Source organism: Lysinibacillus sp. FSL M8-0337 (genome assembly GCF_038593855.1).
Lineage (GTDB): Bacteria > Bacillota > Bacilli > Bacillales_A > Planococcaceae > Lysinibacillus > Lysinibacillus sphaericus_D.
On sequence record NZ_CP151996.1, the window covers coordinates 1 to 57671 of the forward strand.

At 40.9% G+C, this 57671-nt stretch carries 35 protein-coding genes, 3 tRNA genes, 8 rRNA genes, 1 other RNA gene and 1 other annotated feature (1 of these 48 running past the window's edge); of the genes, 40 read left to right on the forward strand and 7 right to left on the reverse strand.

The window, feature by feature from the left end; all coding sequences use genetic code 11:
* The 19 genes from dnaA (at position 1) to asnB (ending at position 27523) form a co-directional block, all read left to right on the forward strand.
* On the forward strand, positions 1-1350 hold the full coding sequence (dnaA, locus tag MKY08_RS00005; protein ID WP_069514019.1) for a chromosomal replication initiator protein DnaA: 1350 nt from the start codon (positions 1-3) through the stop codon (positions 1348-1350).
* A gap of 168 nt (positions 1351-1518) precedes the next feature.
* A complete protein-coding gene (gene dnaN, locus MKY08_RS00010; protein WP_024364627.1) occupies positions 1519-2655 on the forward strand; it encodes a DNA polymerase III subunit beta in 1137 nt (378 codons plus the stop codon).
* A 173-nt stretch (positions 2656-2828) separates the two neighbouring features.
* Positions 2829-3053 carry a S4 domain-containing protein YaaA gene (gene yaaA, locus MKY08_RS00015; RefSeq protein ID WP_024364626.1) on the forward strand — a complete coding sequence of 75 codons (225 nt, stop codon included), beginning with the start codon at positions 2829-2831 and terminating at the stop codon, positions 3051-3053.
* A gap of 3 nt (positions 3054-3056) precedes the next feature.
* Positions 3057-4172 (forward strand): DNA replication/repair protein RecF, encoded by a 1116-nt coding sequence (recF, locus tag MKY08_RS00020; protein ID WP_069514016.1) that lies wholly within the window; start codon positions 3057-3059, stop codon positions 4170-4172.
* 91 nt (positions 4173-4263) lie between these two features.
* Positions 4264-6198 (forward strand): DNA topoisomerase (ATP-hydrolyzing) subunit B, encoded by a 1935-nt coding sequence (gyrB, locus tag MKY08_RS00025; RefSeq protein ID WP_069514013.1) that lies wholly within the window; start codon positions 4264-4266, stop codon positions 6196-6198.
* A 25-nt stretch (positions 6199-6223) separates the two neighbouring features.
* Entirely contained in the window at positions 6224-8692 is a 2469-nt protein-coding gene (gene gyrA, locus MKY08_RS00030) for a DNA gyrase subunit A (protein ID WP_069514010.1), read from the forward strand.
* A gap of 146 nt (positions 8693-8838) precedes the next feature.
* Positions 8839-9927, forward strand: a complete 1089-nt coding sequence (locus tag MKY08_RS00035; protein WP_069514007.1) for an HD-GYP domain-containing protein — start codon at positions 8839-8841, stop codon at positions 9925-9927.
* A gap of 317 nt (positions 9928-10244) precedes the next feature.
* Positions 10245-11796, forward strand: a 16S ribosomal RNA gene (locus MKY08_RS00040).
* A gap of 96 nt (positions 11797-11892) precedes the next feature.
* Positions 11893-11969 (forward strand) — tRNA-Ile (locus MKY08_RS00045).
* Between the two features lie 13 nt (positions 11970-11982).
* Positions 11983-12058: transfer RNA gene (locus tag MKY08_RS00050), tRNA-Ala, on the forward strand.
* Positions 12059-12275: 217 nt separating this feature from the next.
* Positions 12276-15203 (forward strand): 23S ribosomal RNA (locus MKY08_RS00055).
* A 184-nt stretch (positions 15204-15387) separates the two neighbouring features.
* Positions 15388-15503, forward strand: a 5S ribosomal RNA gene (gene rrf / locus MKY08_RS00060).
* A 519-nt stretch (positions 15504-16022) separates the two neighbouring features.
* A complete protein-coding gene (locus MKY08_RS00065; protein ID WP_069512206.1) occupies positions 16023-16916 on the forward strand; it encodes a patatin-like phospholipase family protein in 894 nt (297 codons plus the stop codon).
* 306 nt (positions 16917-17222) lie between these two features.
* A 16S ribosomal RNA gene (locus tag MKY08_RS00070) occupies positions 17223-18774 on the forward strand.
* A gap of 308 nt (positions 18775-19082) precedes the next feature.
* Positions 19083-22010: ribosomal RNA gene (locus tag MKY08_RS00075) — 23S ribosomal RNA — on the forward strand.
* A 109-nt stretch (positions 22011-22119) separates the two neighbouring features.
* Positions 22120-22235, forward strand: a 5S ribosomal RNA gene (gene rrf / locus MKY08_RS00080).
* The 16S, 23S and 5S rRNA genes sit together here with 2 tRNA genes alongside, the layout of an rRNA operon.
* A 407-nt stretch (positions 22236-22642) precedes the next feature.
* On the forward strand, positions 22643-24106 hold the full coding sequence (gene guaB / locus MKY08_RS00085; RefSeq protein ID WP_024362932.1) for an IMP dehydrogenase: 1464 nt from the start codon (positions 22643-22645) through the stop codon (positions 24104-24106).
* 140 nt (positions 24107-24246) lie between these two features.
* On the forward strand, positions 24247-25578 hold the full coding sequence (locus tag MKY08_RS00090; RefSeq protein ID WP_069511043.1) for a D-alanyl-D-alanine carboxypeptidase family protein: 1332 nt from the start codon (positions 24247-24249) through the stop codon (positions 25576-25578).
* A 106-nt stretch (positions 25579-25684) separates the two neighbouring features.
* Positions 25685-27523 carry an asparagine synthase (glutamine-hydrolyzing) gene (gene asnB / locus MKY08_RS00095; RefSeq protein WP_069511041.1) on the forward strand — a complete coding sequence of 613 codons (1839 nt, stop codon included), beginning with the start codon at positions 25685-25687 and terminating at the stop codon, positions 27521-27523.
* Positions 27524-27541: 18 nt separating this feature from the next.
* Here the strand turns inward: asnB and MKY08_RS00100 are convergent, their stop codons facing one another.
* Positions 27542-28972 (reverse strand): PLP-dependent aminotransferase family protein, encoded by a 1431-nt coding sequence (locus MKY08_RS00100; RefSeq protein WP_081327919.1) that lies wholly within the window; start codon positions 28970-28972, stop codon positions 27542-27544.
* Between the two features lie 105 nt (positions 28973-29077).
* Here MKY08_RS00100 and pdxS point away from each other — a divergent pair, with 105 nt between their 5' ends.
* The 3 genes from pdxS to serS all read left to right on the forward strand — a co-directional run bounded on the left by pdxS (position 29078) and on the right by serS (position 32153).
* Positions 29078-29962: a pyridoxal 5'-phosphate synthase lyase subunit PdxS gene (gene pdxS, locus MKY08_RS00105; protein WP_024362936.1), complete on the forward strand. Its 885-nt coding sequence runs from the start codon at positions 29078-29080 to the stop codon at positions 29960-29962.
* Position 29963: 1 nt separating this feature from the next.
* Positions 29964-30527, forward strand: a complete 564-nt coding sequence (gene pdxT, locus MKY08_RS00110; RefSeq protein WP_069511039.1) for a pyridoxal 5'-phosphate synthase glutaminase subunit PdxT — start codon at positions 29964-29966, stop codon at positions 30525-30527.
* A 49-nt stretch (positions 30528-30576) separates the two neighbouring features.
* Positions 30577-30793: a binding site (T-box leader), on the forward strand.
* 79 nt (positions 30794-30872) lie between these two features.
* Positions 30873-32153 (forward strand): serine--tRNA ligase, encoded by a 1281-nt coding sequence (gene serS, locus MKY08_RS00115; protein WP_069511037.1) that lies wholly within the window; start codon positions 30873-30875, stop codon positions 32151-32153.
* A 391-nt stretch (positions 32154-32544) separates the two neighbouring features.
* Here the strand turns inward: serS and MKY08_RS00120 are convergent, their stop codons facing one another.
* Positions 32545-36057 carry a S8 family peptidase gene (locus MKY08_RS00120; RefSeq protein ID WP_069511036.1) on the reverse strand — a complete coding sequence of 1171 codons (3513 nt, stop codon included), beginning with the start codon at positions 36055-36057 and terminating at the stop codon, positions 32545-32547.
* 191 nt (positions 36058-36248) lie between these two features.
* Positions 36249-36764 carry a tRNA adenosine(34) deaminase TadA gene (tadA, locus tag MKY08_RS00125; RefSeq protein ID WP_176723166.1) on the reverse strand — a complete coding sequence of 172 codons (516 nt, stop codon included), beginning with the start codon at positions 36762-36764 and terminating at the stop codon, positions 36249-36251.
* Positions 36765-36902: 138 nt separating this feature from the next.
* Between tadA and MKY08_RS00130 the strand changes: the two genes are divergently transcribed.
* From MKY08_RS00130 to MKY08_RS00175, 10 genes are all read left to right on the forward strand, one after another.
* On the forward strand, positions 36903-37238 hold the full coding sequence (locus tag MKY08_RS00130; RefSeq protein WP_069511033.1) for a metalloregulator ArsR/SmtB family transcription factor: 336 nt from the start codon (positions 36903-36905) through the stop codon (positions 37236-37238).
* Between the two features lie 31 nt (positions 37239-37269).
* Entirely contained in the window at positions 37270-38220 is a 951-nt protein-coding gene (locus MKY08_RS00135) for a cation diffusion facilitator family transporter (protein WP_069511032.1), read from the forward strand.
* A gap of 76 nt (positions 38221-38296) precedes the next feature.
* The gene (locus MKY08_RS00140) at positions 38297-38629 is read left to right on the forward strand and encodes a metal-sensitive transcriptional regulator (protein ID WP_069511030.1); all 333 of its coding nucleotides are present in this window, start codon (positions 38297-38299) and stop codon (positions 38627-38629) included.
* Positions 38630-38686: 57 nt separating this feature from the next.
* Positions 38687-38893 (forward strand): copper chaperone CopZ, encoded by a 207-nt coding sequence (gene copZ, locus MKY08_RS00145; protein ID WP_024362944.1) that lies wholly within the window; start codon positions 38687-38689, stop codon positions 38891-38893.
* A gap of 81 nt (positions 38894-38974) precedes the next feature.
* Positions 38975-41386 (forward strand): heavy metal translocating P-type ATPase, encoded by a 2412-nt coding sequence (locus MKY08_RS00150; protein ID WP_069511028.1) that lies wholly within the window; start codon positions 38975-38977, stop codon positions 41384-41386.
* A gap of 382 nt (positions 41387-41768) precedes the next feature.
* Positions 41769-42407, forward strand: a complete 639-nt coding sequence (locus MKY08_RS00155) for a deoxynucleoside kinase (RefSeq protein WP_069511024.1) — start codon at positions 41769-41771, stop codon at positions 42405-42407.
* A complete protein-coding gene (locus tag MKY08_RS00160) occupies positions 42404-43072 on the forward strand; it encodes a deoxynucleoside kinase (RefSeq protein WP_024362947.1) in 669 nt (222 codons plus the stop codon). The genes MKY08_RS00155 and MKY08_RS00160 overlap by 4 nt, the downstream gene beginning before the upstream one ends.
* Before the next feature lie 402 nt (positions 43073-43474).
* Positions 43475-44005, forward strand: a complete 531-nt coding sequence (locus MKY08_RS00165) for a TIGR00730 family Rossman fold protein (protein WP_069511022.1) — start codon at positions 43475-43477, stop codon at positions 44003-44005.
* Positions 44006-44165: 160 nt separating this feature from the next.
* The gene (locus MKY08_RS00170; RefSeq protein WP_069511020.1) at positions 44166-45074 is read left to right on the forward strand and encodes a methyl-accepting chemotaxis protein; all 909 of its coding nucleotides are present in this window, start codon (positions 44166-44168) and stop codon (positions 45072-45074) included.
* 197 nt (positions 45075-45271) lie between these two features.
* Positions 45272-45892 (forward strand): RraA family protein, encoded by a 621-nt coding sequence (locus MKY08_RS00175; protein WP_069511017.1) that lies wholly within the window; start codon positions 45272-45274, stop codon positions 45890-45892.
* Between the two features lie 49 nt (positions 45893-45941).
* On the opposite strand, the gene MKY08_RS00180 is transcribed toward MKY08_RS00175, so the two are convergent.
* The 4 genes from MKY08_RS00180 to MKY08_RS00195 all read right to left on the reverse strand — a co-directional run bounded on the left by MKY08_RS00180 (position 45942) and on the right by MKY08_RS00195 (position 49690).
* Positions 45942-47216 (reverse strand): cation:dicarboxylase symporter family transporter, encoded by a 1275-nt coding sequence (locus MKY08_RS00180; RefSeq protein ID WP_069511015.1) that lies wholly within the window; start codon positions 47214-47216, stop codon positions 45942-45944.
* 92 nt (positions 47217-47308) lie between these two features.
* Complete coding sequence (locus tag MKY08_RS00185; RefSeq protein WP_024362951.1) at positions 47309-48187, reverse strand: response regulator; 879 nt, start codon at positions 48185-48187, stop codon at positions 47309-47311.
* Complete coding sequence (locus MKY08_RS00190) at positions 48188-49450, reverse strand: ATP-binding protein (protein ID WP_069511013.1); 1263 nt, start codon at positions 49448-49450, stop codon at positions 48188-48190.
* A 147-nt stretch (positions 49451-49597) separates the two neighbouring features.
* Positions 49598-49690: transfer RNA gene (locus tag MKY08_RS00195), tRNA-Ser, on the reverse strand.
* Positions 49691-49872: 182 nt separating this feature from the next.
* On the opposite strand from MKY08_RS00195, the gene ffs reads away from it, so the two are divergent.
* The 8 genes from ffs to MKY08_RS00235 form a co-directional block, all read left to right on the forward strand.
* Positions 49873-50140, forward strand: an RNA gene (ffs, locus tag MKY08_RS00200) — signal recognition particle sRNA large type.
* Between the two features lie 144 nt (positions 50141-50284).
* On the forward strand, positions 50285-52072 hold the full coding sequence (dnaX, locus tag MKY08_RS00205; protein WP_069511010.1) for a DNA polymerase III subunit gamma/tau: 1788 nt from the start codon (positions 50285-50287) through the stop codon (positions 52070-52072).
* Positions 52073-52092: 20 nt separating this feature from the next.
* Entirely contained in the window at positions 52093-52407 is a 315-nt protein-coding gene (locus MKY08_RS00210) for a YbaB/EbfC family nucleoid-associated protein (protein WP_024362954.1), read from the forward strand.
* 11 nt (positions 52408-52418) lie between these two features.
* The gene (gene recR / locus MKY08_RS00215; RefSeq protein ID WP_024362955.1) at positions 52419-53015 is read left to right on the forward strand and encodes a recombination mediator RecR; all 597 of its coding nucleotides are present in this window, start codon (positions 52419-52421) and stop codon (positions 53013-53015) included.
* Between the two features lie 13 nt (positions 53016-53028).
* The gene (locus MKY08_RS00220; RefSeq protein WP_024362956.1) at positions 53029-53244 is read left to right on the forward strand and encodes a YaaL family protein; all 216 of its coding nucleotides are present in this window, start codon (positions 53029-53031) and stop codon (positions 53242-53244) included.
* 70 nt (positions 53245-53314) lie between these two features.
* On the forward strand, positions 53315-53587 hold the full coding sequence (locus MKY08_RS00225; protein WP_024362957.1) for a pro-sigmaK processing inhibitor BofA family protein: 273 nt from the start codon (positions 53315-53317) through the stop codon (positions 53585-53587).
* 291 nt (positions 53588-53878) lie between these two features.
* A 16S ribosomal RNA gene (locus MKY08_RS00230) occupies positions 53879-55430 on the forward strand.
* Between the two features lie 181 nt (positions 55431-55611).
* Positions 55612-57671 (forward strand): 23S ribosomal RNA (locus MKY08_RS00235); it runs 868 nt beyond the window's last position.

The window sequence follows — 57671 nt, forward strand, 5'->3', positions numbered from 1 at the left end:
TTGGAACATTTAGAAGAATTATGGAATAATGTCCTGGCTCAAGTTGAACAAAAAATTTCTAAACCAAGCTTCGAAACGTGGCTAAAGTCTACTAAATTACTTTCTTACAATGGAAGTGGTTCAACCGTGACAATAGCGGCGCCAAATTCGTTTGCTCGAGACTGGCTTGAAAATCATTATATTCATTTGATTACAGGTATATTAACGGAGCTAACAGGCGAAGACTTGCTTATTAAATTTGTTGTTCAAAAAAACCAGGATTCGGACGATTTTGACTTACCAGCGCCGATTATCCAAGCAAAAAATAACGACCATCATGATATTTCACCAGGGATGTTAAATCCGAAATATACATTTGATACGTTTGTTATTGGCTCTGGAAACCGCTTCGCACATGCTGCATCGTTAGCTGTTGCTGAAGCCCCTGCAAAGGCTTATAACCCATTCTTTATATATGGGGGCGTAGGGCTTGGCAAAACGCATTTAATGCACGCAATTGGTCATTATGTGTTAGAACATAATCCAAACGCAAAAGTCGTGTACTTATCATCAGAAAAGTTTACAAATGAATTTATTAACTCTATTCGCGATAATAAAGCACTCGATTTTCGCAACAAATACCGTAATGTAGATGTGCTGCTAATTGATGATATTCAATTCCTTGCTGGAAAAGAATCGACTCAAGAAGAATTTTTCCATACTTTTAACACATTGCACGAGGAATCAAAACAAATTGTCATATCAAGTGACCGTCCACCTAAGGAAATACCTACTTTAGAGGATCGCTTACGTTCTCGATTTGAGTGGGGGCTAATTACAGATATAGCTCCACCTGATTTAGAAACGCGTATCGCTATTCTACGAAAAAAAGCAAAAGCGGACGGTTTGGATGTACCAAACGAAGTCATGCTCTATATTGCGAACCAGATTGACTCCAATATCCGGGAGCTTGAAGGTGCGCTTATTCGTGTCGTAGCTTACTCTTCGTTAGTAAACAAGGATATTACAGCTACATTAGCCGCTGAAGCATTAAAAGATATCATTCCTAATACAAAACCTAGAACTGTGACAATTTTAGACATTCAAAATGCAGTAGGAGAGCACTTTAATATTCGTTTAGAAGATTTTTCAGCTAAAAAACGAACTAAGCTAATCGCCTTTCCTCGACAAATTGCGATGTTTTTATCACGCGAATTAACAGATTTCTCGCTGCCGAAAATTGGCGAAGAGTTTGGTGGTCGTGACCATACTACTGTTATCCATGCTCATGAAAAAATATCTTCTTTGTTGAAAAATGACGTTCAACTGCAACAAGATATTAAACAAATTCGTAGCATGCTAGGGAAATAATCTTGTGGACAACTCTAATTTTTAAACACAAACTTATACACAGTCTATCTACATGTGGATAGACTGATTTTATTCACCTAGAAGCACTTATCCACAAATCCACAGGGCCTATTACTATATCTTTTTATATTTAATAAATAAATAATATAAATATGTGAGGGAAAACAAATGAAATTTGATATTTTACGTGACCGTTTACTAGAAGGTTTAAATGATGTCATGAAAGCCGTAAGTTCGAAAACAACAATTCCGATATTAACGGGGATTAAAATTGATGTAACAAACGAAGGAATTCGTCTAACTGGTAGTGATGCAGATATTACAATTCAAACATTTATCCCAGTAGAAGAAGATGGGCAACAAATTATTCACATTGCGGAAACTGGTTCAATCGTTGTACAAGCACGTATGTTCAATGAAATTGTTCGTAAATTGCCGACAAACGAGGTTGAAATTCAAGTAACAACAGGTTTCCAAACGCATATTCGTTCAGGGAAATCAGAATTCCATTTAATTGGCTCTGATGCTGCTGAATATCCTTTATTACCAGAATTAACAGAGGATCAAAAATTTACTATTCCTGCTGACTTACTAAAATCAATTATCCGTGAAACAGTATTCGCAGTGGCAACTTCTGAAAGCAGACCCGTGTTGACAGGTGTAAACTGGCAGATTAAAAACGAAACATTAATCTGTGTTGCAACAGATAGCCACCGCTTAGCAAGACGTAAAGTACAGCTAGAAGATTTACCTGAAGTTGAACATAGTGTAGTCATTCCTGGTAAAAGTTTAAATGAGTTAAATAAGGTGTTAGAAGATTCTACAAATCTTGTCCAAATTGTTATTACAAGTCAGCAAGTATTATTTAAAACAGGAGATGTATTATTCTTCTCTCGTTTACTTGAAGGGAACTACCCTGATACATCACGTTTAATTCCAGAAGAATATCAAACAAATGTAACGATTAACGGTAAAGCTTTATTACAAGCAATTGATCGTGCATCACTTGTCGCACGAGGAGATCGTAATAATGTTGTGCGCTTCGAAATTTTAGATAGTCAAGCGGTTGAAGTTTCATCGAATTCTCCGGAGATAGGTAAAGTACAAGAAGAAATACCTGTGGAAGCATTAGAAGGGGATAACTTAAAAATTTCCTTTAGCGCTAAATACATGATGGAAGCATTAAAAGCAATTGATGGTCAAGATGTGGTTATTCAATTCACTGGTGCGATGAGACCATTTATTTTACGCTCTGTTCATGATGATGCAATTCTGCAACTAATTTTACCAGTTCGCACATATTAATTGTCCAATTTCTATTAGTTGTATTATATAGAATAAATTGGGTTTTAAGTTATGTTTATTTACTTTGATAAACTTTGGGATAGTCGCTCATTGCGGCTATCTTTTTTTACTTATGAAGCATTTTTAGGTATGATAGAGAGATAGACATTCTGTATTTGGAGGGTAACACAGCTATGAAAGACATTGAAATCGATGTAGAGTTTGTCACGTTAGGGCAACTTTTAAAAATGACTGATGCCATTAGCTCAGGCGGTATGGCAAAATGGTTTTTACACGAAAATGATGTTTACGTAAATGGCGAGGTAGATGATCGCCGTGGTCGCAAATTACGTAACGGAGATGTTGTAAATATTCCTGGATGTGGCCGGTTCCGAATTGTTGGACCCACTGGACAATAAATTATGCATATTGAGCAGTTAAAACTTACAAATTACCGCAACTATGATGCGTTAACGTTAAAATTCTCTCCAAAAATAAATGTATTTATTGGTGAAAATGCCCAAGGGAAAACAAATGTGATGGAATCCATCTACGTATTAGCGATGGCTAAATCACATCGCACGACGAACGATAAAGAATTGATACGTTGGGATTCAGACTATGGTAAAATAGAAGGGGCCGTTCAAAAAAGGCACGGTATTTTACCAATAGAGCTTACCATTACGAAAAAGGGCAAAAAGGGTAAAATTAATCATATTGAACAAAGCCGTCTTAGTCATTATATTGGTCAAATGAATGTGGTTATGTTTGCGCCAGAAGATTTAAATGTTGTTAAGGGAAGCCCGCAAATACGACGACGTTTTATTGATATGGAGATTGGGCAAATTTCGCCCGTCTACTTACATGATTTATTAACCTTTCAAAAGATTTTAAAACAACGCAATCATTATTTGAAAATGAATCAGGGTAAGATAATGACAAACGATGTGATGTATGATGTTTATAATGAGCAGTATATTCACGCAGCTACCCAAATTATTCGAAAAAGATTTCAATTTATGGATTTATTACAAGAGTGGGCAGAGCCGATTCATGCAGGAATTTCACAAGGTAAGGAAACTTTAATGATTAAATACCGCACTGTAGCAGGTATTGATAAAGGACAGACTGCTAGTGAAATGGAAGATCTATTACTTAAAAAGTTAGTAGAGGTAAAGAATCGTGAATTTGAGCGTGGTGTCACGATGGTTGGACCACATCGAGATGATTTACAATTTTTAGTGAATGGCTATGATGTGCAAACATATGGCTCACAAGGACAGCAGCGTACAACTGCTTTGTCATTAAAGCTCGCCGAAATTGAGTTAATTAAACAAGAAACAAATGAAACACCCATTCTACTTTTAGACGATGTATTGTCGGAACTCGATGATTATCGCCAATCGCATTTATTAAATACCATTCAAGGTGAAGTCCAAACCTTTGTAACGACTACAAGTGTTGATGGAATTCATCATGAGACGATGGAACATGCTCAGCTGTTCCACGTGAAACAAGGTGCGATTGAAGAAAGTTAGCCAGGGAGTTTTTTAGATTATAAAAGAATGGTAATAGTCAGCTCGGTTGACTGTTCATTCATTTACACACAAAGATGTTATGAAGGAGTAGATGGAAGCCGTGGCTATAGAAAACGAAGGTTTACAAGATCAAGCGTATGAAGCCGATCAAATACAGGTATTAGAAGGTTTAGAAGCGGTTCGTAAAAGACCGGGGATGTATATCGGTTCAACAAGCTCTAAAGGTCTTCACCATTTGGTATGGGAAATTGTTGATAATAGTATAGATGAAGCACTTGCAGGTTTTTGTACTGATATCTCAGTTACGATTGAAAAAGACAATTGGATTCGTGTAGAAGATAATGGTCGAGGAATTCCTGTCAGTATTCAAGAAAAGATGGGAAAACCAGCTGTCGAAGTCATTATGACAGTGCTCCATGCTGGTGGTAAATTCGGCGGTGGGGGCTATAAAGTATCAGGCGGTCTTCATGGTGTAGGGGCATCAGTAGTAAATGCTTTGTCAGTTGAGACAATTGTTCAAGTTCATCGCGAGGGACAAATCCACGAAATAAAATTTGAACGCGGTCAAACAACACAGGCATTAACTGTTATTGGTGAAACCGATCATAACGGAACAACTACTCGTTTCAAAGCAGATCCTGAAATTTTCAAAGAAACAACAGAATATGAATTCGATATTTTAGCACATCGTATTCGCGAATTAGCCTATTTGAATCGCGGTATTCGAATTACAATTGCAGATGAGCGTGAAGATGAGATACGTTCCACTACATATCATTATGAAGGTGGTATTCGTTCTTATGTAGAGCACTTGAACAAGTCTAAAGAGCCTATCCATGAGCCAATTGATGTTCTTGGCGAAAAGGACGGTATTTCTATTGAAATCGCCATGCAATATAATGCTGGTTTTTCATCGAATATTTTCTCGTTCGCAAATAACATCAATACGTATGAAGGTGGTACACATGAGTCAGGCTTTAAAACAGCACTTACTCGTGTTATCAATGATTACGCGCGTAAAAATGGCTTATTAAAAGAAGCTGATACGAACCTTACAGGTGAAGATGTTCGCGAAGGGTTAACGGCTATTATATCTATTAAGCACCCTGATCCTCAATTTGAGGGACAAACGAAAACTAAGCTTGGTAACTCCGAAGTAAGCCAAATTACGAATGCGTTATTCTCAGATGGTTTTGAACGTTTCATGTTAGAAAATCCAACTGTAGCACGTAAAATTATTGATAAAGGTTTAATGGCAGCTCGGGCACGTGTGGCAGCGAAAAAGGCGCGCGAATTTACACGCCGCAAATCAGCACTTGAAGTATCAAGCTTACCTGGTAAACTTGCTGACTGTTCTTCTACAAACCCAGCTGAATGTGAAATTTACATTGTAGAGGGTGACTCTGCCGGTGGTTCAGCGAAATCTGGACGTGACCGTCACTTCCAAGCGATTTTACCTTTACGTGGTAAAATTTTGAACGTTGAAAAAGCACGATTAGATAAAATATTATCTAATGCTGAAATTCGAGCAATGATTACAGCCTTCGGTACTGGTATTGGGGAAGAATTTAATTTAGAAAAAGCGCGTTATCATAAAATTATTATTATGACGGACGCCGACGTAGATGGAGCGCACATCCGTACGTTATTGTTAACATTCTTCTTCCGTTTCTTACGACCTCTAATAGATGCTGGTTATATTTATATTGCACAGCCACCACTTTATCAAGTGAAGCAAGGGAAGCATGTTGAATATTGCTATGATGATATTGCGCTACAAGAGATTTTAGAGCGATTGCCAAACATGCCTAAGCCTGTAGTTCAACGCTATAAAGGTCTTGGCGAAATGAACGCAGAGCAGCTGTGGGATACAACAATGGATCCAGAGCACCGTACATTATTGCAAGTGGAATTAGATGATGCAATTAAAGCGAACGAAGCTTTCGAACGCTTAATGGGCGATGAAGTAGAACCTCGTCGTCAATTTATCGAAGAAAATGCGGTATACGCTAATTTAGATATTTAATTTTTCTTGAGGGGAGGTCTACACTTTGTCAGAACAAGAACGCTCCGGTGTTAAAGGAGTTAATATAACAGAAGAAATTGAAACATCCTTCCTCGATTATGCGATGAGTGTAATCGTTTCGCGTGCATTACCAGATGTACGCGATGGATTAAAGCCAGTTCATCGTCGTATTTTATACGGCATGCAAGAGTTAGGGAATACAGCAGATAAAGCGTACAAAAAATCAGCACGTATCGTTGGGGATGTAATGGGTAAGTACCATCCACATGGTGACTCTTCTATTTACGATGCCATGGTACGTATGGCACAAGATTTTAGTTATCGTTACATGCTTGTTGATGGCCACGGAAACTTTGGTTCTGTTGATGGCGACGGAGCAGCTGCAATGCGTTATACAGAATCACGTATGTCTCGTATTGCAATGGAAATGCTTCGAGATATTAATAAAAACACAATTGACTATACTGATAACTATGACGGCTCTGAAAAAGAACCAATCGTTTTACCAAGTCGTTATCCTAACTTATTAGTTAATGGTGCTGCTGGTATTGCCGTTGGTATGGCAACAAATATTCCGCCACATAATCTAGGGGAAACGATTGATGGAGTGTTAGCACTATCTGAAAATCCTGCAATTACTACTGAAGAATTGATGGAAATTATTCCAGGACCGGATTTCCCAACTGGCGGATTAATTTTAGGACGCAGTGGTATTCGCCGTGCCTATGAAACGGGCCGTGGTTCCATTATTATTCGAGCTAAAGTAGAAATTGAACAAAAATCAAACGGTAAAGAAACAATTCTTATTCATGAATTACCTTACCAAGTAAATAAGGCAAAATTAATTGAAAAGATTGCTGAGCTAGTTCGCGATAAAAAAATCGATGGCATTACCAATTTACGAGATGAATCTGACCGCCGTGGTATGCGTGTAGTTATTGAAATACGAAAAGATGCCAATGCAAATGTCGTGTTAAATAATCTTTATAAGCAAACAGCGATGCAATCAAGCTTTGGTGTTAATATGCTGTCGTTAGTAAATGGACAGCCAAAAGTAATGGGCATTAAAGAGATGTTGTATCATTATTTAGAGCATCAAAAAGTCATTATTCGCCGCCGTACTGAATTCGATTTAAAGAAAGCAGAAGACCGTGCTCATATTTTAGAGGGCTTACGAATTGCCCTAGATCATATTGATGAAATTATTGCGATTATCCGCGGTTCTCGTAGTGGTGAGGAAGCTAAACCGCAATTAATGGAACGGTTTAATTTATCTGAACGTCAAGCGCAAGCAATTTTAGATATGCGTTTAGTTCGTTTAAGTGGGTTAGAACGAGAAAAAATTGAAGCGGAATATCAAGAGTTACAAGTGCTAATTGCTGAATTAAAAGCAATCTTAGCTGATGAAGCTAAAATTGTTGAGATTATTCGCACTGAAATATTAGAACTGAAAGAGCGCTTCAATGATGCTCGTCGTACAGAGATTACATCTGGCGGTATGGAAATGATTGAGGATGAGGATTTAATTCCTGTAGAAAATTCAGTTGTTACGTTAACGCATAATGGTTATATTAAGCGCTTAGCTGCCAATACATATCGCAGTCAAAAGCGTGGTGGTCGTGGTGTACAAGGAATGGGAACCAATGAAGATGACTTCGTCGAGCACCTTATGAATACATCTACGCACGATACTATTTTATTCTTCACGTCTAAGGGGAAAGTATTCCGTGCAAAAGGTTACGAAATTCCAGAGTACGGTCGCACGGCGAAAGGTTTACCAATCGTTAACTTACTAAATATCGATAAAGGTGAGAAAGTTACGGCAATGATTCGTGTTGATTCATTTGACAAGGATGCTTACTTTATCTTTACAACGAAAACAGGTATTTCAAAGCGTACACCTGTATCTCAATTTGCAAATATCCGTACGAATGGCTTAATTGCTATTAGTTTAAGAGAAGATGATGATTTAATTGCGGTTCGTTTAACGGATGGTATGAAGCAAGTTATTATCGGAACGCGTGACGGTATGCTTGTTCGTTTCCAAGAGGATGATATCCGTTCAATGGGACGTACAGCAGGTGGCGTACGTGGTATTAAGCTACGAGAAGGCGATGAAGTAGTTGGTATGGAAATCGTCGAACCTGGACAAGAAATTTTAGTCGTTACCGAAAAAGGCTATGGTAAGCGTACAACTGAAGAGGAGTATCGTTTACAAAGTCGTGGTGGCGTTGGTTTAAAAACAATTCAAATTACCGATAAAAATGGTCCTATGGTGGCTGTTAAAACGGTTGATGGTTCTGAAGATTTAATGCTTATTACAATCAACGGAATGCTGATACGTATGGATGTAAATGATATCTCATTAATTGGTCGTAGCACGCAAGGCGTTCGTTTAATTCGTTTAGGGGATGACGAACTTGTTGCAACTGTTGCAAAAGTTGAAAAAGAAGACGAAGAGACCACTGATGAAAATGAGGAAATAGAAGAATAAAAAATAACCGATGACGACAGCGTTTGTTGCTGCTCATCGGTTTTTATTATATATCGTGAAAAATAAGTAATAATTTAGAAATTCGTGATAATATATAAATAGACCTTAGTTCAAGTAAGTGAAATAGTAAAGAGGTGTTTAATTTCGTGGAAACGGTACATGTCCCAATTTCAGAATTACGTATTGGAAAAGTTATTTCTGAAGATATTTTTGCTAATACACAATATCCAATAATTTTTAAAGATACAGTAGTATCGCATGAGCATTTACAAGTCTTTAGCGCATTTAATATTTCAAGAGCTCCTGTATATAAAGACAATTTAAAAGAAGTTTCAGTAGAGACTGAAAAAGACATAGATTTTGCTTTCCAACCAGAAGTTGTCCCAACGTTTAAAAGAGTTTACAGCAATTCTGTTGAACAATTTAAGAAAGAGTTTAAAAATTGGGAAGCTGGTGCGAAGGTAGATATTACAAAAGCACGTTCGATTATTTTGCCATTATTGGATATGGTTTTAGAAGATCGTACAATTATTTTTAACTTAAATGAATATTCGAATCCAAAAGATTATTTATACCATCATTGTGTAGGAACAGCACTGATTTCTTCTGTGATCGCTCAAAAATTAGGTTACGATAAAGGGTTAACCATTCAAATTGCAATTGGCGGTTTATTAGCAGATTGCGGTATGGCTAAAATTCACCCACGTATTCGTGATAAAAAAACCACTTTAACAGAACAAGAATTTTCAGAGATTCATAAACATCCTATATATAGTTATAACATGGTAAAGGATTTAACTATCCTAAAAGATACAATTAAAGAAGCAATTTTCCAACATCATGAGCGCTTAAACGGAAGTGGCTATCCTAAAGGTGAGAAAATCGCAAACATATCGGTTTTTGCGCAGATTATTGCAGTTGCTGATGTTTTTCATGCTATGACATGTGAGCGAGTTTATCGCTCTAAACAATCTTCGTTTAAAGTAATAGAAATGATAAATGAGTCTGAGTTTGGGAAATTTGATATTAAAGTAGTAAGAGCGTTGATTGACTTAGTGGCAGACTTACCAATTGGAACAATTATTGAACTTTCAAATCTAGAACGTGGTGAAGTAATGTTCGTAAACAGATATGCACCTACACGTCCTATTATTAAATTAAGCATTACAGGTGAAATTTTTGATTTAGGAAAAAATCGTACGTTTTATATTTCACGAATTATTACAAATGAATAGAGTAAATAAAGAACTAATAAGGCAGTCATAAAGTGTTGTGATTGCCTTATTAATCCGTTGTTCTACTAGAGTAAATACATGTAATCAAAAACTATTTATATTTTTTTAGATAAAGTGTTGACATAGTTTATGAATCTTGATATTATAAATGAGTCGCCAAGAGGTGACGCACTAAACGAAACAAAATGAACCTTGAAAACTGAACAAGTAAAACGTAATCAATATAGTTTTTACTAGCTAACTTCGTTAGTGAACGAAACAAAATTTTGGACATCAAAATTGATGCCAGCAAAACAATTTGAGCTAATCAAATTTCTTTTATGGAGAGTTTGATCCTGGCTCAGGACGAACGCTGGCGGCGTGCCTAATACATGCAAGTCGAGCGAACAGAGAAGGAGCTTGCTCCTTCGACGTTAGCGGCGGACGGGTGAGTAACACGTGGGCAACCTACCTTATAGTTTGGGATAACTCCGGGAAACCGGGGCTAATACCGAATAATCTATTGTTCCTCATGGGACAATACTGAAAGACGGTTTCGGCTGTCGCTATAGGATGGGCCCGCGGCGCATTAGCTAGTTGGTGAGGTAACGGCTCACCAAGGCGACGATGCGTAGCCGACCTGAGAGGGTGATCGGCCACACTGGGACTGAGACACGGCCCAGACTCCTACGGGAGGCAGCAGTAGGGAATCTTCCACAATGGGCGAAAGCCTGATGGAGCAACGCCGCGTGAGTGAAGAAGGATTTCGGTTCGTAAAACTCTGTTGTAAGGGAAGAACAAGTACAGTAGTAACTGGCTGTACCTTGACGGTACCTTATTAGAAAGCCACGGCTAACTACGTGCCAGCAGCCGCGGTAATACGTAGGTGGCAAGCGTTGTCCGGAATTATTGGGCGTAAAGCGCGCGCAGGTGGTTTCTTAAGTCTGATGTGAAAGCCCACGGCTCAACCGTGGAGGGTCATTGGAAACTGGGAGACTTGAGTGCAGAAGAGGATAGTGGAATTCCAAGTGTAGCGGTGAAATGCGTAGAGATTTGGAGGAACACCAGTGGCGAAGGCGACTATCTGGTCTGTAACTGACACTGAGGCGCGAAAGCGTGGGGAGCAAACAGGATTAGATACCCTGGTAGTCCACGCCGTAAACGATGAGTGCTAAGTGTTAGGGGGTTTCCGCCCCTTAGTGCTGCAGCTAACGCATTAAGCACTCCGCCTGGGGAGTACGGTCGCAAGACTGAAACTCAAAGGAATTGACGGGGGCCCGCACAAGCGGTGGAGCATGTGGTTTAATTCGAAGCAACGCGAAGAACCTTACCAGGTCTTGACATCCCGTTGACCACTGTAGAGATATGGTTTTCCCTTCGGGGACAACGGTGACAGGTGGTGCATGGTTGTCGTCAGCTCGTGTCGTGAGATGTTGGGTTAAGTCCCGCAACGAGCGCAACCCTTGATCTTAGTTGCCATCATTTAGTTGGGCACTCTAAGGTGACTGCCGGTGACAAACCGGAGGAAGGTGGGGATGACGTCAAATCATCATGCCCCTTATGACCTGGGCTACACACGTGCTACAATGGACGATACAAACGGTTGCCAACTCGCGAGAGGGAGCTAATCCGATAAAGTCGTTCTCAGTTCGGATTGTAGGCTGCAACTCGCCTACATGAAGCCGGAATCGCTAGTAATCGCGGATCAGCATGCCGCGGTGAATACGTTCCCGGGCCTTGTACACACCGCCCGTCACACCACGAGAGTTTGTAACACCCGAAGTCGGTGAGGTAACCTTTTGGAGCCAGCCGCCGAAGGTGGGATAGATGATTGGGGTGAAGTCGTAACAAGGTAGCCGTATCGGAAGGTGCGGCTGGATCACCTCCTTTCTAAGGATATTTTCGGAATACAAACCTTGGGTTTGTAAGATTACGTTTTGCGTTCAGTTTTGAAGGTTTATAACTAACTTTATAAAACTTCCAAGAGGGCCTATAGCTCAGCTGGTTAGAGCGCACGCCTGATAAGCGTGAGGTCGATGGTTCGAGTCCATTTAGGCCCACCATATATAACCTCTTGGGGCCTTAGCTCAGCTGGGAGAGCGCCTGCCTTGCACGCAGGAGGTCAGCGGTTCGATCCCGCTAGGCTCCACCAATTTTTATTTGTTCTTTGAAAACTGGATAAAACGACATTGAAATTGTAACAAACACATTTATTTTTTTAAGTTTTTTATAGGCTTAATAACAAATGAAGGTTTCGAGATACGAGTAAGACAAGGAAGCGATTGAGTGAGAGAAGGAGCGTACCTCTGTACGTGACTGACCGAACGAATGAAGCTGACGCTGGATTACGATGTATATCGGAAGCTGCAGGTTAAGTTATTAAGGGCGCACGGCGAATGCCTTGGCACTAGGAGCCGAAGAAGGACGGCACTAACACCGATATGCTTCGGGGAGCTGTAAGTGAGCTTTGATCCGGAGATTTCCGAATGGGGGAACCCACTACGTTTAATCGCGTAGTATCTTGACGTGAATACATAGCGTCTTGAAGGCAGACCCAGGGAACTGAAACATCTAAGTACCTGGAGGAAGAGAAAGAAAAATCGATTCCCTGAGTAGCGGCGAGCGAAACGGGAAGAGCCCAAACCAAGAGGCTTGCCTCTTGGGGTTGTAGGACACTCTATACGGAGTTACAAAGGAATGAGTTAGATGAAGCGACTTGGAAAGGTCCGCCAGAGCAGGTAAAAGCCCTGTAGTCGAAAGTTTATTCCCTCCAGAGTGGATCCTGAGTACGGCGGAACACGTGAAATTCCGTCGGAATCCGGGAGGACCATCTCCCAAGGCTAAATACTACCTAGTGACCGATAGTGAACCAGTACCGTGAGGGAAAGGTGAAAAGCACCCCGGGAGGGGAGTGAAAGAGATCCTGAAACCGTGTGCCTACAAGTAGTTAGAGCCCGTTAATGGGTGATAGCGTGCCTTTTGTAGAATGAACCGGCGAGTTACGATTACGTGCGAGGTTAAGCTTTAGAAGGCGGAGCCGCAGCGAAAGCGAGTCTGAATAGGGCGAATTAGTACGTGGTCGTAGACCCGAAACCAGGTGATCTACCCATGTCCAGGGTGAAGGTGAGGTAACACTTACTGGAGGCCCGAACCCACGCACGTTGAAAAGTGCGGGGATGAGGTGTGGGTAGCGGAGAAATTCCAATCGAACTTGGAGATAGCTGGTTCTCTCCGAAATAGCTTTAGGGCTAGCCTCGTGATGAGAATACTGGAGGTAGAGCACTGTTTGGACTAGGGGGCCATCCCGGTTTACCGAATTCAGACAAACTCCGAATGCCAGATATTTATACACGGGAGTCAGACTGCGAGTGATAAGATCCGTAGTCAAAAGGGAAACAGCCCAGACCACCAGCTAAGGTCCCAAAGTAATCGTTAAGTGGAAAAGGATGTGGCGTTGCACAGACAACCAGGATGTTGGCTTAGAAGCAGCCATCATTTAAAGAGTGCGTAATAGCTCACTGGTCGAGTGACGCTGCGCCGAAAATGTATCGGGGCTAAACGATTCACCGAAGCTGTGGATTGACATCTACGATGTCAGTGGTAGGAGAGCGTTCTAAGTGCGTTGAAGTCAGACCGGAAGGACTGGTGGAGCGCTTAGAAGTGAGAATGCCGGTATGAGTAGCGAAAGACGGGTGAGAATCCCGTCCACCGTATGACTAAGGTTTCCTGAGGAAGGCTCGTCCGCTCAGGGTTAGTCGGGACCTAAGCCGAGGCCGATAGGCGTAGGCGATGGACAACAGGTTGATATTCCTGTACCACCTCCTCACCGTTTGAGAAATGGGGGGACGCAGTAGGATAGGGTAAGCGCGCCGTTGGTTGTGCGCGTCCAAGCAGTAAGGCGTGTGTGTAGGCAAATCCGCACACTGTAACGTTGAGCTGTGATGGCGAGTCCGTATGGACGAAGTTCCTGATTTCACACTGCCAAGAAAAGCCTCTATCGAGGTGAGAGGTGCCCGTACCGCAAACCGACACAGGTAGTCGAGGAGAGAATCCTAAGGTGTGCGAGAGAACTCTCGTTAAGGAACTCGGCAAAATGACCCCGTAACTTCGGGAGAAGGGGTGCTCTTGAGCGTGCAAGCGCATGAGAGCCGCAGTGAATAGGCCCAGGCGACTGTTTAGCAAAAACACAGGTCTCTGCAAAACCGTAAGGTGACGTATAGGGGCTGACGCCTGCCCGGTGCTGGAAGGTTAAGAGGAGTGGTTAGCGCAAGCGAAGCTGCGAATTGAAGCCCCAGTAAACGGCGGCCGTAACTATAACGGTCCTAAGGTAGCGAAATTCCTTGTCGGGTAAGTTCCGACCCGCACGAAAGGCGTAACGATCTGGGCACTGTCTCAACGAGAGACTCGGTGAAATTATAGTACCTGTGAAGATGCAGGTTACCCGCGACAGGACGGAAAGACCCCGTGGAGCTTTACTGTAGCCTGATATTGAATTTTGGTACAACTTGTACAGGATAGGTAGGAGCCAGAGATCTCGGAGCGCCAGCTTCGAAGGAGGCGTCGGTGGGATACTACCCTGGTTGTATTGAAATTCTAACCCATGCCCCTTAGCGGGGCAGGAGACAGTGTCAGGCGGACAGTTTGACTGGGGCGGTCGCCTCCTAAAAGGTAACGGAGGCGCCCAAAGGTTCCCTCAGAATGGTTGGAAATCATTCGTAGAGTGTAAAGGCACAAGGGAGCTTGACTGCGAGACCTACAAGTCGAGCAGGGTCGAAAGACGGGCTTAGTGATCCGGTGGTTCCGCATGGAAGGGCCATCGCTCAACGGATAAAAGCTACCCCGGGGATAACAGGCTTATCTCCCCCAAGAGTCCACATCGACGGGGAGGTTTGGCACCTCGATGTCGGCTCATCGCATCCTGGGGCTGTAGTCGGTCCCAAGGGTTGGGCTGTTCGCCCATTAAAGCGGTACGCGAGCTGGGTTCAGAACGTCGTGAGACAGTTCGGTCCCTATCCGTCGTGGGCGTAGGAAATTTGAGAGGAGCTGTCCTTAGTACGAGAGGACCGGGATGGACACACCGCTGGTGTACCAGTTGTCTTGCCAAAGGCATCGCTGGGTAGCTATGTGTGGACGGGATAAGTGCTGAAAGCATCTAAGCATGAAGCCCCCCTCAAGATGAGATTTCCCATTACGCAAGTAAGTAAGATCCCTCAAAGACGATGAGGTAGATAGGTTCGAGGTGGAAGTGTGGTGACACATGGAGCTGACGAATACTAATCGATCGAGGACTTAACCAAAAAGTTTGAAACATTCAATGAACGTTTATCCAGTTTTGAAAGAACAACCTTTCATAAAAGGGTTTCAAGATACGAGTAGTTCGCGGAAGCAATTGAGAGAAGGAAGGAGCGTACATCTGTACGTGACTGACTGAACGAATGAAGCTGACAAAGAAATACGATGTATATTGAAAGCCGTAAATAGTCTAGTGATGATGGCAAAGAGGTCACACCCGTTCCCATACCGAACACGGAAGTTAAGCTCTTTAGCGCCGATGGTAGTTGGGGGCTTCCCCCTGTGAGAGTAGGACGTCGCTAGGCACACAAAGCAGTCAGCAAATTGCTGGCTGTTTTTTTATTTTGAGCAATAACGAGAATCTATTATTTTTATAGGTTCTCGTTATTTTTTTAAAAAGGAAAATCATAATTCATTATTAAGCATTTTAAATTTTAACAAAGTATCAATAGAAGAATTAGAAAGTGTAGATGCTGGCAATATACTATTTTTGCAATTTTAAAGCCCGTTAAGGGCATTCTAGTGACTATATGGCATGTTTTAATTATAAAACATATGAGTTACTTAAGACGGGCTTGAAAGCTGGAGGTTTGAATATTCGATATGAGAACATTAATTGAATACATGCAGATATTGAAGTATTACTTATTTATTTAAGATTGAGATTTATACTGACAGGCGTTCTATTTTTTTATTATGTATTTTTAATGTTTACGTAAACAATCTAATAATCCAGTTAGTTCGACAGAATTCATTTTTTAAAGTTCTAATCTCTTTGATAATTTTCTATAATATAACGATTACTTAAAAAAGGAGAGGGAATTTTGTGGATTGATGGAGTTTTTTCTGGTGGAGGATTGAAAGGCTTTGCTTTGGTTGGAGCGTATCAAGTATTAGAAGCTGAAAATTTTCATTTTAAACGAGTTGCAGGAACAAGTGCTGGAGCAATATTAGCTGCTTTTATTGCTGCTGGTTATAGTGGAAAGGAAATTGAATGTATACTTGAAGAATTAGATGTACCTTCATTATTAGATCCTCGAAAAACATTTCTACCATTACCGTTTATGAAATGGATTAATGTTTATAACCATTTAGGGTTGTATAAAGGGAAAGCATTAGAAAAATGGTTTTTTCAAAAATTAGCGGATAAAGGGGTTTATACTTTTTCCGATTTACCTAAAGGTTCATTAAAATTAGTAGCATCCGATTTATCGAATGGCAGAATTATTGTTTTACCAGATGATTTACACAAATATCAAATTGATGCCAATAATTTTTCTGTTGCTTGTGCATTACGTATGAGCTGTGGCATTCCGTTCTTTTTTGAACCAGTTACATTAAAAACAGGAAGGGGGGAGTCTGTCATTGTTGATGGAGGCGTACTAAGTAATTTTCCTTTATGGATATTTGATGACAAAGAAGGGCGTAAAAAGCGACCTGTACTTGGTCTTAAACTAAGTAGAAGTAGTGAAGAACAATGTCCACAAGAGATAAAGAATGGCTTGAATTTATTTGAAGCGTTATTTGCTACTATGAAAGGGGCACATGATGAAAGGTATATTTCAAGAAGACACGAAAGGGATATTGTTTTTATTCCAGTAGATGATTATAGTGCCACACAATTTGATTTAAATGAAGAGACTAAAGAAACATTGTTAGAGATAGGTAGAAATCGTACTCTTCAATTTTTAAAAACTTGGCCGAGATTTAGAATGTAGTAGTTTTTTTAAAAAAATAATAAAAACTGTTGACGTTTCAAAAACTAGATGTTATTATATAAAAGTTGCTGTTACAACATGTAGCTAAGAATAAATAAAAACAAAAAAATGTTTGACATTATTTCAGAAACATGTTATTATATAAAAGTTAACTCTTTTAAAACAGTTAACGAAATGAACCTTGAAAACTGAACAAGCAAAACGTAATCAATATAGTTTTTACTAGCTAACTTCGTTAGTGAACGAAACAAAATTTTGGACATCAAAATTGATGCCAGCAAAACAATTTGAGCTAATCAAATTTCTTTTATGGAGAGTTTGATCCTGGCTCAGGACGAACGCTGGCGGCGTGCCTAATACATGCAAGTCGAGCGAACAGAGAAGGAGCTTGCTCCTTCGACGTTAGCGGCGGACGGGTGAGTAACACGTGGGCAACCTACCTTATAGTTTGGGATAACTCCGGGAAACCGGGGCTAATACCGAATAATCTATTGTTCCTCATGGGACAATACTGAAAGACGGTTTCGGCTGTCGCTATAGGATGGGCCCGCGGCGCATTAGCTAGTTGGTGAGGTAACGGCTCACCAAGGCGACGATGCGTAGCCGACCTGAGAGGGTGATCGGCCACACTGGGACTGAGACACGGCCCAGACTCCTACGGGAGGCAGCAGTAGGGAATCTTCCACAATGGGCGAAAGCCTGATGGAGCAACGCCGCGTGAGTGAAGAAGGATTTCGGTTCGTAAAACTCTGTTGTAAGGGAAGAACAAGTACAGTAGTAACTGGCTGTACCTTGACGGTACCTTATTAGAAAGCCACGGCTAACTACGTGCCAGCAGCCGCGGTAATACGTAGGTGGCAAGCGTTGTCCGGAATTATTGGGCGTAAAGCGCGCGCAGGTGGTTTCTTAAGTCTGATGTGAAAGCCCACGGCTCAACCGTGGAGGGTCATTGGAAACTGGGAGACTTGAGTGCAGAAGAGGATAGTGGAATTCCAAGTGTAGCGGTGAAATGCGTAGAGATTTGGAGGAACACCAGTGGCGAAGGCGACTATCTGGTCTGTAACTGACACTGAGGCGCGAAAGCGTGGGGAGCAAACAGGATTAGATACCCTGGTAGTCCACGCCGTAAACGATGAGTGCTAAGTGTTAGGGGGTTTCCGCCCCTTAGTGCTGCAGCTAACGCATTAAGCACTCCGCCTGGGGAGTACGGTCGCAAGACTGAAACTCAAAGGAATTGACGGGGGCCCGCACAAGCGGTGGAGCATGTGGTTTAATTCGAAGCAACGCGAAGAACCTTACCAGGTCTTGACATCCCGTTGACCACTGTAGAGATATGGTTTTCCCTTCGGGGACAACGGTGACAGGTGGTGCATGGTTGTCGTCAGCTCGTGTCGTGAGATGTTGGGTTAAGTCCCGCAACGAGCGCAACCCTTGATCTTAGTTGCCATCATTTAGTTGGGCACTCTAAGGTGACTGCCGGTGACAAACCGGAGGAAGGTGGGGATGACGTCAAATCATCATGCCCCTTATGACCTGGGCTACACACGTGCTACAATGGACGATACAAACGGTTGCCAACTCGCGAGAGGGAGCTAATCCGATAAAGTCGTTCTCAGTTCGGATTGTAGGCTGCAACTCGCCTACATGAAGCCGGAATCGCTAGTAATCGCGGATCAGCATGCCGCGGTGAATACGTTCCCGGGCCTTGTACACACCGCCCGTCACACCACGAGAGTTTGTAACACCCGAAGTCGGTGAGGTAACCTTTTGGAGCCAGCCGCCGAAGGTGGGATAGATGATTGGGGTGAAGTCGTAACAAGGTAGCCGTATCGGAAGGTGCGGCTGGATCACCTCCTTTCTAAGGATATTTTCGGAATACAAACCTTGGGTTTGTAAGATTACGTTTTGCGTTCAGTTTTGAAGGTTCATCATTACGATGAAATACTTCAAAACTTGTTCTTTGAAAACTGGATAAAACGACATTGAAATTGTAACAAACACATTTATTTTTTAAATTAAGTTTTTAGGCTTAATAACTAATAATAGGGTTTCAAGACACAAGCAGTTCTAGGAAGCGAACGAGTGAATGAAGGAGCGTACTTACGTACGTGACTGATTGAACGAGAGAAGCTGACAACGAAATGCGCAGTGGATTGGAAGCCGATAGGTTAAGTTATTAAGGGCGCACGGCGAATGCCTTGGCACTAGGAGCCGAAGAAGGACGGCACTAACACCGATATGCTTCGGGGAGCTGTAAGTGAGCTTTGATCCGGAGATTTCCGAATGGGGGAACCCACTACGTTTAATCGCGTAGTATCTTGACGTGAATACATAGCGTCTTGAAGGCAGACCCAGGGAACTGAAACATCTAAGTACCTGGAGGAAGAGAAAGAAAAATCGATTCCCTGAGTAGCGGCGAGCGAAACGGGAAGAGCCCAAACCAAGAGGCTTGCCTCTTGGGGTTGTAGGACACTCTATACGGAGTTACAAAGGAATGAGTTAGATGAAGCGACTTGGAAAGGTCCGCCAGAGCAGGTAAAAGCCCTGTAGTCGAAAGTTTATTCCCTCCAGAGTGGATCCTGAGTACGGCGGAACACGTGAAATTCCGTCGGAATCCGGGAGGACCATCTCCCAAGGCTAAATACTACCTAGTGACCGATAGTGAACCAGTACCGTGAGGGAAAGGTGAAAAGCACCCCGGGAGGGGAGTGAAAGAGATCCTGAAACCGTGTGCCTACAAGTAGTTAGAGCCCGTTAATGGGTGATAGCGTGCCTTTTGTAGAATGAACCGGCGAGTTACGATTACGTGCGAGGTTAAGCTTTAGAAGGCGGAGCCGCAGCGAAAGCGAGTCTGAATAGGGCGAATTAGTACGTGGTCGTAGACCCGAAACCAGGTGATCTACCCATGTCCAGGGTGAAGGTGAGGTAACACTTACTGGAGGCCCGAACCCACGCACGTTGAAAAGTGCGGGGATGAGGTGTGGGTAGCGGAGAAATTCCAATCGAACTTGGAGATAGCTGGTTCTCTCCGAAATAGCTTTAGGGCTAGCCTCGTGATGAGAATACTGGAGGTAGAGCACTGTTTGGACTAGGGGGCCATCCCGGTTTACCGAATTCAGACAAACTCCGAATGCCAGATATTTATACACGGGAGTCAGACTGCGAGTGATAAGATCCGTAGTCAAAAGGGAAACAGCCCAGACCACCAGCTAAGGTCCCAAAGTAATCGTTAAGTGGAAAAGGATGTGGCGTTGCACAGACAACCAGGATGTTGGCTTAGAAGCAGCCATCATTTAAAGAGTGCGTAATAGCTCACTGGTCGAGTGACGCTGCGCCGAAAATGTATCGGGGCTAAACGATTCACCGAAGCTGTGGATTGACATCTACGATGTCAGTGGTAGGAGAGCGTTCTAAGTGCGTTGAAGTCAGACCGGAAGGACTGGTGGAGCGCTTAGAAGTGAGAATGCCGGTATGAGTAGCGAAAGACGGGTGAGAATCCCGTCCACCGTATGACTAAGGTTTCCTGAGGAAGGCTCGTCCGCTCAGGGTTAGTCGGGACCTAAGCCGAGGCCGATAGGCGTAGGCGATGGACAACAGGTTGATATTCCTGTACCACCTCCTCACCGTTTGAGAAATGGGGGGACGCAGTAGGATAGGGTAAGCGCGCCGTTGGTTGTGCGCGTCCAAGCAGTAAGGCGTGTGTGTAGGCAAATCCGCACACTGTAACGTTGAGCTGTGATGGCGAGTCCGTATGGACGAAGTTCCTGATTTCACACTGCCAAGAAAAGCCTCTATCGAGGTGAGAGGTGCCCGTACCGCAAACCGACACAGGTAGTCGAGGAGAGAATCCTAAGGTGTGCGAGAGAACTCTCGTTAAGGAACTCGGCAAAATGACCCCGTAACTTCGGGAGAAGGGGTGCTCTTGAGCGTGCAAGCGCATGAGAGCCGCAGTGAATAGGCCCAGGCGACTGTTTAGCAAAAACACAGGTCTCTGCAAAACCGTAAGGTGACGTATAGGGGCTGACGCCTGCCCGGTGCTGGAAGGTTAAGAGGAGTGGTTAGCGCAAGCGAAGCTGCGAATTGAAGCCCCAGTAAACGGCGGCCGTAACTATAACGGTCCTAAGGTAGCGAAATTCCTTGTCGGGTAAGTTCCGACCCGCACGAAAGGCGTAACGATCTGGGCACTGTCTCAACGAGAGACTCGGTGAAATTATAGTACCTGTGAAGATGCAGGTTACCCGCGACAGGACGGAAAGACCCCGTGGAGCTTTACTGTAGCCTGATATTGAATTTTGGTACAACTTGTACAGGATAGGTAGGAGCCAGAGATCTCGGAGCGCCAGCTTCGAAGGAGGCGTCGGTGGGATACTACCCTGGTTGTATTGAAATTCTAACCCATGCCCCTTAGCGGGGCAGGAGACAGTGTCAGGCGGACAGTTTGACTGGGGCGGTCGCCTCCTAAAAGGTAACGGAGGCGCCCAAAGGTTCCCTCAGAATGGTTGGAAATCATTCGTAGAGTGTAAAGGCACAAGGGAGCTTGACTGCGAGACCTACAAGTCGAGCAGGGTCGAAAGACGGGCTTAGTGATCCGGTGGTTCCGCATGGAAGGGCCATCGCTCAACGGATAAAAGCTACCCCGGGGATAACAGGCTTATCTCCCCCAAGAGTCCACATCGACGGGGAGGTTTGGCACCTCGATGTCGGCTCATCGCATCCTGGGGCTGTAGTCGGTCCCAAGGGTTGGGCTGTTCGCCCATTAAAGCGGTACGCGAGCTGGGTTCAGAACGTCGTGAGACAGTTCGGTCCCTATCCGTCGTGGGCGTAGGAAATTTGAGAGGAGCTGTCCTTAGTACGAGAGGACCGGGATGGACACACCGCTGGTGTACCAGTTGTCTTGCCAAAGGCATCGCTGGGTAGCTATGTGTGGACGGGATAAGTGCTGAAAGCATCTAAGCATGAAGCCCCCCTCAAGATGAGATTTCCCATTACGCAAGTAAGTAAGATCCCTCAAAGACGATGAGGTAGATAGGTTCGAGGTGGAAGTGTGGTGACACATGGAGCTGACGAATACTAATCGATCGAGGACTTAACCAAAAAGTTTGAAACATTCAATGAACCGTTTATCCAGTTTTGAAAGAACAACCTTTCTAAAAAGAGAGCTTCAAGACACAGTAATACGCCGTGTATTGGAGGTCGAATATAGTCTAGTGATGATGGCAAAGAGGTCACACCCGTTCCCATACCGAACACGGAAGTTAAGCTCTTTAGCGCCGATGGTAGTTGGGGGCTTCCCCCTGTGAGAGTAGGACGTCGCTAGGCACACAAAGCAGTCAGCAAATTGCTGGCTGTTTTTTGTCTATTTTTAGCTTTAAAAAACGATTTCAATAAAATTGTAAGCGTTCTTATGAGCCCTTTTGTGCTATTATTTTTGCATATTGTGTGAGAAACTAAGTGAAAATTAATATGCTAACTATTAATTATCTGATTAATAATTTGGGGGTTTAATTTTTTCTAGGTAGCTGATTATTTAGGAGAAAAATATTTTAAAAAAGAGATATTTCTGCATTAAATATAGAAAATTGGTTTTAAAAATGAATAATTAGGTATAAGTTTGGACAAACTAAAAAATCTGAATTGTCTTTCTTTTATAAGTTTCTTGACAGTAGCATGACACGTTGTTAATCTTACAATTAATATTCTTTTAACTATAGGAGGAAGTTACGAAAATGTGGGAATCTAAATTTGCCAAAGAAGGTTTAACTTTTGATGATGTATTATTAGTACCAGCTCATTCAGAAGTACTACCGAAAGATGTTGATTTATCAGTTCAACTTACACCAAAGATTAAATTAAATATTCCAATGGTCAGTGCAGGTATGGATACAGTTACAGAATCTAAGATGGCTATTGCTATGGCACGTCAAGGTGGTATCGGTATTATCCATAAAAATATGGGCATAGATGAGCAAGCGGAACAAGTTGAAAAAGTAAAACGTTCTGAAAATGGTGTTATTACAAACCCATTCTTCTTAACTCCGACTCACCAAGTTTTTGATGCTGAACATTTAATGGGTAAATACCGAATTTCAGGTGTACCAATTGTGGATAGTATGGAAAACCAAAAGCTAGTAGGAATTATTACAAATCGTGATTTACGTTTTATTTCTGACTACTCTTTAAAAATTGAAGATGTAATGACAAAAGAAGATTTGATTACGGCTCCTGTTGGAACGACTTTAGAGGATGCAGAAAAGATTCTTCAACAATATAAAATCGAAAAACTTCCTATTGTAGATGAAGAAGGTAAGTTAACTGGTTTAATTACAATTAAGGATATCGAAAAAGTAATTGAGTTCCCGAATGCTGCAAAAGATGTACATGGTCGTTTATTAGTAGGAGCAGCTGTAGGAGTATCTAAAGATACAATGATTCGCATTGAGAAGCTTGTTGAAGCACAGGTTGATATCGTAGTAATCGATACAGCCCACGGTCACTCAGAGGGTGTACTACAAACAATCCGTTCTATCCGTGAAGCTTACCCAGAATTAGAAATTATTGCTGGTAACGTGGCAACTGGTGAGGGAGCACGTGCATTGTTTGAAGCTGGTGCAGATGTAGTGAAGGTTGGTATTGGACCAGGATCAATTTGTACAACTCGAGTTGTTGCAGGTGTAGGTGTACCTCAAATTACTGCCATCTATGATTGTGCTACAGTAGCGCGTGAATTAGGTAAAACAATTATTGCTGATGGTGGTATTAAATACTCTGGAGACATCGTAAAAGCTCTTGCTGCAGGCGGTAATATCGTAATGCTTGGCTCACTTCTTGCAGGTACTTCTGAATCTCCAGGAGATACTGAAATTTTCCAAGGTCGTCGCTTCAAAGTTTACCGTGGTATGGGTTCTATTGGCGCAATGGAAAAAGGTTCAAAAGATCGTTATTTCCAAGAAGATGCAAAAAAATTAGTACCAGAGGGTATTGAAGGTCGACTTCCTTATAAAGGACCTCTAGCAGATACAGTTTATCAATTGATTGGTGGTATTCGAGCAGGTATGGGTTATTGTGGTGCGCCTAACCTTGAATATTTACGTGACAACGCTCAGTTTGTCCGTATGACAGGTGCAGGTCTTCGTGAATCACATCCACATGATGTTCAAATTACAAAAGAATCACCAAACTATTCAATGTAATATATTTCAAGCAACTTTTATGCTCTCGTATCGTCTACAAAGATGATACGAGGGCATTTTTTATGAGATAGATTGCGCACCTACTAGGATATCTATGATAAAATGTCGAGGACAAGATTATTTTTTGGAGGGCAATAAAGGTGAAAAAAACAACGAACACCGTATTACGTTTGCTCCTAATTCCTGTTCTATTATTTAGTATATTTGCAGGTGTTCCTGCGAAAGCAAATGCAGAAACAGATTTAGGGTTAACGGTTGACGCTGCGATTTTAATAGACGCAGATTCAGGGAAAATTTTATATGAACAAAATGCAGATACTTCACTAGGTATCGCTAGTATGACGAAGATGATGACCGAGTACCTACTACTGGACGCAATTGATGCAGGTACGGTGAAATGGGATCAGGAATATCATGTGACGGATTATACGTATCGTATGTCTCAAAACCGTGCATTAAGTAATGTACCGTTACGAAGAGACGGATCATATACAATTCGTGAACTATATGAGGCAATGGCTATCTACTCTGCTAATGCAGCTACAGTGGCAATTGCAGAAACAATCGCTGGTACTGAAACTGAGTTTTTAAAACTAATGAATAAAAAGGCAGAAGAGCTTGGCCTTGAAGGCTATAAGTTTGTAAATGCTTCAGGTCTTAACAATGCTGATTTATTTGGTATGCAGCCAGCAGGTACTGGTCCAGAAGATGAGAATGTAATGCCTGCTAAATCTGTAGCAAAATTAGCCTATCATTTATTAAAAGATCATCCAAAGGTTTTAGAGACATCTAAAATAACAAAAAAGACATTCCGTGAAGGAACAGATGACGCAATTGAAATGTCAAACTGGAACTTTATGTTACCAGGTCTAGTATTCCAGTATGAAGGCGTAGATGGCCTAAAAACAGGTACTACTAACTTTGCAGGACATTGCTTCACTGGTACTGCAGAACGCAATGGGACGCGTCTAATTGCAGTCGTAATGAAAGCTGTCGATGCAAAAGGAGAAGGCTCTTATAAAGCACGTTTTGATGCTACGGCTAAGTTATTTAATTATGGCTTCACGCAATTTACAAAACATGAAATTATTCCAGCAAACTATAAGTTTAAAGACCAAAAGACTGTGAAAGTAACTAAAGGGCAAGAAGACAAAGTAGCTATTGCTGTGAAAGAACCAATTTCATTTATGGTGAAATCTTCTGAAAAGGATTTATATCAACCTAAATTAGTTTTAGATAAAAAAAGCTTTGAAGCTAAAGTGAAGAAGGATACAGTAGTAGGGAAGGTCGTTATAGAGCGCACAGAAGGCAAAGATTACGGTTTTATTGATGGTAAAGAGTTTACATCTGATGTCGTGACAACAGCGTCTGTAGAACGTGCTAGCGGTATTTCTCTATTCTTCCAAGGTATCGGTAACTTCTTCGGAAACTTATGGGGTGGCATTACTGATTTTGTTGGTGGATTATTTTAAAAACTAACTAGTAAGAACACGTTTATGTTTGTAAAAACATAGCGTGTTCTTTTTTCACGTTTTACAGTCAATGTGCATACGCTAATAGGCGAAAGGATGTGGCTAAATGTGTGGAATTACCGGGTGGGCTAGTTTTAAAAGAGATTTACGAAAGAGCGAGAGCATTGTGAAGTTAATGGCGCAAACATTAAGTAAACGGGGACCAGATGATGAAAATATTTGGTGTAATGAACATATCGCATTTGGCCACCGACGGTTAGCGGTCATTGACTTAATAGGTGGCAAGCAACCAATGGTAAAAAAACATGATGGCGTAACATATGTCATTACATATAATGGCGAACTGTATAATACCGAAGAATTGCGTAAAGAACTGCAAACAAGAGGGTACGTCTTTACAACCCAGTCAGATACAGAAGTATTGTTAACTGCGTATATTGAGTGGAAAGAACAGTGTGTGAATTATCTAAATGGCATTTTTGCATTTGGTGTGTGGGATGAACAAACGGCATCGCTCTTTCTGTGTCGTGATCGTCTAGGTGTAAAGCCTCTGTATTACACTGAACAACAAGAAGGATTACTATTTGCATCGGAGGTCAAGGCATTATTTGCACATCCAGCAGTCCAACCGTTTGTTAATAGGGAAGGTCTTGCGACAATCATGGCTGTAGGACCATCTAAACCGCCCGGAAAGTCGTTGTTCCATAATATTCATGAACTACGACCAGGATACGCAATGCGGTATTCAAAAGAGGGATTACGTATATGGCAATACTGGCAGCTTCAAAGCAAAAAACATGAAGAATCATTAGAAGAGACGATTGACCATGTACGGTATTTACTAACCGATGCTATTGAGCGTCAACTAGTCTCAGATGTACCGATCTGTACATTCCTTTCTGGAGGGCTTGATTCCAGCATTATTACTGGAATAGCAGCAAACAACTTCCAACAACAAAAGAAAGGTAAACTCCACACGTACTCTATCGACTATGAGGACAATGAACGTTTCTTTAATCCGCATGCTTTTCAAAATTCAACGGATACCTATTGGATACAAAAAATGAAAGACTCGTTTGATACAACACATCATGCGGAGCAAATTAGCCAACAACAGTTAATTGACTTGTTGAAAGAAGCGGTCTTTGTAAGAGATGCACCTGGTATGGCTGATGTTGACTCATCCTTACTATGGTTTTGCCGAGAAATAAAAAGAGATTTTACGGTTGCTTTATCAGGGGAATGTGCCGATGAAATATTCGGTGGTTATCCATGGTTCAAAGAAAGAGCGACTGGTTTCCCTTGGATTCGTTCATTACACGAAAGAACGGCTATGTTACGCGAGGAATGGCGTACAAAGTTAGCTGTTGAAAATTATGCGCAGCATGTTTATGAACAAACGATTGGTGAAGTACCTTATTTAGAAGGGGAAAGCACAGATGCAGCGCAACATCGTGAAATGTTTTATTTAAACACGGTATGGTTTATGCAGACTTTGCTAGAACGGAAAGACCGCATGAGTATGGGGGCGAGTCTTGAGGTGCGTGTGCCATTCGCAGACCATCGGCTTGTGGAATATGCATGGAATATTCCTTGGGAAATGAAAAATTTAGACGGCATGGAAAAAGGTTTGCTTCGTAAGGCGATGGCGCATTTATTGCCAGAGGAAGTATTATACCGAAAAAAGAATCCTTATCCAAAAACCTATCATCCGGTATATACAGCAGGTGTTCAAAAATGGTTAACAGAAATTATGAGCGATAAACATTCAGTTCTTCATGAATTTTTTGAACGACAAAAACTAGTGGAGTTAATTGACTCTGGAGGAAGTTCATTTAAAGAACCTTGGTATGGACAATTAATGGCGGGGCCACAACTTTTAGCTTATTTGGGACAGATTGATACATGGTTTAAGCATTACAACATTCAACTAAAAGAAAATTAAAAAAGCACAACCATCTCGTCACTTGAATCGTGATGAAGATGGTTGTTTCGTTTGTATTGCCCAGCAATTCATTAACTTCTCAATGGATGATTCAATCTTGTGCACAGGAATACCGCCAAAGCCGAGTAAAAATTGAGCTTGTGTGGTCGTATTTTCATCAAGACGATAAGCTGATAATGGATAGATACCGATACCTGCATCATTGGCACTGTGCTGTAATTGTTGCTCGGATAGTTCATGTTGCACATTGAGCAAGATATGCATACCAGCCTGCTCCCCAGTGATTTTTATTTGAGTAGAATAATTTTCTAATATCGTCGTGAGCTTCTCATGCTTTTTTCGATATACTTTTCGCATACGATTTAAATGTTTTGAAAAATGTCCGTCTCTCATGAAATTAGCTACAATGTGCTGATCGAACCTTGGTACTGTTGATGAATAATAATTAAAGACATCATTATAAGTAGTAAGTAGCTTAGGTGGTAGTACAAAATAGGCGACTCGCAAGGAAGGCATTAAGGATTTGGTAAAAGTACTCATATAGATAACTTTCTCATTGCGATCTAAAGCTTGTAGCGCGGGAATTGGTTTTCCAGTATAACGAAATTCCGAATCATAATCATCTTCAATGATATATCGTGATGGACTTTGAGCCGCCCAATTTAAAGCTTGTGCGCGCCTTGTGGCAGACAAGACAGCACCAGTAGGGAATTGGTGCGACGGCGTGATATAAACAACATTAGCAGCTGTTTTTTCCAGTTCATGAATAAGGATACCTTCATCATCTACTGCAATTGGACAAACCTGTCGCTTGTGTTGTAAAAACATCCGATGTACGGTCGGATAACCAGGGTTTTCGAGTGCAAAGCAAGTGTCTTCGCTGAAAAGACGCAAAATCATCGGAAGCAGTTGTTCTGTACCTGAACCAATGACAATTTGCTCTGGGCTACAAACAACGCCGCGCGACTGATATAAGTAATTTGCAATCTCCGTACGTAACGCTAATTCTCCTTGTGGTTCCCCTGTCAATAATAATTCTTTGGAGGCATCATCAAAAAGTTCTTTTGCATATTTTCGCCACGTTTGAAATGGGAAGGCATCAATATCTATGGAACCAGGATTAAAATCAATGGCGTATGTTTTTTTCCGAGGTTGCTCTTTTAGTAGCATAGATGTGTCTTGTTGAATATAAGGTAGTTCATCAATATCCTCTACAAAATAACCGACCCGAGATTTCGATATTATATAACCTTCTGCCAGTAATTGTGCATAGGCTATTTCGATTGTTGTTTGAGAAATATTCAAAAAATCTGCCAATTTTCGCTTCGAAGGTAATTTTTCTCCGACCGTAATTTTCTTTGTAATAATCGCTTCTTTAATACCGCTGTAAAGCTGATCGTATAGCGGTTTTTCACCGTTTTTTTCAAGCTGAAATAAAAGCATATCCATGTTCGATTTCCCACCTGACCTTATAATTATTTTATAAACTGAATATTTTGATATGGTCAATTTCTATTATACTAAATTTCATCACAAAGGTGGAGGTAGAAAAGAATGAAGCAAACAGGAACAGAATTAGTAAAACGTGGGATGGCGGAAATGCAAAAAGGTGGCGTCATTATGGATGTCATTAATGCGGAGCAGGCGAAAATTGCTGAAGCAGCGGGTGCTGTGGCTGTGATGGCATTAGAGCGAGTGCCTTCAGATATACGAAAGGCAGGAGGAGTGGCACGCATGGCAGATCCTCGTATTGTAGAGGAAGTTATGGCGGCGGTCACAATTCCTGTTATGGCGAAAGCACGTATTGGTCATATCGTCGAAGCTCGCGTGTTAGAGGCAATGGGTGTTGATTATATTGATGAGAGTGAAGTGTTAACGCCAGCGGATGAGGAATATCATTTATTGAAGAGTGACTATACAGTGCCATTTGTATGCGGCTGTCGCGATTTAGGTGAAGCAGCTCGTCGTATCGGTGAAGGGGCATCTATGCTACGGACGAAAGGTGAGCCCGGTACAGGGAATATTGTAGAGGCTGTACGCCATATTCGTAAGGTCAATGCCCAAGTACGAAAAGTTGTCGGGATGACTGAAGATGAGTTAATGACTGAGGCAAAATTGCTGGGTGCTCCATTTGAATTATTACGAGAAATTAAAAAACTCGGTCGATTACCGGTTGTAAACTTTGCCGCAGGTGGTGTTGCGACACCAGCAGATGCAGCATTAATGATGGAGTTAGGTGCTGATGGAGTATTTGTTGGCTCTGGTATTTTTAAATCAGAAAATCCTGAGAAATTTGCACGTGCCATTGTGGAAGCAACGACGCATTATAAAGATTATAAATTGATTGCAGAAATTTCAAAAGAGCTAGGTGTGCCGATGAAAGGTATTGATATTGCACAGCTTAGTCAAAGTGAACGTATGCAAGAACGAGGCTGGTAATATGAAGAGAGTGGGTGTTTTAGCATTACAGGGTGCTGTTAGAGAGCATGTACGAATGTTAGAGGCACTTGGTTGTCAAACGGTTTTAGTCAAGCATAAGGAGCATTTAGAAGGGCTTGATGGACTCATATTACCAGGTGGAGAAAGTACAACGATGCGCAAATTACTTGATCGCTATGAACTAATGGGACCTATTCGCTCACTTGCGCAAAAAGGCGTACCAATGTTCGGCACGTGTGCTGGGTTGATATTATTGGCAAAAGAAGTGGTTGACCATGATCCACATTTAGCTGTAATGGATGTTGTCGTTGCTCGGAATTCATATGGACGTCAAGTAGACAGCTTTGAAGTGAATTTAAATATTCAAGCGATTGGCGAAGCAATACCAGCTGTCTTTATACGCGCACCGCATATTGTGTCAGTTGGGGAAGGTGTGGAAGTGCTAGCGGAGCATGACGGAAAAATTGTGCTAGCGCGAGATGGTCATTTACTGGGCTGTTCATTTCATCCTGAATTAACGACAGATTTGCGCATTGTCAAATATTTTGTGACGACTATGGTGTGACTTGCAAAATGTCGTTTCATATAGTACAGTATGGATAAAATTTAAATAATTGAACACGATGATGGGAAGTAGTAGCAAGCACGTTTTTTTTAGAGAGTCAGCGGGTGGTGGAAGCTGATAAAAGCACTTGTGAATCCGTCCTGGAGTTGCGCAGTCGAAGTGAATGAAGTAGGCTGTCGCCGGCTGAAATGCCGTTATGAGATAAGTGGACTAGGCAATCTGTCTGGTCAATTAGGGTGGCAACGCGGGTAGCTCTCGTCCCTTTCATGGGATGAGGGCTTTTTTGTGTTCTATCTTATCTATAAATTCCCATCATTTATGAATCTACTACTGGAGGTATGAAGGATGTTAGATATTAAACGCGTCCGTGATAACTTCGCGGAAATTAAAGAAATGCTATTAACACGCAACGAAGATTTAGGAAACTTAGATGATTTTGAAGCTTTAGATACAAAACGTCGCGAATTAATCGCGAAAGCAGAAGAACTGAAAGCTGAACGAAATAAAGTATCTGAACAAATTTCTGTTATGAAACGTAATAAAGAAAATGCTGATGAAGTCATCGTACGTATGCGTCAAGTTGGCGATGAAATTAAAGAGTTAGATACACAACTCAATGAAGTAGAAGACCGTTTTAAAGATATGATGATGCGTTTACCAAACGTGCCACATGAATCTGTGCCAGTCGGTACTACGGAAGACGACAATGTAGTGGAATATACGTGGGGAGAAGTACCAACTTTTGATTTTGATATTAAAGCACACTGGGATATCGCAACAGATTTACAAATTGTAGATTTTGAACGTGGAGCAAAAGTAGCGGGCAGTCGTTTCTTATTCTATCGTGGTTTAGGTGCTCGTTTAGAACGTGCATTAATGAGCTTTATGATGGATTTACATGCAGAAGAACATGGTTATGAAGAAATGCTACCACCTGTTATCGTAAATCGAGATAGCTTAACGGGTACAGGTCAGCTTCCTAAGTTTGAAGAAGATGTATTTAAACTAGATGATACAGATTACTTTATGATTCCAACAGCAGAAGTACCTGTGACGAATTTCTATCGTGATGAAATTCTACCTATTGAAGTTTTACCACAAGGCTTTGCAGCGTATAGCGCTTGCTTCCGCTCAGAAGCGGGCTCTGCCGGTCGCGATACACGTGGCTTAATTCGCCAGCACCAATTCAATAAAGTAGAATTAGTCCGTTTTGTGAAACCAGAGGAATCTTATGAACAGCTAGAATTATTAACAGGTCATGCTGAAAAAGTATTGCAATTATTAGGCTTACCTTATCGTAAATTAAAAATGTGTACAGCTGATTTAGGCTTCACTGCTGCCAAAAAATATGATTTAGAAGTATGGATTCCAGCGCAAAATATGTACCGTGAAATTTCTTCTTGCTCAAACTTTGAGGATTTCCAAGCGCGTCGTGCCAATATCCGCTTCCGCCGTGAGCCAAATGCTAAACCAGAATACGTCCACACATTAAACGGTTCAGGTCTTGCCATTGGTCGAACAGTGGCCGCCATCCTTGAAAACTATCAGCAAGCTGACGGAAGCGTAGTTATTCCAGAGGTATTAGTTCCTTATATGGGCGGCAAAAAAGTTATTGCACCGAAGTAATTAGTGAAATTCTTCAAACCATCCACACCAAAAAAGAGATTGGGGCATAACGAAAAAATTTAAGGAACAGTGGAAAGATGTTCATAAATTTTTGCTATATAGAGAACTTAGCTATTCTTGCTTTTGCAACAACTAAAAATTAGAACTGTTCACGAGTTGTTGGTAGCGGAGGTTGTGACTCCTGCGGGAACAGCACACAATGTAAGACGCGGACATTCCACGCCTTAGCGAGATTGCGACTTACTGTGCTGAGCGGAAAGCATCACCGTTACGGACGACAACGGCATAGCAAAAAAGTGTTAGATTGACTACAGTCAATCTAACACTTTTTCTCTTTTATTTCAGCCGTAAATCAGACAACAGAAGTGTCGGTGTTTAGGTGATTTATACCCTATTGTACTTCAAGTGTATATGGTTGAGTGCTAGCTTTGCCGTTTACTTCACTTACTTCAATATAGTAAGTTCCTTTGTCCAATTCCACTGTACCTACTTCAGGATCGTCAGCTCCGTAAAGATCAAATGTTCCCACTGTTTTTCCTTTTGCATCAATAATACGTATAACACCATCCAGTGCTTTTTCTGTTTGTAGAGAGAAGAATACATCGCGTTTGCTATCAATATTTAATTCAAAATAGTCTTTATCGCCAAACGGAACACCAGCATTTAAATATTGCGTAGCAACCCATTTGTTCTCTTTTTTCGTAAGCTTAGATGGCTTTGTTGGTATACCATTGATTAACTCGGAATCCTTATCTTCATCGACCTGATTGTGTTTATACATGCTTAAAGTATACGGATGAATGGATACTTGTCCAAGGTTCATACCGTTAATAATAATAAAATAACCATGATTCTTTTTCGCTTTAAAAGAGGTATTAACATCTGTTGTGCCAAAAATACCGAGTAATTGTTCAATAATGTTATTGCCTTGTCCAAATTGAATTTCGGTTTCCAATTCTTTTGGATCAATTTCCATGTTGCCATTTGTATCTTCAATTATAGAACCAGAAAATTTAAAGGCATTTTGAAGCTCTTTAGGTAATTGATTTAGCTGTTCATTTGTCATAGGCACAGAAGAAACAAGAAGGCTCATGATTTCATCTTGCCCTCGTTGTTTATAATAGTAGTAATCAATATCATCTTGATAAATGATATGATCTTGATAGATTGTACCAGGTTGAACCGCTTGAGCATTTATTGTTGTGTTATTATCACTTTTATAATCTGACGGGATAGCTGCTAATTTACTTGTTTTAAGAGTATATGGTTCAGCCGAGCGAGCACCTTGATTCATTACCTTTACAACATAAGTTTTGTCCTTTTTCAACGCAACTGCTTTTGCATCATTGGCGTTACTAGTTGAGCCAAGAAGTAAACTTAGTAGCCCCATATCATTACTTAATGAAGAAACTGCTAATAATTCATTTGTTTCCTCATCATATTCAAAAATAGTTCCAGTTGGAATTTGATTCATGCCATTTTTAACTTGGAACCCATATACGGCATCTTCTTTAGGCTTCAATAAGAAGTAATCTTCATCAAATTCTGTTTGGAAGTAAGCTTTTTTATCTTGACCAATATCAAAAGGAACCGCTTGCCCCATAATTAGAGCTATGTCTTCTGGATTTCCCATAGCACCAGGATTCATAAACATATTGAATATATCATTGATTTGATTGTCTTTTTTTGCTTGATATTGAGTTAAAGGTAAAAGCCCATTTTCTACATCACCTTCTGGCATTCCCTCATTTAAAGGTAACCCGTCTTCATCTTCAGGAAGGGTAACGACTTCACCCTTTAAAGTATAAGGGATGATGGATTCACTTACCGTTTCTTCATTTTCAATGCCGCCGCTAAAGAACATATCAAGTGAAAAAGCGCTACTGCCCTGATTGGATACGTTTAATACATATTCTGCCCCAGGAATAGCGTCAACAATAAGATTTACTCCGTCGCCTTTATCTGCGCTATAGCTTGTTTGAATTGGATAGGCCTCATACATTTCCTCATCATTAACGTTTTCTGCTGGTACAGCATCTAAGTCTTCCTTTAGATAAAGTTCCATAGAGGCTGTAACACCTGGAATACCAGACAAATCAAATCGCAGTGTTGTTGGTTCTTTAACTGAAAATGTGAAATAATCTTGGTCCCTTTGCTGATCTTTAGAAAGAAGGGTATAGTTTTTCCCTTTTGTACTGAATGGGAACTGTTGAATGTTCTCCTTTTTGTCCATCTCTAATGAATCAATTGGTAAATCCTTCGTTGTTTGAGCAGTGAATACGTAGTTCGACTCACCATTTAAGTTATAGCTGCCATTATAATCTTTAACCCCAACAAGCAGTGTTCCTTTTTGATCTGCTTTGTATAGGTAGCCCTCTTGCTTTCCTACACGCACATCATTGACATGGATTGGGTCGACTTCCTCTTTGTTATCTGTAGGGTAGAAATACAATTCAAGTGCATAATCGTATTTGTTTGCACCTTTTAATGTCAGTTGAGCATATTCATTTGCATCTAAATCAACCTTGTACCATTTTTTTTCGTTTGGTTGTTTGAATTCACCTTTTTCTGAATTCAATGTATTCTTAGCAAGAACTTTGGCGTTTTTCATACGTTCTTCCGTTGTTTCTGAATACTCTTTCGGTAGATTATTGACATTAAACTGTAATGCTTTCACCGGGTTGATAAGACCATGTCCATATGTAAGGTCATAGCCTTTCTCACCTAGATTATTTGCGGTCATTTCGAGAATAGCTTCTACTTCATGAGGCTTTAAATTTGGATGTTTTGATTTTAGTAGGGAGGCAACACCTGCTACAACGGGAGCCGCCATTGATGTACCACTAAATTTGAGAAAGGACGATCCCTTTTTCTCATCGTGAACGGTACTGTATATTTCCTCACCTGGTGCTACCACGTCAACCGATGGACCATAGTTTGAATAGCTTGATAGTTTGTTGATATCATTTGTAGAACCTACGCTAATGACACCTTCGTAAGAAGCAGGGAAAGAGTATTCATCTGTCGATTCATTTCCTGCTGCAGCTACAATCGTAATTCCTTTATCTATCGCTTGCTTAACAGCGTCTTTCATTAATGGAGATTCTCCATAACCACCAAGACTCATGTTAATAACATCGGCGCCCTGTTCAATGGCGTAAAGAATACCTTGTGCAATGACGAAATCGTTGGCACCTTCTTCTCCGTTGAATACATCAATTGGAAGAAGCTTAGCATTGGGATTAATGCCATGTCCTCCAATATTATTATCTTTTGCTGCGCCAATAATGCCTGCTACATGTGTTCCGTGGTCACCAGTATAAGTGGTATTGGCTGGTGCTGCGGCATTATACGGTGGAAGTACTTGAGATTTTAAATCAGGGTGTTTAAAATCCACACCAGAATCAATAACTGCTACTTTTACTTCATGATTACCTGCTAACTCTAGTGCCTTATCCATTTGAAGTAAGTTTAGATGATACATATCTTTTTTCTTTGGATCTGCTTCGTTAGCAAAAGAATGATACACGTAGCTTGGGGATACACTTTTAACTCCGTCTTGCTTTGCATAGTAAGAAACTGCTTTTTCTAAAGAAATTCCCTTTTTCAGTTGGATTACATCATATCCTAATGATGGAATAGATCGTATTACTTTTGAGCCAATGTTTTTATGTGCGTTCTTAGCAAGACCTGTATGCTTGACGATAATGGTATCTTTACTAATCCATTCCTTATCATTTTTGACATACTTTAATGCTTGTTCCTTATTGCTAGCTATAAGACTTTTCTCTACTTCTGTATGCTTTGTTGTTTTTTCTGGTGCTGTAGCATAGGCAGAAGCAGCAGGTACCATTAGTGAAGCTGACGCTACTAAAGCAATTGATCTCTTCATCCATTTTTTCAATTGTTCTCTCTCCCATGTTGTTTTATTTACTCTATATCTATTACGATTAAAACATGGAAAAGTTTCGGATAAAAGGATAATTTCGGTCTTGTTTCCTTATTTGTACCGATTATTAGAGAAAAGAAAAAGGTACCCCCATAAATTTTGAGGTACCTTTTCATGTTGAAAGCAAATACTCTAGTAAACACCACTTATTGAGGCTCACTAGATTCTGCCATTTTACGTGCTTTTTTTTCAGCTTTTTTTCGTTCACGTAATGCTCTAAAAAAATCGGTTAAAATTTGGCCGCATTCTTTAGCTAAAATACCTTCCGTTACATCACATTCATGGTTGAAACGCGCATCATTTAATAAATGATAGAGTGAATCGACACAGCCAGCTTTTATATCCCGTGCGCCGTATACAACACGCGGCACTCGAGACTGCAAAATGGCCCCTGCACACATAGGGCAAGGTTCCAGTGTGACATAAAGTGTTGTTTGTTCAAGTCGCCAACTACCTAATTTTTTACATGCTTCTTGAATTACCATTAATTCGGCATGCGTAGTTGCATTTTGAGTTGTTTCACGTAGATTATGCGCGCGCGCAATAATTTCTCCTTCATATACAAGAACGGCCCCTATTGGTACCTCACCAAGCAAAGCAGCTTTTTTTGCTTCTTCTAAAGCTTGGTTCATAAAGATACGGTCTTTTTCAAAAATATCCACTCGAATCTCTCCTTAAGAGTAGTGTATCATGCGCGTGAGGTTTTGTATTTTGCTTTGAATTGACATTCCTAAAATAACCCTATATATTTATATATGAACACATGCTCATATATAAATAAACTATAGGAGGAATGGAAAATGGATGAACAAGTTAAACAGGGCGAAATAGAAAGTGGTAATGGCCAGCATTTAGATGAGGAAACGCTATTTGTTGTTTCTCAAACGTTTAAAGCATTAAGTGATCCAACAAGAATACGGATTTTAAATTTATTATGTTCAGATGAGCACTCGGTTAACGACATTGCTGAAATATTAGACTTAAGTCAGTCAACAGTATCGCATCAATTACGATTTTTAAAAAATTTACGATTAGTAAAATTCAGGAGAGAAGGAACAAGCTTATATTATTCAAAAGATGATGACCACATTATGAATTTATTGAAGCAAGCAATTGAACACGCTACGCACAACTAATTGTATTAATTAATATTTGGAGGGGAAAACGATGGGGCATAATCACGATCACGGCCATGATCATACACATGGCGCGAATAAAAAAGTGCTTTTATTATCCTTTATCATTATCACGAGTTATATGGTGGTTGAAGCAATAGGTGGATTCTTAACAAATAGTTTGGCGCTTTTATCGGATGCTGGACATATGTTAAGTGATTCGATTTCTTTAGCCATTGCACTTCTTGCTTTTATGTTTGGAGAAAAAGCAGCTAGCTTTAGTAAAACATATGGTTATAAAAGGTTTGAAATATTAGCTGCTGTGTTAAATGGTGTGACATTAATTTTAATTGCGTTATTTATTTTCTATGAAGCCATTGAGCGTTTTGCAAATCCACCTGAAGTAGCAACAACAGGGATGCTGATTATTAGTGTAATTGGTTTGTTAATTAATATAGTAGTTGCTTGGATTATGATGCGTGGTGGAGATACGGAAGACAATTTAAACATGCGTGGTGCATTTTTACATGTTCTTAGTGATATGCTTGGCTCTGTCGGTGCCATCATTGCTGCCTTAGTCATTATGTTTTTCGGCTGGGGCTGGGCCGATCCTCTTGCCAGTGTTATTGTTGCATTATTAGTACTACGTAGTGGATATTTTGTGACAAAGTCTGCTATCCATGTTCTTATGGAAGGAACACCTTCAAATGTCGACGTACAGGAAATCATTCAAATAATAGAGCAAACGGAAGGTGTGCAAAGTATTCATGATCTTCATATTTGGACGATAACTAGCGGAACAAATGCATTATCCTGCCATGCAGTTGTCGATGACCAGCTAACCATTGGAGAAAGCGAGCATATTTTACGTGAAATTGAACATAATCTTGAACATAAGGGCATAAAGCACGTAACGATTCAATTGGAAACCATAACGAACCGCCATGCTGAATCAATTTTATGTAATCTAAAGAGTGAGCCAGTTCATCATGACCACCACTAATTATAAAAAACTAAAACGCCTATTTACATACCCTTCGTGGGTATAGTATGATAATAGCAAATAGGAGGTGAAGAAGTTGGAGGACACAGTGAAAAATGATGCTTGTCATACAGAGGAAACTACGTCGTGTCGAAAAAGTCATCACCCTGAGCGCGTGAAAAAGGATTTAACGACTCGCTTAAATCGAGTAGAAGGTCAAATCCGAGGCATTAAGGGAATGATTGAAAAAGACGTTTACTGTGATGATATCATCACGCAACTGTCTGCCACACAATCCGCTTTGAATAGCGTAGCGAAAATTTTATTAGAAGGTCATTTAAAGGGCTGTGTCGTAGATCGCCTATCTGAAGGCGATGAAGCGGTTCTAGATGAGTTAGTCGTGACCATTCAAAAATTAATGAAAAAATAATTTTACGGGTAGTTACTCTTATATAGCATGTACATTAAATTTAAAGGAGAGATATTTATGCAAAATGTAACATTAAACGTACAAGGAATGTCATGTGGACATTGTGTCAATGCAGTGGAAAAAAGTGTCGGCGCACTAGCTGGTGTAGAACAAGTAACAGTAAATTTAGCAGATGGTTTGGTAGATGTCGCATTTGACGATGCTCAAGTATCACTTGCGCAAATTAAAGAAACGATTGACGACCAAGGTTACGAGGTAGAATAAGATCAATAGGGTGCTCAAAAAGCACTCTATTATTTTCAAATCTATATACCCCTATATGGTATAGAAAGAGGTGGGAAGTTAATGCATTCTGAATTGAAGGAAACGAACCTACAAATTACAGGTATGACCTGCGCAGCGTGTGCTACGCGTATCGAAAAAGGCTTAAAAAAAATGGATGGTGTCGAGCAAGCAACTGTAAACTTAGCGCTTGAAAAATCCTCAATAAAATATGATCCAGCAAAATTGAGTGAAGCAGACTTTGAAAAGAAAATCGAAGCGTTAGGCTATGGCGTCGTAAAACAGAAAGCGGAACTTGATATTACAGGTATGACGTGTGCTGCATGTGCCACTCGTATTGAGAAAGGTTTAAATAAACTTTCTGGTGTTTCAACGGCAACTGTAAACTTGGCACTTGAAAAAGCATCCATTGAATTTAATCCAACCGAGGTTTCTGTATCGGACATTATTGGCAAGGTTGAGAAACTGGGATATGGTGCTCATCAAAAAGCAGATGAGCGAGCAACTGAAGATTATCGAGAAAAGGCAATAAAACAACAGCAACAAAAATTTCTTTTTTCAGCTATTCTATCGCTACCATTACTGTGGACGATGGTTGCTCACTTTTCATTGACATCGTTTTTATATGTCCCCGATTTTTTAATGAATCCTTGGGTGCAATTAGTGTTAGCTACACCAGTTCAATTTATTATTGGGAAACAATTTTATGTAGGCGCATATAAAGCTTTACGCAATGGCAGTGCTAATATGGATGTCCTTGTCGTTATGGGGACTTCAGCAGCTTATTTTTACAGCGTTTATCAAGCAATTGTTACAGTCAATTCACATCACGGCCCGCATCTATACTTTGAAACGAGTGCCGTTTTAATTACGTTAATTCTATTAGGTAAATTATTCGAAGCAAAGGCAAAAGGTCGTTCATCAGAAGCGATTAAAAAGCTTATGGGTCTGCAAGCGAAGTCGGCGATAGTTGTGCGAGATGGAGTAGAAAAAGAAGTCCCATTAGAAGAAGTTGTGATAGGCGATATTTTATTAGTTAAACCAGGCGAAAAAATACCTGTAGATGGGGAAGTATTAGAAGGTACAACAGCCGTTGATGAATCAATGCTAACAGGAGAAAGTCTTCCCGTAGATAAAAAACAAGGCGATGTATTATACGGTTCAACAATTAATAAAAATGGCTTTGTGAAAATGTCAGCAACCAAAGTTGGTAGAGACACAGCACTTGCTCAAATTATTAAAGTCGTAGAAGATGCACAAGGTTCAAAAGCGCCAATACAACGTTTAGCTGACCAAATTTCGGGCATATTCGTGCCGATTGTTGTTGGTATTGCGATCGTGACATTCCTTGTTTGGATTTTATGGGTAAAACCTGGTGAATTTACACCTGCACTAGAAGTGTTAATTGCGGTACTTGTTATTGCTTGTCCTTGTGCGCTAGGCTTAGCGACACCAACTTCTATTATGGCAGGTTCTGGTCGCGCTGCTGAATTTGGGATTTTGTTTAAAGGTGGCGAGCATTTAGAACAAACGCAACGCATTGATACGGTTGTTGTCGATAAAACAGGGACCGTAACACACGGCAAGCCGATATTAACAGACGTTGTACTAGCAACAGGGCAAGAAGAAGCATCCTTTCTTTCATTGATTGGGGCAGCAGAGAAACAATCCGAACATCCGCTAGCACAAGCCATTGTGCAAGGAATTGAAGAACGAAGTGTCACGCTTGGCGATGTTCAATTTTTTGAGGCCATTCCAGGTTACGGCGTGCAAGCAACCGTTTCTGGTCAAGGTGTGGTAATCGGGACACGTAAATTAATGCAACAATATGATATTGATATTGAGCATATATTGCCGACAATGGAGACATTAGAGGAATACGGTAAAACCACAATGTTGGCTGCTATAAATGGTCAATATGCAGGACTTGTTGCTGTTGCAGATACGGTGAAAGACACGTCAAAAGAAGCCATTCGTCGTTTACAGGATATGGGCATTACAGTCATTATGATGACGGGTGATAACGAACGGACTGCGCAAGCAATCGGTCAGGAAGTTGGGGTTAACCATGTTATCGCAGAAGTACTTCCAGAAGGTAAAGCGGATGAAGTGAAAAAACTGCAAGCTACGGGCAAAAATGTTGCGATGGTTGGTGATGGCATTAATGATGCACCAGCATTAGCAACTGCCAATATTGGGATGGCTATAGGAACTGGTACAGATGTGGCAATGGAGGCGGCTGATATTACGCTTATACGTGGTGATTTAACTAGCATTGCGGATGCCATTATTATGAGCCGTAAAACAATGCGCAATATTAAACAAAATCTATTTTGGGCATTTGCTTATAATACATTAGGGATTCCAATTGCAGCCATGGGCCTACTTGCACCGTGGGTAGCGGGCGCAGCTATGGCATTCAGCTCAGTGTCCGTCGTGTTAAATGCCTTACGTTTACAACGAGTAAAATTATAGTGCAAATTATAGTGCCAGTCACCCAAACAATTCTCAAACAATTCTCGAAGTAGATTTTCACCAAAACGCTTGCTTAGAGTGGACGTACCGGATGCAGAGCGGAAAGAGTTCACTTAGCGAAAAATCTACGCAGTATTGGCTGGCTAAAGTTAGGCCCACTAATGTGGGTCTTTTTTTGTTGCATGGAGCTATAATTTGTTGGATATCTATCAACTGGGCAGTTCAAATAATGTTGAAAATTGAGATACATGTTGATTCTGTTTTTCATTTTCTCACTATGATACAATGAAAAGCACTGATTCATTTTAGTTTCATACAATATAGCCTTAAAATAGTGGCATAATTGACTTATAGAATCCTAAATATAAAGGAGGAACTTCTAGTGACGGTTCCATTTGTTGCAGTAGAAGGTCCGATTGGTGTAGGCAAAACTTCATTGGCAAAAGAGGTAGCGGCAACATTTAATTACCATCTATTAAAAGAAATTGTAGACGAAAATCCGTTTTTAAATAAGTTTTATGAAAATATTGAGGAATGGAGTTTCCAAACAGAAATGTTCTTCCTCTGTAATCGCTATAAACAATTAACAGATATAAAGAAGTTACGTTTAGCACAAAAGACATCAGTTGTATCGGACTATCATATTTTTAAAAATTTAATTTTTGCAAAGCGTACATTGCCACCTGCCGAGTACGAAAAGTATGAAGAAATCTATCAAATTTTAACAAAAGATATGCCAGTGCCTAATGTCGTCGTTTATTTACATGCTAGTGTCGATACGTTAATGAAACGCATTGCTAAACGGGGGCGTGAATTTGAGAAAATGATTTCACGTGAATATATGGAGCAGTTAGTAGCAGACTATCATACTTTTACAGAGCATTTTGAGCAGTTACATCCCGAAATTCCTGTAATCCGATTTAATGGAGATCAACTTGATTTTGTAAAAAACCCACAAGATTTACAATATGTATTACAAACAATCGAAGAAACGTTACAACAAAGGAGCTTGCAACAATGAATTTGAGAGAGAAATATGATATTCCGCCACAAACTGTAATTACAATTGCCGGAACAGTAGGTGTAGGAAAATCAACGATGACAAAGGCGCTAGCACAAGCGTTAAATTTCCGTACATCATTTGAAAAAGTAGATACCAATCCGTACCTAGATAAGTTTTATGACGACTTTGAAAAATGGAGCTTCCATTTACAAGTCTATTTTCTAGCAGAACGTTTTAAAGAACAGAAGCGTATTTTCGAATATGGTGGGGGCTTTGTGCAAGATCGTTCTATTTATGAAGATACAGGGATTTTTGCCAAAATGCATTATGATAAAGGAACAATGAGTCCAACTGATTATGAAACGTATCGTAATTTATTTGATGCGATGGTGATGACACCGTATTTCCCGCACCCCGATTTATTAGTTTATTTAGAGGGACCGATTGATGATGTCATTGGACGTATTCAAGAGCGTGGTCGTGAGATGGAACAGCAAACACCAAATGATTATTGGATTGAAATGCATGAGCGTTACGAAAATTGGATAAATAATTTTAATTCATGCCCTGTCCTACGTTTAGATATTAATGATTATGATTTATTAAAAAATCCAGACGCAATTGAATCAATTGTCAGCCGCATAAGTCATATGCTAAAGCAAACAAGTCATTTACGTAAATAGAAGAATCGCTAAGTAACAGTAAAGACTTTGAAGAAAGAAACTTCAAGCGTTCTGGCCGAAAGCGAAGCGTCAGGCGCAAACAAGTCATTTACGTAAATAGAAGAATCGCTATTGCAACAGTAAAGACTTTGAAGAAAGAAACTCCAAGCGTTCTGGCCGAAAGCGAAGCGTCAGGCGCAAACAAGTCATTTACGTAAATAGAAGAATCGCTATTGCAACAGTAAAGACGTTGAAGAAGGGAACCTCAAAGCGTTCTGACCGAAAGCAAAAGAAACGTAGAAAGCTTCCAGATAGAAATATAAGGACTTTGTATTTTAAAATAAATAACAGAAATAAGACCAAAAGACGTGAGACAATATGATACCTATTGTTATCACGTCTTTTGTAATAGGAGGAATAAATATGAGAATCGCAGTATATTGTGGATCAGCACTAGGCAATAACCCGATTTATGCTGAAAAGGCAAGTGAATTAGGAACGGTATTAGCACAACATGGACATGGTATTGTTTATGGAGGTTCTAAAATAGGATTGATGGGCAAAGTGGCAGATGCCGCCTTAGTAGCAGGTGGAGAGGTGATTGGCGTCATGCCTACTCATTTACAAAAACAAGAAAGCGTTCATGCCGCATTGACGGAAATACATTTTGTAGAATCCATGCATATACGTAAGGCAAAAATGGTTGAATTAGCAGATGCTTTTATCGCGTTGCCAGGTGGTGGCGGTACACTGGACGAATATTTTGAAGTATTCACATGGGCGCAGATTAAATTACATGAAAAGCCTGTTATTTTATTTAACATCAATGGTTTTTATGACGCACTTCTACTACATTTTTCTAAAATGCTAGAGGAGGGCTTTATACACCCAGAACACAAGGCGTTAATTCGTGTAGCTACAACGGCAGAAGAAGTTTTAACAATGATAAAATAAGAAAAAAAGCATAATTGAGCATAAGAATAGTAAAAATACAAATTTATAGTATTTTTAAGACGCTATTAGATATATTATAATATATAACAATGCATTTTTTAAAAAGAAGAAAGTAAATTAGAGATAACGCTAGTAAAATAGAGTGATAGAGGTGGATGTTATGCAAAAAAATGATACACAAGTCACAGATGATTTAGTTGTTCAAGCAATTGAGCGTAATATAGCGATTATCCGATTTGATATGAACCGAAAAGTTGCTTATGTAAATGAGCTTTTTGCGAAAACAATGGGCTATACAGTAGAAAAAATGATGGGGAAAGACCATAAGGAATTTTGTTTTCCTAATTACGTAAAGAGTCCTGAATACGAGAGGTTTTGGCGTAATTTAGCAGCAGGTAAGAGCTATCAAGATAAAGTAGAACGAATGGATGCTCAAGGAAATAGTATTTGGCTAGAGGCTACTTATATGCCAGTATTTGATAGTCATTCAAGAAAAGTGATTGGTGTATCCAAAATAGCAACAAATATTACGGAACGTCAAAACACCATTGTCAATGTAGCAGATCAGTTAAAGCAAATGTCCACTAAGCTGTATAGTCGTTCAGAGGCAGGTATTAAAAATAGTGAAAATTTACTTGAAACAATTCAACAAGTTTCAAAAGAATCCTCGGAAAATGTTAAAAACTTAGATCAATTGCAAAATCAAGCAGAATCCATTAAAGGCATTGTCAAAACAATTCAAGGTATTGCCTCCCAAACAAACTTACTTGCTTTAAATGCAGCTATTGAAGCCGCAAGAGCTGGAGAGTATGGCAGAGGTTTTGATGTTGTCGCCAAAGAGGTGCGAAAACTGTCCGTAAGAGTAGAGCAATCGATTTCAGAGGTGAAAGAAAATGTGGAAGGGATTGTACGCGAGATTGGGCAAGTAACTGAAAGCATCACGCGAATTTCTGAAGAAATTGAAAAAACGAATGGGCAGATTACTGTGACGACGAGTGATTTTGCTGAAATCGCTTCTGCAGCAGAGGCATTAGATGAACGGTCTAAGCAATTTATTGAAATAATTTAAAAGACGCCTGAGGCAAATAGTCATGACGTGAACATTTGCCTCAGGTTTTTTATATTGCTATAAAAAACAATCGAATAGTTACTACCGTTTTTAAAAATATACTTTACTAAATTTTCTGAATTATATTGAAATAGTAGATGTGTTTTATTTACAATAATTGTGTAAGGTATTCATAAATCATAATAGGGGTGTTATGTATGACAAAAGTGGAAATAAGTTTTAAACATTTACCAACGACAGCAATTTCAGATGCAACTGGGGGGCATACAAATTTACGCAGTGACATTAAACCGTTAGCAGACCATTTTAAAATAGCAGGGCGAGCGGTAACCGTCCGTTTACCTGATGGCGAAAATGGGGCTGTACTTGAAGCGATTCGAGGAGCTAGCGAGGGTGATATTTTGGTCATTGATGCAAAGGGTAATAGAAATCGTGCTGTCGCAGGAGATTTTGTTATTTCTTTAGCAAAGGGTATGGGTGTACAGGGCTTTGTAGTAGACGGGGTTATTCGTGATATTGCTGCGATTCGAGAACTAGATTTTCCTGTATTTTCACTTGGGACAACCGTAGCAGCGGGCAATAAAAATGGCGGTGGTAAAGTGAATGTGCCAATCGCTATTGGCGGTGTAACAGTACAACCAGGTGATTATATTATTGGAGATGTAGATGGCGTTATTGTCGTGCCTCAAGAGGATGCAGAGCGTATTGTTGCAGCCGCTGAGGCGAAAGTCGAAAAGGATGAAGTGCGCGCACAAGAAGCCCATGTCAATGGCAAAGCGTCTATTATTGCTTATTTAGATAAAGTACTGACAAAATAAAAAAATGCCTCACGATGTCATAAGCCATCGTGAGGCATTTTTTATGAATTTATGCTAAATTTTCATTTTCTTTAAAGTAGTTTTTCATTTTTTCTTTATCGAAGCGGCCTTCCCATTTCGCCATTACTAATGAAGCTAGTGAGTTTCCGATTACGTTAACTACTGTTCGTCCCATATCAAGGATACGGTCGATACCAGCAATAAATGCTAAACCTTCGATTGGAATACCAACAGTACCTAAAGTGGCAAGTAATACAACGAATGATACGCCTGGTACACCGGCAATCCCTTTAGAAGTAACCATTAATACAAGCATTAATGTAATTTGTTCCCCGATGCTTAAGTGAATACCATACATTTGGGCAATGAATAATGCGGCAATTGCTTGATACAATGTTGAACCATCTAAGTTAAAAGAATAGCCTGTCGGAATAACAAAGGAAACAATATCTTTTGGTGCACCTAATTTCTCCATTTTCAACATCACTCGTGGTAATACAGCTTCCGAGCTAGCAGTGGAGAAGGCTAAAATTAACTCATCTTTTAACACTCTAATTAAGTAGAGAATGTTGACACCGGCAAATTTTGCAACAAGGCCAAGAATGACAAAGATGAAGAAGAACATTGTGACATATACAAGTATTGCAAGCTTACCTAAAGGTATGAGGGAAGCGAACCCATATTTGGAAACGGTTACACCAATTAAACCAAATACCCCAATTGGAGCGAATTTCATCACAAGGTTCGTTACCCAGAACATAGCATCTGCTACACCTTGGAAGAAGTCCAATACAGGTTTACCTCGTTCTCCAATTGCAGCTACCCCTAAACCAAAAATAACAGAGAAGAAGATGATGGCAAGCATATTGCCTTCAGCCATTGATTGAATAATATTTGTCGGTACAATGCCTACAATAATATCAAATGGACCTTCATGCTGTACTTCTTCAGTTGTTGAAACGTATTTTGAAATATCCCCTTGCGAAAGTTCGTTCATATTGATGCCAGCACCTGGATGGAACAGGTTTGCTGAAAGTAATCCAACAACAATCGCTACTGTTGTAATGATTTCAAAGTAAATAAGCGTTTTTCCGCCTAATCTTCCGAGCTGTTTCATGTCTCCAGTTCCAGCAACACCAACAATTAAAGTCGAAATGATAATAGGTACTACAATCATCTTAATTAGATGTAGGAAGATATCTCCTAATGGTTGTAAATATGTTTCAACTTTGGGGTTACCATAAAAGATACCACCAACAATTATCCCTAAAATCAAACCGATTAAAATTTGAGCGGCTAAACTGATTTTAAATTTCTTTTTCAAAATCTTAATTCCTCCCCTATATTAAAATTTTTAGGACACGCCTTACTTTAATAATACGGAGGACTTATGAAATCCGACAAAATCCGAGAAAATTAATTTACTTTTGTTAAAATGTCTGAATATAACACCTGAATAAACTTCTTAATATTGACCTTTGCTTTGCGATTCCCATGGTCTTCGATTTGCGTCATAAGCTGACGAATCTCTTTAAAGTCAAAGTATCGAGGTGCATAATATTCAAATTCAGAGTTTGTATAATCAACGACGCCTAAATTGGCGAGATTTATCATGGCAGCTAAAATCGTTCGACGTACCCGCTGTTCAATTGCTTTACTCTCTTTTAATATTTCATCAGGAGTTGACTTTGTGACAGCTGCAATTTCCTCATAAAGCTCTTTTAATGGAGGAAGTGGCGCAATTTTGTGCTGATGAGCTAGCAATGTTTCAATAATTGCTATAATATCCTCACTTCCAATTTCACCGACAATCCCCATATCATTTAAGATGGATTGGATGTGGTCTCGCGATGTGGCTTTATTGTTTATTTGCTCACTTAAATCGATGTTCGTTAGTGATTGTCGAATAACTAATAGGGAATTTTTTAGGCGAAATTGTTCCGTTGTTTTGCGTAAAACATTTTCAACCTCAATACGGTTAATAGGTTTATGAATAAAGAAATCTATCCCTTGTTCATAGGCCTCACCGACCATTTCCTTATTAACAACTTGTGAAATCATAATAAACTGTCCTTCAAATCGATTCTGAAGAAGATGCTCCACCGTTGCTATACCATCTAGCTTAGGCATAAGTAAGTCGATTAGTACAAATTCAGGTTGTGTCATTAATATTTGTGGAATGGCATCCACCCCATTACGTGCTTCGCCGATTACTGTACCTAAACCACTATCTTCAATAATTTGTTTTAGCATCACGCGGCTTGCACGATCATCATCTACAATAAAATACCTCATTTAAGTCTCTCCCGTTAGAATAGTTTGCGTAGGAATTATAATTTTAAACACCGTTTTGTAGTTATTTGATTCAACTGAAATGGAGCCATTTAATTTAGAAATTAATTCAGCGACATGTGATAGTCCAATTCCTGTAGCTGCTACACCTTCAACATTATATTTCGTCGTATAGCCAGGTTCAAAAATAATAGAAAGGTCACTTTCGGAGATGCCTTTTCCATCATCACTTACTGTTATTACAGTATCAACCTCCTGCTGTTGAATATCAATAGATACGATACCTTGCTTTTCAATTGCTTCAATGGCATTAGCAGTTAAATTATTTAATAGTGCCAGCAAGGCAATATGCTCATTCGTTAAAAAATCAGTATCTAAACTTATATTAAACTGGATGTCTTTACCGAGTAACTCACTGTATTTGCGATTGCCGTCTTCTATATAATGTAATAATTCTGATAATCGTAATGAGCCGAAGCTCTTGTCCCCAACAATTTTAGATATCCCCGCATAAATTCGCTGAGAATCTTTTTTGACTTCATGAATTTCCTGGGCAATATGAAGTGCTTGTATACTTTCTGAACGATTGCCTTGTGCTTTTAATTGTCTATACAAATCAAACCCATTGGCAGTAATCGTTTCAATATGGTTCATAGATTTTTTTAAATAGAGCGTCTCTACATATAAATCTGAACCAATCGTCAGCATTTCCTGCACGCGTTTTTTTTGCTCTGCAATGACAATAGAGCTATAAATGCCAACAACAAAAAAACTACGTAACAGGGCAACGGCTAATAGGATGAGTAGGTCATGAATAAATAAAATTGTATAAGATTGGACAAGGAAACGTAGCAATTGTTCCGCTAAATTACTAATAACCTCGCTGAAGGCAACTAGTAATCCTAACTTTAATGGCTTTTCACGATATTGATGAATATTTAAAAGCTGTAGGCATATTGCAAATAATAAATAAAATGTCCCAGCAGGTAAGTGATTATAAATACCATCTATTAAAGATGTATTATGCGTATAGTAACTAATAGCGATTCGTAAAATGGTCGTTACAATGCTGGTTACAATGCCGGCTAAAATAATTGGTGTCGGTCTAAGTAAGGTGCATAAAAAGAATATAATTGTCCCGAGACCAAAGCGAAAAGAAGTATTGGCGAAAGGAATGATTTTAATTTCACTACCGATAGCCGTTAATAAAGCGATGGATATAATCCACGTGAGGGAACTACGAGAAATAAAGGCTTTGGAATACATATTAAATATCCTTCCTAAAGTATTTAAGAGCAAGATTGCTAATAAAAAAATACCACAACCGAATCGGAAGTGGTATTTAATAAGTATGACATACAATTTTTTAAGCAAAAAAAAACGGCTACATCGTGTAGTCGGATTTAAAAAAACTGGAGGAGGTAGAGGGATTCGAACCCCCGCGCGGTGTTACCCGCCTGTCGGTTTTCAAGACCGATCCCTTCAGCCAGACTTGGGTATACCTCCATACTATATTGCTTTGATGTCTTATCGACAAGAACTAATTTATCATGATTTTATTTTGACGTCAACATCTTTTTGAAAAAATATTAGGTTTTTAAAAATTAATTTTTATTCATTAGGAATGTACTTAAATAATTTGTGCAATTCGTTGCAATTTATACAAACTGAAAGTATACTAGTTATTGCCGTGCTAGGTGGGAAGGTAGCGGTGTCCTGTAACTCGCAATCCGCTCTAGCGAGACTGAATTCCTTTTTCGAGGCTGTCCGTATTGTTTGGTCTGCCTTTTGCACGTAGTGTTGACGATTGGGTCCTGCGCAATGGATACCCATGAACCATGTCAGGTCCGGAAGGAAGCAGCATTAAGTGGTCTTATTCATGTGCCGCGGGGTTGCCTAATCTGAGCTAACGACAAGAGTAACGCTTATGTGCGGCTGTCGAAGAAAGGTGCACGGCATTAAATTGCCAATTTAAACGCATTCGTCTACTGTAGGCGAGTGCGTTTTTTTATATTATAAAATAGGACACGGTTTTATAAACAAGGCTGCCGATGCTATAATGGTTTTATTAATATTGAAAAAGAAGGGGAGAGGAAATCATTGACGTATCAAGCATTTTATCGTGTGTATAGACCACAATCTTTCCGAGAAATGTCAGGTCAAGCGCATGTCAAAAGAACGCTGCAAAATGCTCTCCTAGCGAATAAAACAACTCATGCTTACTTGTTTTCCGGACCTCGGGGTACAGGGAAAACAAGTACAGCTAAAATTTTTGCTAAGGCTTTAAACTGCGAGCATGCTCCAGCAAGCGAACCTTGTAATGAGTGTGCAACTTGTTTAAGCATTACAGATGGTTCTCATCCTGATGTTATTGAATTTGATGCGGCTTCTAATTCACGTGTTGAAGAAATACGGGACATTATTGAAAAGGTACGTTTTGCTCCAGCCAGTAGTAGGTTTAAAGTGTACATTATTGATGAAGTGCATATGCTGTCTACAAGTGCCTTCAATGCGCTTTTAAAAACGCTAGAAGAACCACCACCACACGCTGTATTTATTTTAGCAACAACAGAACCTCATAAATTACCTGCAACGATTATTTCACGTTGCCAACGTTTTGATTTCAAGCGACTTTCAACTAACGATATAATCGAGCGCATGAAGGTCGTACTAGAAGATATTGAACTCCCATTTGAAGAACAAGGACTAAAAGTGATTGCGCAGTCAGCAGCAGGCGGTATGCGTGATGCATTGAGCTTGTTGGACCAAGTTGTATCCTTTAGCGGTGAAATGTTGAAACTAGAGGATGCTCTACTAGTCACAGGCTCAATTAGTCAGGATGTTTTCTATGATTTAGCTGAAGCTTTAAAGGTCAAAGATGTGGCACAAATGCTTGCCCTGTTAGAGCAACTAATCGCAGATGGGAAGGATCCGTTGCGCTTATCAGAGGATTTAATCACATTTTTCCGCGATTTACTTCTTCTACAAACAAGTGAGAATTTAGCTGAACTATTAGAGTTAGTATCACCTGAGGAGCGCGTATTTGCATTGGCACATGACTTTGCTCCAGATATGCTTTACGGCTACATCGACATTTTAGCGAAAACACAACAAGAAATGCGTTTCTCGCACCATACGAAAATCTATTTGGAAACAGCATTGCTAAAAATGACACAGTTTTCGGGTGGCGTAGTCAATCAAACTGCCCCATCAAGTGAAGCGGTAATGAGTCCAGAACTTGCGCAAAAAATCATTGCGCTTGAGCAAATGGTGCAACAATTATCCTTACAATTACAAAATGGTGCGCCGTCGCAAGCAGCTCAGGTTGCCAAAGAACAACGTCCGCGTGCAAAAAGTCCAAATGGTTATAAAGCGCCTACTGGTCGTATCCAAGAAGTGCTAAAGGATGCGACAAAGCAAGATGTACAGCGTGTAAAGGGTGTATGGGCGCAGGCATTAAATCAATTGCAAAAGTCACAATCAGCTCTTTTAGCAGAAGCTGAACCTGTTGCGGCATCTTCGAGTGCTTTTGTGTTAAAATTCAAGTATGATATTCATTGTCAAATGGTCGCTGATAATCAAATGCTAAAAGCTCAATTCACACAACTTATTGCAGGTCAAACAGGCACAATGTATGAAATGCTTTGTACGCCAGAAGAAACATGGTTAAAGTTGCGTGAAGAGTTCATTCGTGATCACGGATTACAACAAAAGAAAGCAACACTAGCTAACGATGATCCGAATGTTGAATTATTGGAACCACCACCGGCAGAAATGCCAGAAGAACCTTTTATCGATGATGCGCAGCCGCTGGCATCACAAGATCCATTAGTGACGGAAGCGGAAAAGCTGTTCGGTAAGGATTTTATTGAAATTATTGAAGACTGATTACTTAGGAGGAATAGGTTATGCGTGGAATGGGAAATATGCAAGGCATGATGAAAAAAATGCAAAAAATGCAAAAAGAAATGATGGAAGCTCAAGAAGCTTTAAATGCTGAACAATTTGAAGGTGTTGCTGGCGGCGGTATGGTGAAAGTAACAGTTACAGGTCAACGTGAAGTAGTAGAAGTGAATCTTGATACTTCAGTAGTAGATCCTGACGATATCGAAATGTTACAAGATTTAATTGTTGTTGCAACGAATGAAGCACTTAAAAAAGTAGAAGAAAAAACAAATGCAACAATGGGTAAATTTACGCAAGGCATGAACCTTCCATTCTAGGAGGTAACAATATGTATTACCCAGAACCAATATCAAAATTAATCGATAGTTTTATGAAATTGCCAGGTATCGGGCCAAAAACCGCGGCCCGACTGGCGTTTTTTGTGTTAACAATGAAAGAAGATGACGTTCTTTCTTTTTCCAAAGCTTTAATAGATGCAAAACGTAATTTAAGTTATTGCTCTGTTTGTGGCAATATTACCGATGTAGACCCATGTCATATTTGTACCGATAAACAACGCGATGCCTCAGTAATTTGCGTTGTTCAAGATACAAAGGACGTTATTGCAATGGAAAAAATGCGTGATTACCATGGTAAGTACCATGTGTTACAGGGGGCTATTTCACCAATGGATGGTATCGGTCCGGAGGATATTAATGTAGCCTCACTGTTAGTACGCTTACAAGATGAAACTGTGCAGGAGCTTATTTTAGCAACCAATTCTACTATTGAAGGAGAAGCGACGGCTATGTACATCTCTCGTCTTGTTAAACCATCTGGCATCCGCACAACACGCATTGCGCACGGATTACCAGTAGGTGGAGATTTAGAATATGCTGATGAAGTAACGTTATCGAAGGCAATGGAAGGCCGCCGAGAGTTATGAGTGAGGGATTGAAATGTTCTTCCGCAATAAAGGAAAGCTAAAAAGAGAATTTGACGAAAAGCTTGTTAATCTTATTAAACAAACAAAAGAAGATTTACAACAAGCAAAATTGATTGAAGAATTATTAAATGATTATGATTTAGAAGTTATTGCACAGCGAAAAGCAGCAGAGAGTATTCATTTTTATTTATTTAAAGAAGCTAGAATTCGACGAGTACTAATAAAATAATGATTGTAGAGTTATAGATGTGCTATAGGAATCATAAAATTACATAATTATGATCGAAGGGGGCAAGCATATGCCGTGGACTGTAATTGTGAGTATTTGTGTTCCTGTAGCGCTTCTTTTTCTTTATATAGTAGGAAGACACATTAAATTGGGTAAAGTATTAGAAGGATTATCAGTATTTTGGTTCCGATTTGCATTTGCATTTTTATTATTATTCATTATTCATTTAGGTGTTGGTTATAGCGGTTATAATGTACCAATTAATCTGTTTTCCGTTTTCACAATTGCATTGTTGGGCATTCCAGGTGTACTAGGAATCACTTTTTTAATATTATTTTTATAAAAGGCTTGCAAACTATAAATATTATGATATAGTAATAAGAGTCGTTAAGATAACAACTGAAACAACTTATATAAAACAAAAAACAATTTAAAATAAACTGTTGACATCGATTTGAAAAGATGGTATTATATAAGAGTTGCTGAAACAAACGGCGACAAAATGAACCTTGAAAACTGAACAAGCAAAACGTAATCAATATAGTTTTTACTAGCTAACTTTGTTAGTGAATGAAACAAAATTTTGGACATCAAAATTGATGCCAGCAAAACAATTTGAGCTAATCAAATTTCTTTTATGGAGAGTTTGATCCTGGCTCAGGACGAACGCTGGCGGCGTGCCTAATACATGCAAGTCGAGCGAACAGAGAAGGAGCTTGCTCCTTTGACGTTAGCGGCGGACGGGTGAGTAACACGTGGGCAACCTACCTTATAGTTTGGGATAACTCCGGGAAACCGGGGCTAATACCGAATAATCTATTGTTCCTCATGGGACAATACTGAAAGACGGTTTCGGCTGTCGCTATAGGATGGGCCCGCGGCGCATTAGCTAGTTGGTGAGGTAACGGCTCACCAAGGCGACGATGCGTAGCCGACCTGAGAGGGTGATCGGCCACACTGGGACTGAGACACGGCCCAGACTCCTACGGGAGGCAGCAGTAGGGAATCTTCCACAATGGGCGAAAGCCTGATGGAGCAACGCCGCGTGAGTGAAGAAGGATTTCGGTTCGTAAAACTCTGTTGTAAGGGAAGAACAAGTACAGTAGTAACTGGCTGTACCTTGACGGTACCTTATTAGAAAGCCACGGCTAACTACGTGCCAGCAGCCGCGGTAATACGTAGGTGGCAAGCGTTGTCCGGAATTATTGGGCGTAAAGCGCGCGCAGGTGGTTTCTTAAGTCTGATGTGAAAGCCCACGGCTCAACCGTGGAGGGTCATTGGAAACTGGGAGACTTGAGTGCAGAAGAGGATAGTGGAATTCCAAGTGTAGCGGTGAAATGCGTAGAGATTTGGAGGAACACCAGTGGCGAAGGCGACTATCTGGTCTGTAACTGACACTGAGGCGCGAAAGCGTGGGGAGCAAACAGGATTAGATACCCTGGTAGTCCACGCCGTAAACGATGAGTGCTAAGTGTTAGGGGGTTTCCGCCCCTTAGTGCTGCAGCTAACGCATTAAGCACTCCGCCTGGGGAGTACGGTCGCAAGACTGAAACTCAAAGGAATTGACGGGGGCCCGCACAAGCGGTGGAGCATGTGGTTTAATTCGAAGCAACGCGAAGAACCTTACCAGGTCTTGACATCCCGTTGACCACTGTAGAGATATGGTTTTCCCTTCGGGGACAACGGTGACAGGTGGTGCATGGTTGTCGTCAGCTCGTGTCGTGAGATGTTGGGTTAAGTCCCGCAACGAGCGCAACCCTTGATCTTAGTTGCCATCATTTAGTTGGGCACTCTAAGGTGACTGCCGGTGACAAACCGGAGGAAGGTGGGGATGACGTCAAATCATCATGCCCCTTATGACCTGGGCTACACACGTGCTACAATGGACGATACAAACGGTTGCCAACTCGCGAGAGGGAGCTAATCCGATAAAGTCGTTCTCAGTTCGGATTGTAGGCTGCAACTCGCCTACATGAAGCCGGAATCGCTAGTAATCGCGGATCAGCATGCCGCGGTGAATACGTTCCCGGGCCTTGTACACACCGCCCGTCACACCACGAGAGTTTGTAACACCCGAAGTCGGTGAGGTAACCTTTTGGAGCCAGCCGCCGAAGGTGGGATAGATGATTGGGGTGAAGTCGTAACAAGGTAGCCGTATCGGAAGGTGCGGCTGGATCACCTCCTTTCTAAGGATATTTTCGGAATACAAACCTTGGGTTTGTAAGATTACGTTTTGCGTTCAGTTTTGAAGGTTCATCATTACGATGAAATACTTCAAAACTTGTTCTTTGAAAACTGGATAAAACGACATTGAAATTGTAACAAACACATTTATTTTTTAAATTAAGTTTTTAGGCTTAATAACTAGGTTAAGTTATTAAGGGCGCACGGCGAATGCCTTGGCACTAGGAGCCGAAGAAGGACGGCACTAACACCGATATGCTTCGGGGAGCTGTAAGTGAGCTTTGATCCGGAGATTTCCGAATGGGGGAACCCACTACGTTTAATCGCGTAGTATCTTGACGTGAATACATAGCGTCTTGAAGGCAGACCCAGGGAACTGAAACATCTAAGTACCTGGAGGAAGAGAAAGAAAAATCGATTCCCTGAGTAGCGGCGAGCGAAACGGGAAGAGCCCAAACCAAGAGGCTTGCCTCTTGGGGTTGTAGGACACTCTATACGGAGTTACAAAGGAATGAGTTAGATGAAGCGACTTGGAAAGGTCCGCCAGAGCAGGTAAAAGCCCTGTAGTCGAAAGTTTATTCCCTCCAGAGTGGATCCTGAGTACGGCGGAACACGTGAAATTCCGTCGGAATCCGGGAGGACCATCTCCCAAGGCTAAATACTACCTAGTGACCGATAGTGAACCAGTACCGTGAGGGAAAGGTGAAAAGCACCCCGGGAGGGGAGTGAAAGAGATCCTGAAACCGTGTGCCTACAAGTAGTTAGAGCCCGTTAATGGGTGATAGCGTGCCTTTTGTAGAATGAACCGGCGAGTTACGATTACGTGCGAGGTTAAGCTTTAGAAGGCGGAGCCGCAGCGAAAGCGAGTCTGAATAGGGCGAATTAGTACGTGGTCGTAGACCCGAAACCAGGTGATCTACCCATGTCCAGGGTGAAGGTGAGGTAACACTTACTGGAGGCCCGAACCCACGCACGTTGAAAAGTGCGGGGATGAGGTGTGGGTAGCGGAGAAATTCCAATCGAACTTGGAGATAGCTGGTTCTCTCCGAAATAGCTTTAGGGCTAGCCTCGTGATGAGAATACTGGAGGTAGAGCACTGTTTGGACTAGGGGGCCATCCCGGTTTACCGAATTCAGACAAACTCCGAATGCCAGATATTTATACACGGGAGTCAGACTGCGAGTGATAAGATCCGTAGTCAAAAGGGAAACAGCCCAGACCACCAGCTAAGGTCCCAAAGTAATCGTTAAGTGGAAAAGGATGTGGCGTTGCACAGACAACCAGGATGTTGGCTTAGAAGCAGCCATCATTTAAAGAGTGCGTAATAGCTCACTGGTCGAGTGACGCTGCGCCGAAAATGTATCGGGGCTAAACGATTCACCGAAGCTGTGGATTGACATCTACGATGTCAGTGGTAGGAGAGCGTTCTAAGTGCGTTGAAGTCAGACCGGAAGGACTGGTGGAGCGCTTAGAAGTGAGAATGCCGGTATGAGTAGCGAAAGACGGGTGAGAATCCCGTCCACCGTATGACTAAGGTTTCCTGAGGAAGGCTCGTCCGCTCAGGGTTAGTCGGGACCTAAGCCGAGGCCGATAGGCGTAGGCGATGGACAACAGGTTGATATTCCTGTACCACCTCCTCACCGTTTGAGAAATGGGGGGACGCAGTAGGATAGGGTAAGCGCGCCGTTGGTTGTGCGCGTCCAAGCAGTAAGGCGTGTGTGTAGGCAAATCCGCACACTGTAACGTTGAGCTGTGATGGCGAGTCCGTATGGACGAAGTTCCTGATTTCACACTGCCAAGAAAAGCCTCTATCGAGGTGAGAGGTGCCCGTACCGCAAACCGACACAGGTAGTCGAGGAGAGAATCCTAAGGTGTGCGAGAGAACTCTCGTTAAGGAACTCGGCAAAATGACCCCGTAACTTCGGGAGAAGGGGTGCTCTTGAGCGTGCAAGCGCATGAGAGCCGCAGTGAATAGGCCCAGGCGACTGTTTAGCAAAAACACAGGTCTCTGCAAAACCGTAAGGTGACGTATAGGGGCTGACGCCTGCCCGGTGCTGGAAGGTTAAGAGGAGTGGTTAGCGCAAGCGAAGCTGCGAATTGAAGCCCCAGTAAACGGCGGCCGTAACTATAACGGTCCTAAGGTAGCGAAATTCCTTGTCGGGTAAGTTCCGACCCGCACGAAAGGCGTAACGATCTGGGCACTGTCTCAACGAGAGACTCGGTGAAATTATAGTACCTGTGAA

Coding starts and splice junctions, on each gene's coding strand:
- recR (WP_024362955.1), top strand. CDS start 52,419: ATGTATTACCCAGAACCAATATCAAAATTAATCGATAGTTTTATGAAA.
- copZ (WP_024362944.1), top strand. CDS start 38,687: ATGCAAAATGTAACATTAAACGTACAAGGAATGTCATGTGGACATTGT.
- MKY08_RS00100 (WP_081327919.1), bottom strand. CDS start 28,972: ATGGATATGCTTTTATTTCAGCTTGAAAAAAACGGTGAAAAACCGCTA.
- MKY08_RS00150 (WP_069511028.1), top strand. CDS start 38,975: ATGCATTCTGAATTGAAGGAAACGAACCTACAAATTACAGGTATGACC.
- MKY08_RS00175 (WP_069511017.1), top strand. CDS start 45,272: ATGACAAAAGTGGAAATAAGTTTTAAACATTTACCAACGACAGCAATT.
- MKY08_RS00165 (WP_069511022.1), top strand. CDS start 43,475: ATGAGAATCGCAGTATATTGTGGATCAGCACTAGGCAATAACCCGATT.
- MKY08_RS00135 (WP_069511032.1), top strand. CDS start 37,270: ATGGGGCATAATCACGATCACGGCCATGATCATACACATGGCGCGAAT.
- MKY08_RS00190 (WP_069511013.1), bottom strand. CDS start 49,450: ATGTATTCCAAAGCCTTTATTTCTCGTAGTTCCCTCACGTGGATTATA.
- yaaA (WP_024364626.1), top strand. CDS start 2,829: ATGAAAGACATTGAAATCGATGTAGAGTTTGTCACGTTAGGGCAACTT.
- MKY08_RS00210 (WP_024362954.1), top strand. CDS start 52,093: ATGCGTGGAATGGGAAATATGCAAGGCATGATGAAAAAAATGCAAAAA.
- pdxS (WP_024362936.1), top strand. CDS start 29,078: ATGAAGCAAACAGGAACAGAATTAGTAAAACGTGGGATGGCGGAAATG.
- recF (WP_069514016.1), top strand. CDS start 3,057: ATGCATATTGAGCAGTTAAAACTTACAAATTACCGCAACTATGATGCG.
- gyrB (WP_069514013.1), top strand. CDS start 4,264: ATGGAAGCCGTGGCTATAGAAAACGAAGGTTTACAAGATCAAGCGTAT.
- MKY08_RS00160 (WP_024362947.1), top strand. CDS start 42,404: ATGAATTTGAGAGAGAAATATGATATTCCGCCACAAACTGTAATTACA.
- MKY08_RS00225 (WP_024362957.1), top strand. CDS start 53,315: ATGCCGTGGACTGTAATTGTGAGTATTTGTGTTCCTGTAGCGCTTCTT.
- MKY08_RS00220 (WP_024362956.1), top strand. CDS start 53,029: ATGTTCTTCCGCAATAAAGGAAAGCTAAAAAGAGAATTTGACGAAAAG.
- dnaN (WP_024364627.1), top strand. CDS start 1,519: ATGAAATTTGATATTTTACGTGACCGTTTACTAGAAGGTTTAAATGAT.
- guaB (WP_024362932.1), top strand. CDS start 22,643: ATGTGGGAATCTAAATTTGCCAAAGAAGGTTTAACTTTTGATGATGTA.
- asnB (WP_069511041.1), top strand. CDS start 25,685: ATGTGTGGAATTACCGGGTGGGCTAGTTTTAAAAGAGATTTACGAAAG.
- serS (WP_069511037.1), top strand. CDS start 30,873: ATGTTAGATATTAAACGCGTCCGTGATAACTTCGCGGAAATTAAAGAA.
- MKY08_RS00185 (WP_024362951.1), bottom strand. CDS start 48,187: ATGAGGTATTTTATTGTAGATGATGATCGTGCAAGCCGCGTGATGCTA.
- pdxT (WP_069511039.1), top strand. CDS start 29,964: ATGAAGAGAGTGGGTGTTTTAGCATTACAGGGTGCTGTTAGAGAGCAT.
- MKY08_RS00170 (WP_069511020.1), top strand. CDS start 44,166: ATGCAAAAAAATGATACACAAGTCACAGATGATTTAGTTGTTCAAGCA.
- MKY08_RS00130 (WP_069511033.1), top strand. CDS start 36,903: ATGGATGAACAAGTTAAACAGGGCGAAATAGAAAGTGGTAATGGCCAG.